At 60.4% G+C, this 54046-nt stretch carries 59 protein-coding genes (1 of these 59 cut by a window edge); 23 read left to right on the top strand and 36 right to left on the bottom strand.

Features of this window, described 5'->3' with window-relative positions; genetic code table 11:
- Positions 1–363, bottom strand: partial view of a zinc ABC transporter substrate-binding protein gene (locus tag ACIP8I_RS17165; RefSeq protein WP_400762584.1) — the beginning only. 558 nt of this gene lie to the left of the window's left edge; only the first 363 of its 921 coding nucleotides appear in the window; its start codon is at positions 361–363; its stop codon lies off the left edge, out of view.
- Positions 364–429: 66 nt separating this feature from the next.
- Here ACIP8I_RS17165 and ACIP8I_RS17160 point away from each other — a divergent pair, with 66 nt between their 5' ends.
- From ACIP8I_RS17160 to ACIP8I_RS17145, 4 genes are read left to right on the top strand one after another with little or no spacing between them, the layout of a single operon-like run.
- Positions 430–912 (top strand): Fur family transcriptional regulator, encoded by a 483-nt coding sequence (locus ACIP8I_RS17160; protein ID WP_097090199.1) that lies wholly within the window; start codon positions 430–432, stop codon positions 910–912.
- On the top strand, positions 912–1697 hold the full coding sequence (gene znuC / locus ACIP8I_RS17155; RefSeq protein ID WP_400762582.1) for a zinc ABC transporter ATP-binding protein ZnuC: 786 nt from the start codon (positions 912–914) through the stop codon (positions 1695–1697). The genes ACIP8I_RS17160 and znuC overlap by 1 nt, the downstream gene beginning before the upstream one ends.
- Positions 1690–2478, top strand: coding sequence for a zinc ABC transporter permease subunit ZnuB (gene znuB, locus ACIP8I_RS17150; protein WP_007962763.1), 789 nt, complete (start codon positions 1690–1692; stop codon positions 2476–2478). The genes znuC and znuB overlap by 8 nt, the downstream gene beginning before the upstream one ends.
- A gap of 37 nt (positions 2479–2515) precedes the next feature.
- Positions 2516–3229, top strand: a complete 714-nt coding sequence (locus ACIP8I_RS17145) for a PA5502 family lipoprotein (protein WP_400762580.1) — start codon at positions 2516–2518, stop codon at positions 3227–3229.
- Positions 3230–3353: 124 nt separating this feature from the next.
- On the opposite strand, the gene katE is transcribed toward ACIP8I_RS17145, so the two are convergent.
- Positions 3354–5495, bottom strand: coding sequence for a catalase HPII (gene katE / locus ACIP8I_RS17140; RefSeq protein WP_400762578.1), 2142 nt, complete (start codon positions 5493–5495; stop codon positions 3354–3356).
- Between the two features lie 260 nt (positions 5496–5755).
- Between katE and ACIP8I_RS17135 the strand changes: the two genes are divergently transcribed.
- The 3 genes from ACIP8I_RS17135 to ACIP8I_RS17125 all read left to right on the top strand — a co-directional run bounded on the left by ACIP8I_RS17135 (position 5756) and on the right by ACIP8I_RS17125 (position 8285).
- Positions 5756–6763: a methionine ABC transporter ATP-binding protein gene (locus ACIP8I_RS17135; protein ID WP_400762576.1), complete on the top strand. Its 1008-nt coding sequence runs from the start codon at positions 5756–5758 to the stop codon at positions 6761–6763.
- Complete coding sequence (locus ACIP8I_RS17130) at positions 6763–7437, top strand: methionine ABC transporter permease (RefSeq protein WP_400762574.1); 675 nt, start codon at positions 6763–6765, stop codon at positions 7435–7437. Before ACIP8I_RS17135 ends, ACIP8I_RS17130 begins: the two co-directional genes overlap by 1 nt.
- Before the next feature lie 77 nt (positions 7438–7514).
- Positions 7515–8285, top strand: a complete 771-nt coding sequence (locus ACIP8I_RS17125) for a MetQ/NlpA family ABC transporter substrate-binding protein (protein WP_367082276.1) — start codon at positions 7515–7517, stop codon at positions 8283–8285.
- A gap of 282 nt (positions 8286–8567) precedes the next feature.
- Here ACIP8I_RS17125 and ACIP8I_RS17120 read toward each other — a convergent pair whose 3' ends face one another.
- Genes ACIP8I_RS17120 through ACIP8I_RS17100 form a run of 5 tightly spaced genes read right to left on the bottom strand, consistent with a single transcriptional unit; the run spans position 8568 to position 12476 of the window.
- Positions 8568–9203, bottom strand: a complete 636-nt coding sequence (locus ACIP8I_RS17120) for an SCO family protein (protein ID WP_226500689.1) — start codon at positions 9201–9203, stop codon at positions 8568–8570.
- On the bottom strand, positions 9200–10099 hold the full coding sequence (gene cyoE / locus ACIP8I_RS17115) for a heme o synthase (RefSeq protein WP_047297465.1): 900 nt from the start codon (positions 10097–10099) through the stop codon (positions 9200–9202). The genes ACIP8I_RS17120 and cyoE overlap by 4 nt, the downstream gene beginning before the upstream one ends.
- A complete protein-coding gene (locus ACIP8I_RS17110) occupies positions 10087–11166 on the bottom strand; it encodes a heme A synthase (protein WP_400762571.1) in 1080 nt (359 codons plus the stop codon). Before ACIP8I_RS17110 ends, cyoE begins: the two co-directional genes overlap by 13 nt.
- A gap of 10 nt (positions 11167–11176) precedes the next feature.
- Positions 11177–11770 (bottom strand): hypothetical protein, encoded by a 594-nt coding sequence (locus ACIP8I_RS17105; RefSeq protein ID WP_400762569.1) that lies wholly within the window; start codon positions 11768–11770, stop codon positions 11177–11179.
- Positions 11736–12476 carry an SURF1 family protein gene (locus tag ACIP8I_RS17100; protein ID WP_400762567.1) on the bottom strand — a complete coding sequence of 247 codons (741 nt, stop codon included), beginning with the start codon at positions 12474–12476 and terminating at the stop codon, positions 11736–11738. Before ACIP8I_RS17100 ends, ACIP8I_RS17105 begins: the two co-directional genes overlap by 35 nt.
- A 71-nt stretch (positions 12477–12547) precedes the next feature.
- Here ACIP8I_RS17100 and ACIP8I_RS17095 point away from each other — a divergent pair, with 71 nt between their 5' ends.
- Complete coding sequence (locus ACIP8I_RS17095; protein WP_041073718.1) at positions 12548–12751, top strand: twin transmembrane helix small protein; 204 nt, start codon at positions 12548–12550, stop codon at positions 12749–12751.
- A 7-nt stretch (positions 12752–12758) separates the two neighbouring features.
- On the opposite strand, the gene ACIP8I_RS17090 is transcribed toward ACIP8I_RS17095, so the two are convergent.
- The 4 genes from ACIP8I_RS17090 to coxB form a co-directional block, all read right to left on the bottom strand.
- Positions 12759–13646 (bottom strand): cytochrome c oxidase subunit 3, encoded by an 888-nt coding sequence (locus ACIP8I_RS17090; protein WP_007962783.1) that lies wholly within the window; start codon positions 13644–13646, stop codon positions 12759–12761.
- A 25-nt stretch (positions 13647–13671) separates the two neighbouring features.
- Positions 13672–14223, bottom strand: a complete 552-nt coding sequence (locus tag ACIP8I_RS17085) for a cytochrome c oxidase assembly protein (protein ID WP_007962784.1) — start codon at positions 14221–14223, stop codon at positions 13672–13674.
- A 155-nt stretch (positions 14224–14378) separates the two neighbouring features.
- Positions 14379–15965: a cytochrome c oxidase subunit I gene (gene ctaD, locus ACIP8I_RS17080; RefSeq protein WP_400762564.1), complete on the bottom strand. Its 1587-nt coding sequence runs from the start codon at positions 15963–15965 to the stop codon at positions 14379–14381.
- A gap of 82 nt (positions 15966–16047) precedes the next feature.
- On the bottom strand, positions 16048–17175 hold the full coding sequence (gene coxB / locus ACIP8I_RS17075; RefSeq protein WP_007962788.1) for a cytochrome c oxidase subunit II: 1128 nt from the start codon (positions 17173–17175) through the stop codon (positions 16048–16050).
- 370 nt (positions 17176–17545) lie between these two features.
- On the opposite strand from coxB, the gene ACIP8I_RS17070 reads away from it, so the two are divergent.
- Positions 17546–18178, top strand: coding sequence for a hypothetical protein (locus ACIP8I_RS17070; protein ID WP_400762562.1), 633 nt, complete (start codon positions 17546–17548; stop codon positions 18176–18178).
- A gap of 134 nt (positions 18179–18312) precedes the next feature.
- Here the strand turns inward: ACIP8I_RS17070 and ACIP8I_RS17065 are convergent, their stop codons facing one another.
- From ACIP8I_RS17065 to ACIP8I_RS17055, 3 genes are all read right to left on the bottom strand, one after another.
- The gene (locus ACIP8I_RS17065) at positions 18313–19839 is read right to left on the bottom strand and encodes a SulP family inorganic anion transporter (protein WP_400762560.1); all 1527 of its coding nucleotides are present in this window, start codon (positions 19837–19839) and stop codon (positions 18313–18315) included.
- A gap of 90 nt (positions 19840–19929) precedes the next feature.
- On the bottom strand, positions 19930–20661 hold the full coding sequence (locus ACIP8I_RS17060; protein WP_007962793.1) for a carbonic anhydrase: 732 nt from the start codon (positions 20659–20661) through the stop codon (positions 19930–19932).
- A 236-nt stretch (positions 20662–20897) separates the two neighbouring features.
- Positions 20898–21956, bottom strand: a complete 1059-nt coding sequence (locus tag ACIP8I_RS17055; protein ID WP_007962795.1) for a PA0069 family radical SAM protein — start codon at positions 21954–21956, stop codon at positions 20898–20900.
- 222 nt (positions 21957–22178) lie between these two features.
- On the opposite strand from ACIP8I_RS17055, the gene ACIP8I_RS17050 reads away from it, so the two are divergent.
- Positions 22179–22481 (top strand): hypothetical protein, encoded by a 303-nt coding sequence (locus ACIP8I_RS17050; protein ID WP_400762558.1) that lies wholly within the window; start codon positions 22179–22181, stop codon positions 22479–22481.
- Between the two features lie 446 nt (positions 22482–22927).
- Positions 22928–23203, top strand: coding sequence for a hypothetical protein (locus tag ACIP8I_RS17045; protein WP_367082288.1), 276 nt, complete (start codon positions 22928–22930; stop codon positions 23201–23203).
- Positions 23204–23257: 54 nt separating this feature from the next.
- Here the strand turns inward: ACIP8I_RS17045 and ACIP8I_RS17040 are convergent, their stop codons facing one another.
- From ACIP8I_RS17040 to ACIP8I_RS17030, 3 genes are read right to left on the bottom strand one after another with little or no spacing between them, the layout of a single operon-like run.
- On the bottom strand, positions 23258–24556 hold the full coding sequence (locus tag ACIP8I_RS17040; protein ID WP_400762556.1) for a c-type cytochrome: 1299 nt from the start codon (positions 24554–24556) through the stop codon (positions 23258–23260).
- A gap of 12 nt (positions 24557–24568) precedes the next feature.
- A complete protein-coding gene (locus ACIP8I_RS17035) occupies positions 24569–26353 on the bottom strand; it encodes a GMC family oxidoreductase (protein WP_400762554.1) in 1785 nt (594 codons plus the stop codon).
- A 2-nt stretch (positions 26354–26355) separates the two neighbouring features.
- Positions 26356–27102: a gluconate 2-dehydrogenase subunit 3 family protein gene (locus ACIP8I_RS17030; RefSeq protein ID WP_400762552.1), complete on the bottom strand. Its 747-nt coding sequence runs from the start codon at positions 27100–27102 to the stop codon at positions 26356–26358.
- A gap of 310 nt (positions 27103–27412) precedes the next feature.
- On the opposite strand from ACIP8I_RS17030, the gene ACIP8I_RS17025 reads away from it, so the two are divergent.
- Positions 27413–28057 (top strand): dual specificity protein phosphatase family protein, encoded by a 645-nt coding sequence (locus ACIP8I_RS17025; protein ID WP_045122161.1) that lies wholly within the window; start codon positions 27413–27415, stop codon positions 28055–28057.
- 45 nt (positions 28058–28102) lie between these two features.
- Here ACIP8I_RS17025 and ACIP8I_RS17020 read toward each other — a convergent pair whose 3' ends face one another.
- Entirely contained in the window at positions 28103–28387 is a 285-nt protein-coding gene (locus ACIP8I_RS17020) for a YheV family putative zinc ribbon protein (RefSeq protein ID WP_007962808.1), read from the bottom strand.
- Complete coding sequence (prlC, locus tag ACIP8I_RS17015; protein ID WP_400762549.1) at positions 28384–30462, bottom strand: oligopeptidase A; 2079 nt, start codon at positions 30460–30462, stop codon at positions 28384–28386. The genes ACIP8I_RS17020 and prlC overlap by 4 nt, the downstream gene beginning before the upstream one ends.
- Before the next feature lie 62 nt (positions 30463–30524).
- On the opposite strand from prlC, the gene ACIP8I_RS17010 reads away from it, so the two are divergent.
- On the top strand, positions 30525–31070 hold the full coding sequence (locus ACIP8I_RS17010; RefSeq protein WP_400762547.1) for a gamma carbonic anhydrase family protein: 546 nt from the start codon (positions 30525–30527) through the stop codon (positions 31068–31070).
- Between the two features lie 28 nt (positions 31071–31098).
- Entirely contained in the window at positions 31099–31749 is a 651-nt protein-coding gene (locus ACIP8I_RS17005) for an HAD family hydrolase (protein WP_400762545.1), read from the top strand.
- A gap of 115 nt (positions 31750–31864) precedes the next feature.
- On the opposite strand, the gene ACIP8I_RS17000 is transcribed toward ACIP8I_RS17005, so the two are convergent.
- Positions 31865–32941: an aminopeptidase gene (locus ACIP8I_RS17000; protein WP_400762543.1), complete on the bottom strand. Its 1077-nt coding sequence runs from the start codon at positions 32939–32941 to the stop codon at positions 31865–31867.
- A 58-nt stretch (positions 32942–32999) separates the two neighbouring features.
- On the opposite strand from ACIP8I_RS17000, the gene ACIP8I_RS16995 reads away from it, so the two are divergent.
- Entirely contained in the window at positions 33000–33422 is a 423-nt protein-coding gene (locus ACIP8I_RS16995; protein ID WP_367082300.1) for a hypothetical protein, read from the top strand.
- Positions 33423–33462: 40 nt separating this feature from the next.
- Entirely contained in the window at positions 33463–33882 is a 420-nt protein-coding gene (locus ACIP8I_RS16990; protein WP_400762541.1) for a hypothetical protein, read from the top strand.
- Positions 33883–33888: 6 nt separating this feature from the next.
- Here ACIP8I_RS16990 and ACIP8I_RS16985 read toward each other — a convergent pair whose 3' ends face one another.
- Positions 33889–34128: a DUF1161 domain-containing protein gene (locus ACIP8I_RS16985; protein ID WP_400762539.1), complete on the bottom strand. Its 240-nt coding sequence runs from the start codon at positions 34126–34128 to the stop codon at positions 33889–33891.
- 248 nt (positions 34129–34376) lie between these two features.
- On the bottom strand, positions 34377–34808 hold the full coding sequence (locus ACIP8I_RS16980) for an OsmC family protein (protein ID WP_034152273.1): 432 nt from the start codon (positions 34806–34808) through the stop codon (positions 34377–34379).
- Between the two features lie 240 nt (positions 34809–35048).
- On the opposite strand from ACIP8I_RS16980, the gene ACIP8I_RS16975 reads away from it, so the two are divergent.
- Positions 35049–36050, top strand: a complete 1002-nt coding sequence (locus ACIP8I_RS16975) for an LLM class flavin-dependent oxidoreductase (protein WP_400762536.1) — start codon at positions 35049–35051, stop codon at positions 36048–36050.
- Positions 36051–36215: 165 nt separating this feature from the next.
- On the opposite strand, the gene ACIP8I_RS16970 is transcribed toward ACIP8I_RS16975, so the two are convergent.
- Both ACIP8I_RS16970 and ACIP8I_RS16965 read right to left on the bottom strand, forming a co-directional pair.
- The gene (locus ACIP8I_RS16970) at positions 36216–36440 is read right to left on the bottom strand and encodes a DUF1161 domain-containing protein (RefSeq protein ID WP_258677659.1); all 225 of its coding nucleotides are present in this window, start codon (positions 36438–36440) and stop codon (positions 36216–36218) included.
- Between the two features lie 124 nt (positions 36441–36564).
- Positions 36565–36780 carry a dodecin gene (locus tag ACIP8I_RS16965; protein WP_003220389.1) on the bottom strand — a complete coding sequence of 72 codons (216 nt, stop codon included), beginning with the start codon at positions 36778–36780 and terminating at the stop codon, positions 36565–36567.
- Positions 36781–36949: 169 nt separating this feature from the next.
- On the opposite strand from ACIP8I_RS16965, the gene ACIP8I_RS16960 reads away from it, so the two are divergent.
- A complete protein-coding gene (locus tag ACIP8I_RS16960) occupies positions 36950–37276 on the top strand; it encodes a YqjD family protein (RefSeq protein WP_003220391.1) in 327 nt (108 codons plus the stop codon).
- On the opposite strand, the gene ACIP8I_RS16955 is transcribed toward ACIP8I_RS16960, so the two are convergent.
- Positions 37249–38166, bottom strand: coding sequence for a LysR family transcriptional regulator (locus tag ACIP8I_RS16955; protein WP_400762533.1), 918 nt, complete (start codon positions 38164–38166; stop codon positions 37249–37251). The two genes, ACIP8I_RS16960 and ACIP8I_RS16955, sit on opposite strands and share 28 nt — an antisense overlap.
- A gap of 114 nt (positions 38167–38280) precedes the next feature.
- Here ACIP8I_RS16955 and trpB point away from each other — a divergent pair, with 114 nt between their 5' ends.
- From trpB to ACIP8I_RS16940, 3 genes are all read left to right on the top strand, one after another.
- Positions 38281–39513 carry a tryptophan synthase subunit beta gene (gene trpB, locus ACIP8I_RS16950; RefSeq protein ID WP_115986503.1) on the top strand — a complete coding sequence of 411 codons (1233 nt, stop codon included), beginning with the start codon at positions 38281–38283 and terminating at the stop codon, positions 39511–39513.
- Positions 39513–40325 (top strand): tryptophan synthase subunit alpha, encoded by an 813-nt coding sequence (trpA, locus tag ACIP8I_RS16945; RefSeq protein WP_007962827.1) that lies wholly within the window; start codon positions 39513–39515, stop codon positions 40323–40325. Before trpB ends, trpA begins: the two co-directional genes overlap by 1 nt.
- Before the next feature lie 122 nt (positions 40326–40447).
- The gene (locus ACIP8I_RS16940) at positions 40448–40900 is read left to right on the top strand and encodes an anti-virulence regulator CigR family protein (protein ID WP_400762531.1); all 453 of its coding nucleotides are present in this window, start codon (positions 40448–40450) and stop codon (positions 40898–40900) included.
- A 148-nt stretch (positions 40901–41048) separates the two neighbouring features.
- Here ACIP8I_RS16940 and ACIP8I_RS16935 read toward each other — a convergent pair whose 3' ends face one another.
- From ACIP8I_RS16935 to ACIP8I_RS16885, 11 genes are all read right to left on the bottom strand, one after another.
- Positions 41049–43010 (bottom strand): DUF4105 domain-containing protein, encoded by a 1962-nt coding sequence (locus tag ACIP8I_RS16935; protein ID WP_400762529.1) that lies wholly within the window; start codon positions 43008–43010, stop codon positions 41049–41051.
- Entirely contained in the window at positions 43007–43327 is a 321-nt protein-coding gene (locus tag ACIP8I_RS16930) for a DUF2388 domain-containing protein (protein ID WP_400762527.1), read from the bottom strand. Before ACIP8I_RS16930 ends, ACIP8I_RS16935 begins: the two co-directional genes overlap by 4 nt.
- A gap of 42 nt (positions 43328–43369) precedes the next feature.
- A complete protein-coding gene (locus ACIP8I_RS16925; RefSeq protein WP_367082309.1) occupies positions 43370–43675 on the bottom strand; it encodes a DUF2388 domain-containing protein in 306 nt (101 codons plus the stop codon).
- Positions 43676–43782: 107 nt separating this feature from the next.
- Positions 43783–44100 carry a DUF2388 domain-containing protein gene (locus tag ACIP8I_RS16920; RefSeq protein ID WP_007962831.1) on the bottom strand — a complete coding sequence of 106 codons (318 nt, stop codon included), beginning with the start codon at positions 44098–44100 and terminating at the stop codon, positions 43783–43785.
- 134 nt (positions 44101–44234) lie between these two features.
- Entirely contained in the window at positions 44235–44444 is a 210-nt protein-coding gene (locus tag ACIP8I_RS16915) for a DUF1127 domain-containing protein (protein WP_400762525.1), read from the bottom strand.
- Between the two features lie 257 nt (positions 44445–44701).
- Positions 44702–44917, bottom strand: coding sequence for a DUF1127 domain-containing protein (locus tag ACIP8I_RS16910; protein ID WP_007962833.1), 216 nt, complete (start codon positions 44915–44917; stop codon positions 44702–44704).
- Positions 44918–45238: 321 nt separating this feature from the next.
- Positions 45239–46732 (bottom strand): acetyl-CoA hydrolase/transferase family protein, encoded by a 1494-nt coding sequence (locus ACIP8I_RS16905; protein ID WP_320329392.1) that lies wholly within the window; start codon positions 46730–46732, stop codon positions 45239–45241.
- A gap of 214 nt (positions 46733–46946) precedes the next feature.
- Positions 46947–48380, bottom strand: coding sequence for an NAD(P)(+) transhydrogenase (Re/Si-specific) subunit beta (locus tag ACIP8I_RS16900; protein ID WP_007962843.1), 1434 nt, complete (start codon positions 48378–48380; stop codon positions 46947–46949).
- Positions 48380–48700, bottom strand: coding sequence for an NAD(P) transhydrogenase subunit alpha (locus ACIP8I_RS16895; protein ID WP_003220416.1), 321 nt, complete (start codon positions 48698–48700; stop codon positions 48380–48382). The genes ACIP8I_RS16900 and ACIP8I_RS16895 overlap by 1 nt, the downstream gene beginning before the upstream one ends.
- Positions 48701–48715: 15 nt before the next feature.
- A complete protein-coding gene (locus tag ACIP8I_RS16890) occupies positions 48716–49837 on the bottom strand; it encodes a Re/Si-specific NAD(P)(+) transhydrogenase subunit alpha (RefSeq protein ID WP_098966517.1) in 1122 nt (373 codons plus the stop codon).
- Positions 49838–50271: 434 nt separating this feature from the next.
- Positions 50272–51171: a LysR family transcriptional regulator gene (locus ACIP8I_RS16885; RefSeq protein ID WP_400762521.1), complete on the bottom strand. Its 900-nt coding sequence runs from the start codon at positions 51169–51171 to the stop codon at positions 50272–50274.
- Positions 51172–51328: 157 nt separating this feature from the next.
- Between ACIP8I_RS16885 and ACIP8I_RS16880 the strand changes: the two genes are divergently transcribed.
- Both ACIP8I_RS16880 and ACIP8I_RS16875 read left to right on the top strand, forming a co-directional pair.
- On the top strand, positions 51329–52510 hold the full coding sequence (locus ACIP8I_RS16880; RefSeq protein ID WP_003220420.1) for an acyl-CoA dehydrogenase: 1182 nt from the start codon (positions 51329–51331) through the stop codon (positions 52508–52510).
- Between the two features lie 13 nt (positions 52511–52523).
- Positions 52524–53744, top strand: a complete 1221-nt coding sequence (locus ACIP8I_RS16875) for a CaiB/BaiF CoA transferase family protein (RefSeq protein WP_400762519.1) — start codon at positions 52524–52526, stop codon at positions 53742–53744.
- Positions 53745–54046 lie beyond the last annotated feature (302 nt).

The following is a 54046-nucleotide window of genomic DNA, read 5'->3' as shown; positions in this document are numbered from 1 at the left end:
GGCGTGGGAGTGGCTGTCTTCGGCAAAGCGGCGCAACTTCATGCCCGGCAGGTCCTGCACGGCGACGCTCGGCAACGTACGACCGTTCAGCACGCGCGGCAGGAAACCTTCCATGTCCGGGCCGATCCAGTACAGCAGGTCCACCGATTGCACCTTGCGCACGTCGGATGGGCGCAGCGCGTAGTTGTGCGGTGACGCGCCCGGCGGCAGCAGCACTTCCGGGATGGCTACACCGTCCTGCACGGCCGCGGCAATCAACTGCAGCGGTTTGATGCTGGTGAGAACCTTGACCTCGGCCTGAGCCGAACCGATCAGCAGAAAACTGGCGACAAAAGCCACAAAAACAGAAAAAAGTCGGGACACGATGACCACTCAAGGAGGCGAGAACGGGTAACATAATAACGTCTCTATCAAAACTCGTCGCCGCCCATGCCTATTACACCGATTGCCAGCCGTCCCCACGACCACTCTCATTGCGTGCACAGCGCACTGACCGAGGCCGATACCTTGTGCGCCCAGAAAGGCCTGCGCCTGACTGCGCTGCGCCGGCGGGTGCTGGAACTGGTGTGGCAGAGCCACAAGCCGCTGGGCGCCTACGACATTCTCGCGGTGCTGAGTGAGCAAGACGGCCGCCGTGCCGCGCCGCCGACCGTGTACCGCGCGCTGGATTTCCTTCTGGAAAACGGCCTGGTGCACCGCATTTCTTCGCTCAACGCCTTCGTCGGTTGCGTGCATCCCGAGCATGCGCATCAGGGCCAGTTCCTGATCTGCCGCGAGTGCCACGCCGCCATCGAGCTGGAACAGAAAGCCATCAGCGACGCGATCATCCACAGCGCCAGGGATGTCGGTTTCATCGTCGAAGCGCAGACCGTCGAAGTGGTCGGCCTGTGCTCCGGTTGCCAGGGGGCCTGATGAGCAACCCGTTGATCCGTCTTCAGCAGGTCGCAGTCACCTTTGCCGGGCAGACCGTGCTGGACAACATCGAGCTGAGCGTCGAGCCGGGACAGATCGTCACCCTGATCGGCCCCAACGGCGCCGGCAAGACCACCCTGGTGCGCGCCGTGCTCGGGCTGTTGAAGCCGGACAGCGGCAGCGTCTGGCGCAAGCCGAAACTGCGCGTCGGCTACATGCCGCAAAAGCTGCATGTCGATCCGACCTTGCCGCTGTCGGTGCTGCGTTTCCTGCGTCTGGTGCCTGGCGTTGATCGTCCGCGTGCGTTGGCGGCGCTGAAAGAAGTCGGCGCCGAACACGTCATCGACAGCCCGGTGCAAAGTGTTTCCGGTGGCGAAATGCAGCGCGTGCTGCTGGCACGTGCCTTGTTGCGCGAGCCGGAATTGTTGGTGCTCGACGAGCCGGTGCAGGGCGTGGATGTCGCCGGACAGGCCGAGCTGTACAGCCTGATCACCCGCCTGCGCGACCGTCACGGTTGCGGTGTGCTGATGGTGTCCCACGATTTGCATCTGGTGATGAGCACCACCGATCAGGTGGTGTGCCTGAATCGTCACGTCTGCTGCTCCGGGCATCCTGAGCAGGTCAGCGGTGATCCGGCGTTCGTCGAGCTGTTCGGCAAGAACGCGCCGAGTCTGGCGATCTATCACCACCATCACGACCACGCCCACGACCTGCACGGTTCAGTGGTCAAGGCGCCCGCTGCGGGCCACAACCACGTTCACGGAGACCACTGCAAGCATGGCTGATTTTCTGTTGTATGCCCTGCTTGCAGGTCTGGCGCTGGCGCTGGTGGCCGGGCCGTTGGGTTCGTTCGTGGTCTGGCGGCGCATGGCCTATTTCGGCGACACCCTGTCCCACGCCGCATTGCTGGGCGTGGCACTGGGCTTTCTGCTGGATGTCAGCCCGACCGTTGCGGTGACCGTCGGCTGCCTGTTGCTGGCGGTGTTGCTGGTGACCTTGCAACAGCGTCAGCCGCTGGCCTCCGACACGCTGTTGGGAATTCTCGCACCGAGCACGCTCTCTCTCGGGCTGGTGGTACTAAGCTTCATGCATGAAGTGCGGATCGACCTGATGGCCTATCTGTTCGGCGACCTGCTGGCGATCAGCCCGACCGATCTGGCGTGGATCCTCGGCGGCAGCGCGGCGGTGCTGGTGCTGCTGGTGACGCTGTGGCGGCCGCTGCTGGCGATCACCGTGCATGAGGAATTGGCCAGGGTCGAAGGCCTGCCAGTAGCGGGCCTGCGCATGGCGCTGATGCTGTTGATTGCGGTGGTGATCGCGGTGGCGATGAAAATCGTCGGTGTATTGCTGATTACTTCGCTGCTGATCATCCCGGCGGCTGCGGCACAACGTCACGCCCGCTCGCCGGAGCAGATGGCCGTGGGCGCGAGCCTGCTGGGCATGCTCGCCGTGTGTGGCGGGCTGGCGCTGTCATGGTTCAAGGATACCCCGGCGGGGCCGTCGATCGTGGTGACGGCGGCCGCACTGTTTCTGCTGAGTTTTGTTCTGCCCCGTCGAGGGGTGTAGACTTGCTCGCTTTTTGCGCAATTAGAGAGTCGCAGGAATGAAGCCGTTCGCCTCCCGTTATCTGCTCCTTGTCGCATTTTCCGTGCTGCTGGGCGCCTGCCAAAGTACGCCGCCGGTGGCCGAAGCCCCCGACGCGCGGGCCACGGCCATCGCACAGCTGGAGCAAAGCCTGGCCAGCAGCGAACTGGCCACCGCCGAAGACCAGTTGGCGGCCTTGCAGACAGAAACGCCCAACGATCAATCCCTCGAGCAATACCAGCGCCAGTTGGCCGAAGCCTACCTGCGCCGCAGCCAGATCGTATTGCAGAAAGGTGATGTGAACGCTGCTGCCACCGCGCTGAGCCGTGCCCGCGCCCTGATGCCCAAAGCCCCGGCATTGACCGGTGGCGTCAACGGCGCCATCACCGAAGCACGCAAAGCCGAGCTGGAGAAAGCCGAAGCCGCGCTGCTGGCAGCTGAAGCCAAGCCGAAAGCCAAGGTCATCGACCCGACGGCGGAAAGCACCACGGTTGCACTGAACATCAACGATAGCCGCAAACTTCGCCGCCAACTGGATGCGATCGCCGCCGATGTGGTGAATTATGAGTGCGCGGTGAGCATTCAGGCGCCGCGCACCCAGGATTATCCATGGCTGGCGACGTTGCTGAAAAAACGTGTGAATAAACTCAATCCGGATTTCGAGCTGAAGATTGAAAAACAGATCCTGCGCACCGTGCCGGCGCAGATGGTCTTGATTCCGCGTAAACCCTGAAAAGCATCGCGAGCAGGCTCACTCCTACAAGGGATCTCTGGTAACACAGATTCTGTGTCAGACCGAAATCAAATTGTAGGAGTGAGCCTGCTCGCGATAGCGTCCCTTCAATCAACGAATGGCGTTAGGCCGGAATGGCCTTGGCCTTAGGCTCCCGCGCCCAGACCCGATGCTGCCCGATCGCCGCGAAGAACGGCTTGGTCAACCCCGGCACATCCTTGCCCTGCAGCAACCCGTCATCCGCCTCGAGCTTGAGCAGATCCTGCAACTGCTTGGCATCGCCGTGCAGCGCAATCGCCTTCAGGTGTTTGTAGGCTTCCAGAAGGTAATGCAGCGCCACGCCATCAGCGCTCAACGCCTTGATCGACGCCGCGCCACCGGGCACGAACACCGCATCGAAGATCACTGAAGGCATGCCTTCCATCGATGCGTCCACGGGCAGGGCTTTGCCGTCGGCAGTCTTCACCGGTGCCGAGGTCGGGCCGAGCAGCTTGGCGTGCGCACCTTGTGCAGCCAAGGCCTTCTTCATCGCATCAATCGCTGCACCATCGACGCCGTTAGCGGCAAGAATCGCCACTTTGCGGGTTTTGATGTCCTCTGGCAGCAGATTCGCCTGACTCAGCGCTGGCGAATGATCGAACGAGGTTTTACGCACCTCAACCGTGCCTTTGCTTGGCGCTGGCAATCCGAGGTTGGCCGCCACACGTTTGGCCAATTCCAGGTCAATGTTGGCGAGAATCTCGTTCACCTGCCGTGCACGGATGAACTCGCGTTCCACCTTGCCCAGCTCGAAGCTGTAGGCAGCGATGATGTGCTCCTTCTCGTGCGGGCTCATGCTGTTGAAGAACAGCCGCGCCTGGGAGAAGTGGTCGCTGAACGACTCGCTGCGCTGGCGGATCTTGTTCGCATCGATGCGTTCCGGGTAGCTCTCGAAGCCGCCGTCTTTAGCCGCCGGCGGGGTTTCCTTCGGCCAGCCGCCATCGATCGAGTTTGGCTCATAAGACGCGCGACCCTTGTCGATCACCGTGCGGTGCTGCGCATCGCGCTGACCGTTGTGGAACGGAGCCACCGGGCGGTTGATCGGCAGCTCATGAAAGTTCGGCCCACCGAGTCGGCTGATTTGCGTATCGGTGTAAGAAAACAGCCGGCCTTGCAGCAGCGGGTCATTGGAGAAGTCGATGCCGGGCACGATGTGGCCCGGGCAGAACGCGACCTGCTCGGTCTCAGCGAAGAAGTTGTCCGGATTGCGGTTCAGGGTCATTTTGCCCAGCGGAGTGATCGGCACGATTTCTTCGGGGATCAGCTTGGTCGGGTCGAGGATGTCGAAATCGAAGTCGTGCTCGTTTTCCTCTTCGATGATCTGCACGCCCAGTTCCCATTCCGGGTAGTCGCCCATCTCGATGGCTTCCCAGAGGTCGCGACGATGATAGTCGGTGTCTTTACCGGCGAGCTTCTGCGCCTCGTCCCACACCAGCGAGCAGGTGCCGGCAGTCGGGCGCCAGTGGAATTTGACGAAGCGCGATTTGCCCTCGGCGTTGATCAGACGGAAGGTGTGCACGCCGAAGCCCTGCATGCTGCGCAGGCTTTTCGGGATCGCCCGGTCGGACATGGCCCAGATCACCATGTGCGCCGATTCCGGCACCAGCGAGACGAAGTCCCAGAAGGTGTCGTGGGCCGAGCCGCCGGTTGGGATCTCATTGTGCGGCTCGGGCTTCACCGCGTGGACAAAGTCGGGGAACTTGATCGCGTCCTGGATGAAGAACACTGGCATGTTGTTGCCGACCAGATCGAAGTTGCCCTCGTCGGTGAAGAACTTCACCGCGAAACCGCGCACGTCGCGCACGGTGTCACCGGAACCGCGTGGCCCCTGCACCGTGGAAAAACGCACGAATACCGGGGTCTTTTTCCCCGGGTCTTGCAGGAAGCCGGCCTTGGTCAGTGTCGAATGGTTCTCGTAGGCCTGGAAGAAACCATGGGCGCCGGTGCCGCGCGCGTGAACGATGCGCTCCGGAATGCGTTCGTGGTCAAAGTGCGTGATTTTTTCACGCATGATGAAGTCTTCCAGCAACGACGGCCCGCGCGGGCCGGCCTTGAGCGTGTTCTGGTTATCGGCGACCTTTACCCCTTGGTTGGTGCGCAGGGCCTGGCCGGTAGCGTCGGAGCGAAATTTCTCCAGGCTGTCGAGTTTGGCGTTGGTGTTGGCGCGATCCTTGGTATCGGTTCCGGCCAGCTGGCTTTTGTCGGTCGTAGGTTTCTTGCTGCTCATCAGACGTAAACTCCTCGGTTGACCCCGTTTCAACGGGGACTCTTGAGCGTTTCCGGGCACGGTTACCCGGGGTTTCAAGTCGCTTAACTAGTGACCAATGAGCGGGAACGGGCGTTCCTTTTTTATGACCTTTGATCTTGTTATTGCCAAATCGAAGGTTAATTGCGAAATAAATGCTAAGAACCTCTATACGGACAGGCTAAAATGCGCGCCCGGCTAACCGCTGATCCTTTTCTAACGCGCCCCACAAGGTTCGCTACGTGATCGAGTTTCAAAACGTCCACAAAACTTACCGCGTCGCCGGTAAGGACATCCCCGCCCTGCACCCGACCAGTCTTTCGATTGAAAACGGTCAGGTCTTCGGCCTGATCGGCCATTCCGGTGCGGGAAAAAGTACCCTGCTGCGTCTGATCAATCGCCTGGAAGATTCCAGCGGCGGCAAGATCATCGTCGACAGCGAAGAAGTCACCGCGCTGGACGCCAACGGCCTGCGTCGTTTCCGCCAGCAGGTCGGGATGATCTTCCAGCACTTCAACCTGCTCGCCTCCAAGACCGTGGCCGACAACGTCGCGCTGCCGCTGACCCTGGCCGGCGAACTGTCGAGCAGCGAGATCAATCAGCGCGTCGCCGAGCTGCTGGCGCGGGTCGGTCTGTCCGATCACGCAAAAAAGTACCCGGCACAATTGTCCGGCGGCCAGAAACAGCGCGTCGGCATCGCCCGCGCCCTGGCGACCAAGCCGAAGATCCTGCTGTGCGACGAGGCCACCAGCGCCCTCGACCCGCAGACCACTGCCTCGGTCCTGCAACTGCTGGCCGAGATCAACCGTGAACTGAAGCTGACCATCGTCCTGATTACCCACGAGATGGACGTGATCCGTCGCGTCTGCGACCAAGTAGCAGTGATGGACGCCGGGGTGATCGTCGAGCAAGGCTCGGTGGCCGATGTGTTCCTGCATCCGCAGCACCCGACCACCAAGCGTTTCGTCCAGGAAAGCGAGCAGATCGACGAAAGCGAACAGCGCGACGACTTCGCTCACGTGCCGGGTCGCATTGTGCGTCTGACCTTCCAGGGCGAAGCGACCTACGCGCCGTTGCTCGGTACTGTCGCCCGGGAAACCGGGGTCGACTACAGCATCCTCGCCGGTCGCATCGACCGCATCAAAGACATTCCTTACGGGCAGTTGACCCTCGCCGTCACCGGTGGCGACATGGAAGCGGCGTTCGCCCGCTTCACCGCCGCTGACGTTCACATGGAGGTGCTGCGTTAATGGAAATGCTCAAGGCTTTCTTCGAAAACATCGATTGGCTGGAAATCTGGCTGGCCACCGGCGACACCATGCTGATGCTCGGCGGTTCGCTGCTGTTCACCGTGCTGCTCGGCCTGCCGCTGGGCGTGCTGCTGTTTCTCTGCAGCCCGCGTCAGTTGCTGGAAAGCCGCGGCCTGTACGCAATCATGTCGCTGGCGGTGAACATTCTGCGCTCGCTGCCGTTCATCATTCTGCTGATCGTGATGATCCCGTTCACCGTGCTGATCACCGGCACCTCGCTGGGCGTGGCCGGTGCGATTCCGCCGCTGGTGGTGGGTGCGACACCGTTCTTCGCGCGTCTGGTGGAAACTGCGCTGCGTGAAGTCGATCGCGGCATCATTGAAGCCACCCAGTCGATGGGCGCAACCACCCGGCAGATCATCATGAACGCCTTGCTGCCGGAGGCCCGTCCGGGCATCTTCGCAGCGATTACGGTGACGGCGATTACGCTTGTGTCCTACACGGCGATGGCCGGTGTGGTCGGCGCCGGTGGTCTAGGTGACCTGGCGATCCGCTTCGGCTACCAGCGTTTCCAGACTGACGTGATGATCGTCACCGTGGTATTGCTGCTGATTCTGGTGCAAGTGCTGCAAATGGTGGGCGACCGTCTGGTCGTGCATTTCTCGCGCAAATAACCGGTTTTTGTAATCAAGAGATGAGCCGGCCATTCGCTGGCAGGCGCCACACGGGCGCCTCATAAGGAGTTAGCTGAATGAAAAAACTGATCGCTGCTTTCGCTGCCGTAGCCGCTTTTTCGGCCCACGCTGAAACCCTGACTGTCGCCGCCACTCCGGTGCCGCACGCGGAAATCCTCGAATTCGTGAAGCCGGCCCTGGCCAAAGAAGGCGTGGATCTGAAGGTCAAGGTCTTCACCGACTACATTCAGCCGAACGTGCAGGTGGCTGAAAAGCGCCTGGACGCCAACTTCTTCCAGCACCAGCCGTACCTCGATGAGTTCAACAAGGCCAAGGGCACCAGCCTGGTCGCGGTGACTGGCGTGCATCTGGAGCCACTGGGCGCGTACTCGAACAAGTACAAGAAGCTTGAAGATCTGCCAAGCGGCGCCAACGTGGTGATCCCCAACGACGCCACCAACGGCGGCCGTGCACTGTTGCTGCTGGCCAAGGCCGGCCTGATCACCCTGAAGGATCCGACCAACATTCTGTCGACCCCGAAAGACATCGCGCAGAACCCGAAAGACCTGAAAATCCGTGAGCTGGAAGCCGCGACCATCCCGCGCGTGCTGACCCAGGTTGATCTGGCGCTGATCAACACCAACTACGCGCTGGAAGCCAAACTCGACCCGTCCAAGGATGCGCTGGTGATCGAAGGCAATGACTCGCCGTACGTCAACATCCTGGTGTCCCGTGCGGACAACAAGGACAGCGACGCGATGCAGAAACTGGCGGCTGCGCTGCACAGCCCGGAAGTGAAGAAATTCATCACCGAGAAGTACAAAGGCGCGGTGTTGCCGGCGTTCTGATACAGATAGCTGCAATGAAAAGGGGGACGCCAATGGCGTCCCCTTTTTTTGTGGCCGAGTGTTCGGTTTTGGACCTGCTGTGTATTCGCCCCTCACCCCAGCCCTCTCCCGGAGGGAGAGGGAGCCGACCGAGGTGTCTTGCGTTGTAAATCGACCTGAAAGATTGGGTCGATTATGGATTCGGCAAAGGACTTACAGGTCGGCGTATTTCGTCAGCATCCCTCGGTCAGTCCCCTCTCCCTCCGGGAGAGGGTTAGGGTGAGGGGTGGCTTTTGATCTTGGCTATTTACGGTTGAGCATTACTGGCAGCTGCGCCACCAGTTTGGCGTTGTTCAGCGGCGCACGGATGAAGCCGCGTTGCGTGCCGTCCGGGCCGATCACCGCCAGGTTGCCACTGTGATCCACCGTGTAATTCGGCTTGCTGGTATCGGCCGGTATGAACGGAATACTCACCGCATTCGCGACTTTCTGCAGCTCTTCGATCGACTTCGGTGTCAGGCCCACGAACTGCGGATCGAAGTAGCCCAGGTACTGTTTCAACTGCTGCGGGGTGTCGCGGTTCGGGTCGACGCTGACCAGCACGATCTGCAGTTTATCCACAGCATCCTTGGGCAACTCGCTCTTGATCTGGCGCAGTTGGGCGAGGGTGGTCGGGCAGATGTCCGGGCAGAAGGTGTAGCCGAAGAACAGCAGGCTCCACTTGCCTTTCAACTCGTCGATGGCGACCGGTTGGCCGTCCTGATTGGTCATGGTCACGCCGGGCAACGTGCGGCTCTGCGGCAGCAGGATGATACCGGCGTCGATCAGCGCGGTGGGGTCGCCTTGGCCCTTGCCACTCAGCACTTTGTTGACGGTCAGTCCCAGGATCAGCGCGATCACGGCGACGAGGATGAAGACGGTTTTCTGGGTTCGAGTCATAGGTTCAACAGTAAGTAGTGGTCTACGAGCAGGGCGATGAACAACAGGAACAAGTAATAAATAGAGTACTTGAAGGTGTTGATCGCCGCGTGCGGCCGAGTGCCACGGTACAGCACCACGGCCCATTGCAGAAACCTTGCGCCCAGCGCGAGGGCGCAGATCAGGTAGAGCACGCCGCTCATGTGGATCACGTACGGCAGCAGACTCACCGCGAGCAGGGCGAAGGTGTACAGCAGAATGTGCACCTTGGTGTAGTGCTCGCCGTGGGTCACCGGCAGCATCGGGATGTCGGCCTTGGCGTATTCCTCCTTGCGATGAATCGCCAGTGCCCAGAAGTGCGGTGGGGTCCAGGCGAAGATGATCAGCACCAGCAGCAACGGTTCGGCGCTGACATGGCCGGTGGCGGCGGTCCAGCCGAGCAGCGGTGGCGCCGCGCCGGCGAGGCCGCCGATGACGATGTTCTGCGGCGTCGCGCGTTTGAGGAAACCGGTGTAGATCACCGCGTAACCCAGCAGCGAAGCCAGTGTCAGCCATGCCGTCAGCGGATTGGTGAAGGTCAGCAGCATCGCCTGCCCGAGCAGCGCCAGCACCAGCGCAAAGGTCAGCGCCGCTGCCGGCGAAACCCGGCCCTCGGCCAATGGCCGTTTGTGCGTGCGCGCCATCACCGCATCGATGCGCCGGTCGACCACATGGTTGACCGCCGCCGCGCCGCCGGCACACAACGCAATCCCCAGATTGCCGAACACCAGCACCGTCCACGGCACCCCGGCGCGGGTCGCGAGGAACATGCCGACCAGCGAGGTGATCAGCATCAGCACCACCACTTTCGGCTTGGTCAGCTCCAGATAGTCACGCCACAGCGCTTGCGCGGGACGTTCGCCGATCAGAAGCGCCATGGCGTTTCTCCTTTAATGGTGATGAGCGCCGCCACGTGTTTACGCGGGCTGAGGTGCCAGCGCGCAAGCACCGGCTGTTTGACCCGGACCAGACTGGTGCGCGCGTGGTAATTGACCAGCACCATGGTCAGCAGTAGCGCGGCGCCACCGGCGTTGTGGGCCACGGCCACCGGCAGCGGCAGATGGAACAACACGTTGCTGATGCCGAGGGTGATTTGTGCGCCAAGGGCAATGACGACTAGCCCGGCCAAACGCGTCATGCCGACAGCCCTGAGTTGCCAGGCCAGACCGAGCAGGACGATCGTCACCAGCAGCGCACCGATACGGTGAGTCAGGTGAATCGCCGTGCGCGCGTCGCTGTCGAGCTGACCGCCGAGGTAATTGGGGCCGATGTGCTGGGTCAGGTGAAAGCCGTTGGCGAAGTCCGCCGGTGGCAGCCATTGACCGTGGCAGGTCGGGAAGTCGATGCAGGCCACCGCCGCGTAGTTGGAGCTGACCCAACCACCCAGTGCGATCTGGCCGATCACCAGTAACAGTCCCGCCGTTGCCCAATACTGCAAGCGCTTGGGCACGGTCAGCGCCGGCAGCACCCCGGACAATCGCAACGTCAGCAAAAACAACAGACTCAAGGTCGCAAAACCGCCGAGCAAATGCCCGGTGACCACCTGCGGCCAGAGCTTGAGCGTCACCGTCCACATACCGAACGCCGCTTGGGCGAACACCACCGCCAGCAGAAACAGCGGCAGCTTCAGCGGCTGTCCCGGGTGACCACGATTGACCCAGGCACGCCCGGCCAGAATCGAAATCAGCAGGCCGAGGGTGCCGGCGAAGTAACGGTGGATCATCTCGTTCCAGCCCTTGTGCGCCACCACCGGCGAGTCGGGGTAATGCAGTTCGGCATGGGCCAGTTGGGCTTCGCTTTTCGGCACGCTGATAAACCCGTAGCAGCCCGGCCAGTCCGGACAGCCGAGGCCGGCATGGGTCAGGCGGGTGTAGGCGCCGAGCAACACGACGATCAGTGCCAGCAGGGTGGCAAACAGCGCGAGGCGAAATCCAGGTTTGGCCATGACGATGCCCTTATCCGATGTTCGACAGTTTCAACAGGTGGCGCAGGTCGTTGAGCAGATCCTTGCCCTTCACGCTCGGGTCGTAGCGCAGCACCAGGTTGCCGTGGGGGTCGATGATCCACAGCTGCGGTGTGGCCTTGTCGCCGGTGGCCTTGCTCAACGCTGCGCTGTCCAGCGGGTAGCGTTGCAGCTGCGGGTATTCGCGGCTCAGCTTGGCTTCGTAGTCGGCGCTCAGCGGTTGGGCAGCGGCGAGGGCGTGGCTGGCGCGACCGGCGTCGCGACCGAGGCCGATCTGGATCTGGCGGGCGAGGTACACCAGTTGCTGACAGTCCACCGCGCAATCCTTCGGCGCGGTCACCAGCATCTGCCAGCGCTGTTCATCGGCCTGCACGCCGAGGTCGGCGCGGGTCTGGCCGTTACCGATCAGTTCGCCGTGATAGCTGCGACCTTCCGGCACCCAGAACTGCAATTTGTACATGCCGGTGGCGAGGATCATCGGGCCGACCACGCCGAGCACAATCAGCAACAGCTGGATCCGCCCGCGACGGCGGGTGGCCGGGGTTTTTGTCTCAGACATGCTGGGTGGATTCATGGCCGTTCCCATGGGTTTTCTCCTTTGCGTTGTGCAAGCCCAAATAGATGTAGAGACCGAGCAGGGCGGTGGCCATGGCGAACCACTGCACGGCGTAACCGAGGTGTTTTTCCGGGCCCATCGCAACTACCGGCCAGTCGGCTTCGTAGCTGGCAGGGCCAGGTTCGGCGCGCAGTTCATAGGCGAAGCCGTCGCGTTCGAGGGTTTTCCACAGCTTGGCCGGCTCGACCGCGGTAATGGTTTGCGGCCAGGTGCTGCTGGCCGGGTCGGCGTGCAACTGGAAGGTTGCGCCGGGGGCGACATAGACCCAGGTGTCCAGGTTGACCGCGTCGGCGGGGGTGGAAAATTTTGGCGTTACCCGGCGATCCGGCCATGGCAGCCAGCCGCGATTGATCAGCAGCCACTGGCCGGTGGTCCGATCCTGAAACGGTTGCAGCAGTTCGATGCCGACCTTGCCGTTGCGCTGACGGTTATCCAGCAACAGGGTGTGGGCGCCATCGAACTGGCCGTACAGGTGCACGCGGCGAAAGGCCGGGTCGGCGCTGTGCAGCAATTCGCTGCTGGCCATCGGCTCGGCGGCGCGGCGCTCGGCGTAACTGGCGAGCAGGGCGGTTTTCTCCGCGCCCCGGCCCAATTGCCAGAAACCCAGCGACACAAGCAGCGGCAGCAACAGCGCCACCACCACGGTCGGTATCACGCCCGGCCGAAAGCGCTTCATGGCCGCGCCACAAAGGCAGTCGTCGCGCTCGCTATACTCAACTGCATCGCCTGTCCCCCGGAGTTCTTCCCATGCTCAAGGCAGCCATTGTCGTGCTGCTGATTGCCACGGTGATCAGCCTGTTCAGCGGCCTGTTTTTCCTGGTCAAGGACGACAGCAGCTCCAATCGCCTGGTGATCGCCTTGAGTGTTCGGGTGGCTCTGGCCGCTGCCACCGTCGGCTTGATTGCCTGGGGCTTCTACAGCGGCCAACTGGTGTCGCACGCGCCTTGGTGATCAGTGCTCAGAGCACATAAACGAAGATGAACAGGCCGATCCACACCACATCAACGAAGTGCCAGTACCAGCTCGCCGCCTCGAAGCCGAACTGATGCTCGGCATCGAAATGCCCCTTCATGATGCGCATCAACATCACGAACAGAATGATCGTGCCGATGGTCACGTGAGCACCGTGGAAACCGGTGAGCATGAAGAACGTCGCACCGTAGATGCCCGAACCCAGAGTCAGGCCCAGTTCGTGGTAGGCGTGCATGTATTCCTCGGCCTGCAAGGCGAGGAAGCCGCAGCCCAATAGAACGGTGATCGCCAGCCAGATTTTCAGTGCGCCGCGATGGCCCTTCTTCAAGGCATGGTGGGCGATGGTGATGGTCACGCTGGAGCTGACCAGCAGGATCGTGTTGATCAGCGGCAGACCCCACGGGCTGATGACTTCCTTGGGTGGCGGGAACAGTTTCGGGTCCGGGGTGTGCAGCAGCGGCCAGGTGAACTGGAAGTTCGGCCAGAGCATGTGGGCAATGCCTTTCGGGCCTTCGCCACCCAGCGCGGGCCCCGAGACGTGGCGCACGTAAAACAGCGCACCGAAGAAGGCGACGAAGAACATCACCTCGGAAAAGATGAACCAGCTCATGCCCCAGCGGAACGAGCGATCGAGCTGCGGGCTGTACAGCCCGGCGCGACTTTCCTTGATCACCGCCCCGAACCAGCCGAACAGCATGTACGCCAGCAACAGCCCGCCAACGAAAAAGATGTATGGGCCGTGGGATTCCGGGCGCGCAGCCTTCAGATCGTTGAACCAGGTCGCCAGGCCGTACACGGTGATGACCATGCCGAACGTGGCGATGATCGGCCATTTGCTCTGGGCCGGGACGTAATAGTGCTCATGAGTTGCCATTTATTGTTCTCCTTATCGGGCACGCTTAACCGCCGGTATTTGCAGCCACCGGAGGATGTCGGGCGGTGATATCGAACAGCGTGTAGGACAGCGTCAGGTGCTTCACGTCCTTGGGCATGTCGCGGTCAACGATGAAACGCACCGGCATCTCGATCTGCTGACCGGGCTGCAGCACCTGCTGGGTAAAGCAAAAGCATTCGGTCTTGTGGAAGTACGCCGCCGCTTCGCTGGGCGCGATGCTCGGCACGGCCTGGGCGCTCATCGGTTTGTCGGTGGGGTTGCGGGCGATGAAGATCATCTCGTTGACCGCGCCGGGGTTGGCAGTCAGCTCGTCGTGCTTGGGGTAAAACTCCCACGGCATGTCGATGTTGTTGGTCGACAGAAACTGCACGCGCACTTGCCGTGAGCTGTCCACCACCTGCTCGCCCTCGTACTGCCCGGCAGTTTTGCCATTGATGCCGAAGGCCTTGCACATCACGTCGTAGATCGGCACCAGGGCGAAGCCGAAGACAAACATGGCGACCACGACCCCGAGCAGGCGGGTGACCAGTTTTTTCAGCGAGATCGAGTCAGCCATGAGTCATGCCTCCCTCGAAGGTGCGAGTGAGCCTTTGTGGCGAGGGAGCTTGCTCCCGCTGGGTTGCGCAGCAGCCCCAAAGATTTTTTGGGCGCTGCGCGCCCAAGCGGGAGCAAGCTCCCTCGCCACAGGGGTCGCGTTAACAGAGGAGCGTTTCATTTCACTTCCGGCGGCGTAGTAAAGGTGTGATACGGCGCCGGTGACGGCACGCTCCACTCCAGACCTTCGGCGCCATCCCACGGTTTGGCCGGGGCTGGCGGGCCGCCGCGAATGGTCTTGATCACGATGAACAGGAAGAAGATTTGCGTGGCGCCGAACATGAACGCGCCGATCGACGAGACCATGTTGAAATCGGCGAACTGCAGGTTGTAGTCCGGGATCCGCCGCGGCATCCCCGCCAGCCCCACGAAGTGCATCGGGAAGAAGGTCATGTTCATGCCGACGAACGACAGCCAGAAGTGCAGCTTGCCGAGGGTTTCGTCGTACATGTGCCCGGTCCACTTCGGCAGCCAGTAATAGGCTGAGGCAAAGATCCCGAAGATCGCTCCCGGCACCAGCACGTAGTGGAAGTGCGCGACCACGAAGTAGGTGTCCTGGTACTGGAAGTCCGCCGGGGCGATGGCCAGCATCAGCCCGGAAAAGCCGCCGATCGAGAACAGGATCACGAACGCCACGGCAAACAGCATCGGCGTCTCGAAGGTCAGCGAGCCTTGCCACATGGTGCTGGCCCAGTTGAACACTTTCACCCCGGTCGGCACGGCGATGAGCATGGTTGCGTACATGAAGAACAACTCGCCCACCAGCGGGATGCCGACCACGAACATGTGGTGCGCCCAGACGATGAACGACAGGAACGCGATGCTCGCCGTGGCGTAGACCATCGAGGTGTAGCCGAACAGCGGCTTGCGCGAGAAGGTCGGGATGATCTGGCTGACGGCGCCGAAGGCCGGCAGGATCATGATGTACACCTCGGGGTGGCCGAAGAACCAGAACACGTGCTGGAACAGCACCGGGTCACCGCCACCGGCGGCGCTGAAGAAACTGGTGCCGAAGTGGATGTCCAACAGCATCATCGTCACGCACCCGGCCAGCACCGGCATCACCGCGATCTGAAGGAACCCGGTCATCACACCGGTCAAGACGAACAGCGGCATTTTCATCAGGGTCATGCCGGGGGCACGCAGGTTGAGGATGGTGGCGATCACGTTGATCGCGCCCATGATCGAACTGATCCCCATCAGGTGGATGGCGAAGATGAAGTAGGTGACGCTTTCCGGCGCGTAGGTGGTGGACAGCGGCGCATAGAACGTCCAGCCGAAGTTCGGCCCGCCACCGGCGGTGAACAGGGTCGAGACCAGCAGCAGGAACGCCGCCGGCAGCAGCCAGAAGCTGAAGTTGTTCATCCGTGGCAGGGCCATGTCCGGCGCGCCGATCATCAACGGGATCATCCAGTTGGCGAGGCCGACGAACGCCGGCATCACCGCGCCGAAGACCATCACCAGGCCGTGCATGGTGGTCATCTGGTTGAAGAACGCCGGTTCGACGATCTGCAGCCCGGGCTGGAACAGCTCGGCGCGGATCACCATGGCAAACGTGCCGCCGAGCAGGAACATGCAGAACGCAAACCACAGGTACAGCGTGCCGATGTCCTTGTGGTTGGTGGTCAGCACCCAGCGCATCAGGCCTTTGGCGGGTCCGTGGGCGTGGTCGGCATGACCGTGGTCATCGATTACAGCGCTCATGGCCGGTCTCCTTTACGTGAGTGGACGGGGCTGGCCGGGGCGCGGTGCCCCGGCCGGTTCACGAAATACGCGATGGACCGGCTCATTTGCTTTCCGCCTGTTTGAGCTCCAGCACTTCTTTTGGCGTGACCATGTCGCCCTTGTTGTTGCCCCAGGCGTTACGTTCGTAGGTCACGACCGCTGCGATATCGACTTCCGACAACTGCTTGCCGAACGCCGCCATGGCGGTGCCGGGCTTGCCGAAATAGACGCGGTGCAGGTGGTCGGCTTTGGGGCCGGTGGCAATCGGCGAGCCTTTGAGCGCCGGGAACATCGGCGGCAGGCCCTGACCTTCAGCCTGGTGACAGGCCACGCAGGTGGTGTGATAGATCTTGTCGCCGCGCTCTTTAAGCTCGTCGAGGGTCCATTCCTTGCTGGTCAGCTCCTTGAGCTGCGCGGCTTCGGCTTTGCGGTCGGCAAGCCATTTGTCGTAGTCGGCCTTCTCTTTGACGTCGACCACGATCGGCATGAAGCCATGATCCTTGCCGCACAACTCGGCGCACTGGCCACGGTAAAGGCCGGGCTTGTCGATGCGGGTCCAGGCTTCATTGACGAATCCCGGGATCGCATCGCGCTTGACCGCGAAGGCCGGTACCCACCATGAGTGAATGACGTCGGCGGAGGTCACGAGGAAGCGCACCTTGGCGCCGACCGGCAGCACCAGCGGCTTGTCGACTTCGAGCAGGTAGTGCTCGCCCTTGGCTTCCTTGTTGTGGATCTGTTCGGCGGGGGTGGCCAGGTTGCTGAAGAATTCGACGTCCTGACCGAGGTATTTGTAGTGCCACTTCCACTGATAACCGGTGATCTGGATATCGATATCCGGCTCACTGGTGTCGTACATGCGGATCAGGGTGGCGGTCGCCGGAACGGCCATCGCCACCAGAATCAGCAGCGGCACGACGGTCCAGAGAATTTCGACGGTGGTGCTTTCGTGGAATTTTGCGGCGACCTGCCCGGTCGAGCGGCGATGCACGATCATCGACCAGAACATGGCGCCGAAGACGATGATCCCGATCACCACACAGATCCAGAAAATGGTCATGTGCAGGTCGAATACTGCGTGACTGATTTCAGTCGCTCCAGGCGCCATATTCACAGTCCAGGCCGCATGGGCCGGGCTGAAAATCGACCACAACAGGAGGCCCATCCAGACGTGTGGATGTCGCATCATTGCGGGTTCCCCTTATCGTTCTTGTTATCCCGTAGGCGCAACGCCTTCGGCAAGGGAGCGGCTGCATCAGACTACGAACTTGAATCGCCGGGCCTTGCTGCGTGGGCAGTCGGGCGTCATCAGCTAACTCCATTCAATGGCGAGTATAGACAGCCATCGGGAATTGCAATGTCGAGGCGTAAATGATCTGAAACAGCCAAGGCTTGCGCTCGAGGGTGCGAATGGAGAAGGATGCAGACGAGTGGCGGCAAACTGATATAACGCAGGTGTATCAAGGATGAAATAATTATGACAAATGCGTCTTAGCATTTTTCGTAAGCCAGCTAAGTTATGTCTTCCCTATTTCATTGCCTTGTTTCCTGGAGTTTTCATGAACACCGCCGCATTGCGCGAGCAGATCCAAAAAGCCCGACAAACCGAAAACGAAACCGGACGGCTCAAGCGCCAGCTGGAAGCCAAACTGCCTCATCTGCATTCGGCCATCCAGTTGCCAGACGCCAACCGCGAAGAAGCGTTGACCAGTTTCGTCACCGCCTACATCGATGAAGTACCAGACATGCTGGACGCAGCCAATGAAGTTGCCAGGGAAGCGGGAATCGAGTCGCAGATCAAACCGGTGCTGAAAATCGCCGAGCAATACTTTCTCCAGCCGCCGGTCGGTCTGGACGGCCTGCTCGACGAAGCTTATCTGGCGCACCGCTTTGTCGAAGAGGTCAACGACCTGTACATCAAACACCTCGGCCAGCCACTGATCCCCTTGGACATGACGGTCGCCAACCTGATTGCTCACCAATTGCTCGGTGAGGAATTTGCCAATCAACTGGACGAAGTGGTGCATCACACCATCGACGAGATGCTCGACGACGAGAGTTTTGCGCTGGAATCGGTTGAGGCCTACCGTGACAAACTGAGCAGCCCGGACACCGGTGCGGCGTGGAAACGCTGGCCGTGCATGGGCCGCCGCCTAGGCGTGGGCCTGGAGCTCGACCAGCCCGCCGCGTAATCCGCGTTCCACACAAATACCTGTGGGAGCTGGCTTGCCAGCGATAGCGGTGGATCAGTCGACATTTTCAGTGACTGAAAGACCGCCATCGCTGGCAAGCCAGCTCCCACAGGGTTTATTTGTGTATGAGGGATTTAGCCAGCCGCACCGATCCCGGTATTAGTCCGAACCCGCCCCTCAAGCCGTCGCTTCAACCCGCGCGACTCAATCAACAGCTTGGACCCCTTCGCCGCATTCGCCCGGCCCCACTCTTCCAGCAACTCCAGACACGAATGGTCGATGTAGCTCAGGTTATTGAGCGGCACATGCACCGTTGTACCCGCTGGAATGCTGCCCAGCACCTGGGTCAGCGCCGGTACCTTGAGAAAGGTCGCCGCGCCCACCAGACGCAACTCCATCTCGCCGTCCTGCGGCAGGTCGATCAGGCTGATTTTCAGGCGCGATGCTTTGAACGCCAGTTTCAACATCGTCAAACCGAAACCGATCAGCACACCGGTCAGCAGGTCGGTGAAGATGATCGCCAGTGCCGTGGCGGCGTAGGTGAACATCGGCATCCGTCCGTAACGGCCCAGGCCGCGAAAGGCTTTCAAGTCCACCAGTTTGAACCCGGTATACACCAGCACCCCCGCCAGACTCGCCACCGGAATGCTTTGCAGCACGCTCGACAGCAACAGCACGAACGCCAGCAGCCACAGACCATGGAAAATCGTCGAGTAGCGGGTGGTCGCACCGGCCTGGACGTTGGCCGAACTGCGCACGATCACCCCGGTCATCGGCAGTGCACCGACGAGACCGCAGAGCATGTTGCCGACGCCTTGTGCCGACAGCTCACGGTCGAAGTCCGAGCGCACACCGCTGTGCATGCGGTCTACAGCCGCTGCAGACAACAGGGTTTCGGCGCTGGCAATGAACGCCACGGCAAAAGCCGCAATCAGCAGGGTTGGATCAGCGAGGCTGAGCAAGTCCGCCGGTTTCAGCCAGTCGATGGCCTCGGCCAGATTCTCCGGCACCTCGACCCGTTTCACCTGCAATGCCAGCAACAGGCTGGCGCCCGTGGCCAGACCGACGCCTAGCAGCGCACCGGGAATGAAGCGCAACGCATGCGGGCGAAACTTCTCCCACAGCCACATCACCGCAATGGTCGCCAGCCCGAGCAAGCCGGCCTGCCAGCCGAACGACGGCAAGGCTTGCGCCACCGCGCCGGGGAACGCCGTGAGGTTATCCAGCCCGGACGGTTGTGGCTTGGCATCAAGCATCACGTGCACTTGCGAGAGCACGATCAGCACACCGATTCCGGCGAGCATGCCGTAGACCACTGCTGGGGCCGTCACTCGAAACCAGCAACCGAGCTTGAGGCGTCCGGCCACCAGTTGCAGGAACCCGGCGAGCAACAGAATCGGCCCGAGCATCTCGATCCCGTGCTGGCGCACCAACTCGAACACCAACACCGCCAGCCCCGCCGCCGGCCCGCTGACCTGCAACGGCGAGCCGGCCAGCCAACCCACCACCAGACCGCCGATGATCCCGGTGATCAGGCCTTTGGCCGGCGGCAACCCTGAAGCAATCGCAATACCCATGCACAACGGCAGGGCGACCAGGAATACAACCACCGAAGCCAGCAGCTCCCGTGGCAGAACCGCTTTCAATTGAGCAGCACGCATGGTGACTCTCCCGAAGCTTTCTTCAGGCATGGCTTCGCCGAACCGCTGAAACAGCGGCCGGCGTCAAACCACGCAGATTTTTAGGAAGATTTAGAAGCGCGCTTTGGGCGTCGCCACCGGAATCGGATGGCTGCCGTCGAGCGGCAGGAAGCGTCCCTGATCCGCGTCGTAAGCTTTGATTTCGCTGGTTTCGATGTTGTAGACCCAGCCATGGATGAACAGTTGACCGTTCGCCATGCGTGAGGCTACCGAAGGATGGGTACGCAAGTGCTGCAATTGGGCTATGACGTTTTCCTCGGTGAGGATCGGCATGCTCTCTTTTTCGTCGGTGCAGTTGCAGTTTTCGTGCACCATGGTTTTTGCCACTTCGGCGTGGCGCAACCAGGCTTTGACCGTTGGCATTTTTTCCAGGCTTTCCGGATTGAGCACTGCGCGCATGGCGCCGCAATCGGAATGGCCGCAGATGATGATGTGTTGCACGCCCAGCGCCAACACCGCGTATTCGATGGCAGTGGAAACGCCGCCGTTCATCTGGCCGTAAGGCGGCACGACGTTGCCGACGTTACGGGTCACGAACAGATCGCCCGGCGAGCTCTGGGTGATCAGTTCGGGCACGATGCGCGAGTCGGCACAGGTGATGAACATCGCCCGTGGCGATTGCGCCGTGGCGAGTTTCTTGAAGAGTTCTTCCTGCTGCGGGAAGACCTCATGATGAAAATGCAAAAAGCCGTCAACGATCGTACGCAACGCTGCATCGGCGGATTCCGCCCCAGGGACGGCTTGCGCCGACGCAGCCAACGGCTGTTTATCCTTGTCACTCATGATTCATCCTCTTTGGCGGATTCGGGGAGTCATTCCCGTGTATTCCGGTGTGAAGCCAGTGGCTGTTTAAAACATCCGGGTCATCCAGACCCGTCAGTCACTCGATGAACAAGGTAGCCGCCGAAACTTAACTCAAACTGAATCGAGCGCTCTAGAACGTGTGTTCCAGGTCACAAAAACGTGACTGGCGTATTTCAACGGAAGGATTCTGACCCTCAACCATAAACTGATTGTCGCTAAATCAACGACATCTGGCGACCCGGTGGACAGAAGGCAGTGCAGTCCAGGTTATAGCCCTCGCGATGGTTGAGGCCGAGCCGTTTGATCGCTTTGGCAAAGCGTTGCGCCAGCAGGTCGGCGAATGGCCCTTCGCCGCGCATCCGCGCACCGAAACGGCTGTCGTAAAGCTCGCCGCCACGGCTCTGGCGGATCAGGCTCAGGACATGGGCCGCGCGCTGCGGATAGTGCGCCTGCAGCCACTCTTCGAACAGCGGCGCCACCTCCAGTGGCAGGCGCAGCATCATGTACGCGGCACTCTGTGCTCCAGCCGCGTGGGCCTCGTTCAGCAGGCTCTCGATTTCACTGTCGTTGATCATCGGAATCATCGGCGAACACAGCACCCCCACGGGAATGCCTGCTTCGCGCATCACCCGGATCGCCCGCAGCCGTGCTTTCGGGGCAGCGGCTCGCGGTTCGAGGATGCGTTTGAGTTCATCGTCCAGCGTGGTCAGGCTGATCATCACCGCCACCAGCCGTTGCTGTGCCAGTTCGGTGAGCAGGTCAAGGTCGCGCAAAATCAGCGAGCCTTTCGTGACGATGGTCACCGGGTGCCGATAGCGCAGCAATACTTCAAGGGTCTGGCGGGTGATCCGGTGTTCACGTTCGATGGGCTGGTACGGGTCAGTGTTGGAGCCAAGGTTGATCGGCGCGCACTGATAACCTTTTTTCCCAAGCTGTTCTTCCAGTACCTGGGCGGCGTTGGTCTTGGCGATCAGCCGGGTTTCGAAATCCAGCCCCGGCGACATGTCCCAATAAGCGTGGCTCGGTCGCGCATAGCAATAGATGCAGCCGTGCTCGCAGCCGCGATAGGGATTGATCGAGCGATCGAAGGGCAGATCCGGCGAGGTGTTGCGGGTGATGATGGTTTTTGCGGTCTCGATCATCACTTCAGTGTTCTGCGTCTCGGGCACTTCCTGATACCAGCCGTCGTCCTCGGCCACCGAACGGTTCGGCGCGAAACGGTTGTGCGGGTTGGTCGCAGTGCCGCGACCGCGAGGAGGCAAGGGCGTGTGCATCGCAAAGGTCCTGATGACTGTATGTGCGTACAGTATCGCTGGCGCGAGCAAACAGCCAGTGCCGTTCGGCGATTCGGGATATGTGAAAAGGGTATCCGGTTTATTGACTACTCCTTTTATTGCAACCCGGAGACACATGTTTCAAGTAGCAGTACAACTTGCAATGTCGTTAGTATTCGCCGTGTTGCACTTCTGCTAATCAATGTTTAAAAGGAATTAAATGTGTCTAACTTTAACCATCGCGGCATCTTTCTACAGAAACTTGGTCCGACTCCGGTTGACCCGGATGAAGTACTGGTGTCCATGCAGTTTGCGCTGAAGCAATCCGGATGGGATGCAGAGAACGCTGTGCCTACCGACTCCCTGCTGGATTCGCGGATTATCATTGCGTCGTCCTATGACGGGGGCAAAACCTTCGACGTGCGCAATGACAAGGATGTCGATGGTGACGGTGATATCGATGCAGATGACAAGGCCAAGTTGCTGGCGCTGGCCAAGGCTTATGTAAGTATCGTTAATCCATAAGCTTACGACTATAAATGCAAAAAGCCCTGCATGATTCACGCATGCAGGGTTTTTTTCGGACAGTGTTTCGTCGATACCGTAGTCAGCATGTCAGCATTTAACTCAGAATTTAAAATCTCTCATTAAGGCAATGTTGACGTCGGCAAGTTTGCTCCCTGGCGCGTTGTCTGCAAACGATAAAAGTATGCATCTGTAAAGACGGCCGGCACCGACGGTACTCAAACCGACCAAAGCAGAGGCGAGGTCGTCTGCCTGGGTGTAATAGGAGTGAGCGACTACTGTCAGAGTTGACAGGTATATGCATTTACAGCGCTCAAGTTTACTGCTGGATGGTTGTACACCCTGTCAGGTCTGACAGTAGACCGGATTTCCCCCACTCGTTAACTTCCGGAAAACTGCGACAGATTGCCGATTGGCGCAGTGCAATCAACTGAAGGATTGACTGCATGACTATCAGGATATTGCTGGAAATTGCGGATATGGACCAAGACGGAAATCCGGAAGTCGCGATTTATCACTTCAATGAAGACGCCACCGAAATGATGGATTACGACTACTCGTTGTTCGCTTCTTCGTCGGAAGCTAACGGTCGTTATGACTTGATTTCCGAAGAGGTCCTCGATGGTGATGGCGATGGCGACGTCGATAAATACGACAAGAAGCTGTACTTGCAGTTGGCCGACGCTTTTGCGCAGTTCAAGGGCTTTCAGTCCAGGCGTTGAATTGCCCGCTGACACAACAAAGCATTAATGCCATGTCAGCGGTATCCAATCTCGTTAATGCGAAGTGACTTGCCCCAGATCATCCCCGGAAGTGGTCTGCATATCATTCTTGCGCAGGCTTTCGACGTCGGCAGCGTTCACCGGCGCCCCTTTGTTGCCCCAACTGCCACGGATAAAGCTCACCACATCCGCCACTTCCTGATCCGACAACCGCCAGGCGAATCCCGGCATGGTGAAGGTCGAAGGTGCCGTGTGTGTCGCGGGCAGGGTACCGCCCTTGAGCACGATGTGGATCAGCGAGGTCGGATCCTCCGATTGCAGCACCGGATTGCCCGCGAGCGCCGGGAACACCCGGGTGTAGCCGTGGCCGTCGGTACGGTGGCAGGCCGCGCAGTTGTCGATGTACACCGCTGCGCCACGCTGGCTGTCGTCGCCGTTCCACAGGGCTTTGGCCGCTTTCTCGTCGTACTGGTGCGGCTGATCGTTTGGATCAACGGCCGGCAGCGACTTGAGGTAACGAGCAATCGCCGTCAGGTCGGCATCGGTCATGTATTGCATGCTGTGGGTGACCACATCGCTCATGCCGCCGAACACCGCACTGCGGTCGCTGCGTCCGGTCTTGAGGAATTGCACCAGCTGCTCTTCGCTCCAGCTGCCCAGGCCATCCTTGTGATCACCGCGCAGACTTTTGGCGATCCAGCCTTCCAGCGGCGCACTGCCGGCGAGGAAGTTCTTGCCTTCCGCCGCGCTAAGGGATTTTTCCTGCATGGTCAGCGCCCGTGGCGTATGGCAGGCGCCGCAATGGCCGAGGCCTTCGACCAGATAGGCGCCGCGATCGATCACCGGATCATCCGAGGTGGCCTTGTAGTCCTCGACCTTCGGCGCAAACAGCCAGCGCCAGCCCATCAGCGGCCAGCGCATGCTCAGCGGCCACGGAATGTCGCTGGCCTTGTTCTCCTGCGCCACCGGCTCGACGCCGTGCATGAAGTAGGCGTACAGCGCCTGCATGTCGGTTTCGCTGACACGGGCGTAGGACGGATACGGCATCGCCGGGTACAAGGTACTGCCGTTTTTCGCCACGCCATGGCGCACGGCTTTGTCGAAGTCCTCAAAGCTGTAATCACCGATGCCGTTTTTGTCCGGGGTGATGTTGGTCGAGTAGATCGTGCCGATCGGCGTTTCCATCGGCAGGCCGCCGGCGAACGGTCTGCCGCCCTTGGCGGTGTGGCAGGCCACGCAGTCACCGGCGCGGGCGAGGTATTCGCCTTGTTTGATCAACGCCTGATCAACGTCGGCGGCGTGTACAGCCGTGCTGCCGAGCAGGGCCAAAGTGGCGATAACGAGATTTTTCATGGTCATCGCTCCTTATGCCTGAACCAGCGGGCCGGGGTTTTTCAGGTACTGCTCGCGGATCGCCTTGGCCGACCAGTAGGTCAGAGCGGCAACCAGTCCGGTCGGGTTGTAACCCAGGCCCTGCGGGAACGCCGACGCGCCCGGTACGAACACGTTGTGCACATCCCAGCTCTGCAGATAGCGGTTCAGCGCGCTCTTCTTCGGATCGGTGCCCATGATCGCGCCACCGTTGAGGTGGGTGGTCTGGTAGGCCGCCGTGTTGAAGTGATCACCAACCTGCTTGCCGATCACCGCGATGGCTTTCGGACCCATGGCCTGGGCGACCTTGCCCATTTTCTCGACCATGAAACGGTTCATCTTGATGTCGTTTTCCTGCCAGTCGAAGGTCATGCGCAGCAGCGGCAAACCGTAGGCATCGCGGTACACCGGATCCAGATCGAGGTAGTTGCCACGGTAGGACTGATGCGCGCCGTGGGCGTCCATCGACACCTGATGGGTGTAGTAATCGGCGGTCGCGCGCTTCCACTGGCTGCCCCAGGCCGGGGTGCCGGGTGGGTTCGAGGTGCCGGCAATCGGTCGGCTGCCGGCCTGGTTGACCCACATCGGCGAGCCGCCGACGAAGCCGTGCGGGCCGTGGTCGAAGTTGTCGGCGTTGAAATCGTCCAGCGCCACGCCGTTGCCGCCGGCGCCGATGAAATTGTTGGTGTGGGTGTCCTTGTCGAAGAACGCCTTGATGGTCGCCATGTTCTGGTAGGCGAAGTTGCGCCCGACCACGCCTTCGCCACTGATCGGGTCGTAAGGCTTGCCGATGCCCGATAGCAGCATCAACCGCACGTTGTGCAGCTGGAAGGCGCCGAGGATCACCAGATCCGCCGGTTGCTCGATCTCGCGGCCCTGGCCGTCGATGTAGGTCACGCCGGTGGCCTTGGACTTGCTGCTGTCGAGGTTGACCCGCAGGACATGGGCGTTGGCGCGCAGCTCGAAATTCGGCAGAGGACGCAGCGCCGGCAGAATGTTCACGTTCGGCGACGCCTTGGAGTACATGTAGCACACGTAACCGCTGCAGAATCCGCAGAAGTTGCACGGGCCCATCTGTGCGCCGTAGGGATTGGTGTACGGCCCCGAGGTATTGGCGGACGGCAGGTTGTAGGGTTTGTAACCGACCTCTGTCGCCGCTTTGCCAAACAGTTGTGCGGAAACCGTATTCTTCTGCGCTTCCAGCGGAAACGGATTGGAGCGATCCGGCGCGTAAGGGTTGCCGCCCTTGCCTTGCCCGACCAGTTGGCCCTTCACGGTCCAGGCCTGGCCGGAGGTGCCGAAGACTTTTTCGGCGAAATCGAAGAACGGCTCCAGCTCTTCATAGCTGACGCCGAAGTCCTGAATGGTCATGTCCTTGGGGATGAAACTTTTGCCGTAGCGCTCTTCGTAATGGCTGCGCATGCGCAGCTCGATCGGATCGACGCGAAAGTGCACGCCCGACCAGTGCAGACCGGCGCCGCCGACGCCATTGCCCGGCAGGAATGCACCCAACTGGCGGTTCGGCAGGGCGATGTCGTTGACGCTGTGGCGGATGGTGACGGTTTCTTTCGAGATGTCCTGAAAGAGTTTTTTGCGCACGCTGTAGGTGAGTTCGTCGATCACCTGCGGATAGTTGCCGTCGGGGTAGGTGTCCTGCATCGGCCCGCGCTCCAGCGCCAGCACGTTGAGCCCGGCCTCGGTCAGCTCCTTGGCCATGATCGCGCCAGTCCAGCCGAAACCGACGATCACTGCGTCGACCTTCTTCATTACGGTTGCCATGCTCAAGCCCTCTCGCCGCGAATCGAAACTGCCGGGAAGGGGTATTGCTCGTTGCGTTCCACCCAATCCATGAAATCGGCGCGGGCGCCGGGGAAGCCGATCATGGTCCAGCCGACCATGCCTTTATTGCCGCCGTGGATCGGGTCGCAGAAGAACCCTTCCTTGGTGTTTTGCAGCAGCAGGCTGAAGAAAATCTTCGCCGGAACTGCAGCGAACTGCGGTTTTCCGGCTTCGAGCTGCTTGAGCAAATCTTCTCGGGTAGCGCTGTCTTGCTTGGCAAATGTTTTACCGTTGAGCGATTTTGCCCACTGATCCGTGGCAGCGATGCCCAGGCGATAGATCTCTTTGGGCACCAGTTTGCTCTGCCAGCCCATCTCCGGCGCGGCGTCGGCATTGAACGGACCTTGCATGTACCACAGGGCGCCGGCGGCGTACGGGGTGTTCATCTGGCGGTCGATGTATTCCGGCACGCCGGCTTCCAGGGCACCCGGGCCTTGCTCGTCGTTGGGAATCAGATGTGCCACGGCGGCGTTGATGAAGGCCCATTCCTCGGCGGTGAAATAGCTCGGTTGGTAAGCGCTGGCGTCAGCCTCGGCCGGTGTGGCTGCTGGCGCCGCTGGGGCCGCTTCAGGCGCAGCTTGCAACACGCTGCTGCCCAGGCCAGTGCCGGCGAGGGTGACCACGGGAATCAGGGTCAGGGATTTGCGCAAGAACTCACGCCGCGGGTTGTCTCGATCTGCATCAGACATGGGGGTGCACCTCATCAGGCATTGATGGTTTTCCGCCGTTTCTGCGAACGGCGTGAGCATTTTTTCGTTGCGGCGTGGCCCGGTGATTGACCGGGAAAAGGGGGACGCCTGCAACATCGTGTGACAAATGGTAGCAGGCTACACATCGGGATGAACCGATTCAGCGGAAAAAGCTGCGGTTTTTTTAGCGGGCGCTCAATGAAATCGCCCGGATTCACGATTCTTTGACAAGTGCCTCACAGGGCTTTGACCGGCAGAGGTGGAAGCTGCGAGGCCTTTCATTGATGAATTCCGATACGGTCAGCCCAGCATGTCTCGAGTGCGCCTTTTTCCTGCTTTGTGTTTGTCGCTTGTTGCCCTGTTGCACTTGATGCCGGCCCAGGCTGACGCCGCTGTCACATCACGCCCGCCGGAGTGGGCGCAACCGGTTGAAGTGCAATACAACCTGTTCCAGATGTCACCCACGCTTTACCGCAGCGCCTTGCCCGACGGTGGCGTGGTTCCATTGCTGAAGAATCTCAAAGTGGCGACGGTGATCAACTTCTTGCCGGAAGCTGACAGCAGTTGGCTGTCCGAGCCGGGCATCAATCAAGTGCAACTGCCTTATCGCACCAACCATGTCGATGACGCCGATGTGCTCAAGACGTTGCGCGCGATTCAGACAGCCGAAGCCAACGGCCCGGTGCTGATGCATTGCAAACACGGTTCCGACCGCACCGGCCTGATGGCGGCGATGTACCGGATTGTGGTGCAAGGCTGGAGCAAGGAAGACGCGCTGAATGAAATGACGCAGGGCGGTTTTGGTGAAAGCGGCCATTTCAAGGATGGCGTGCGTTACGTGATGCAAGCCGATGTCGACAAACTGCGCACCGCGTTGGCCAACGGCGATTGCAGCACCAGTGCCTTTGCCACCTGCTCGATGAAGAGCTGGTTCCAGTCGGTCAACCTCAAGTAAGCCGGACCCTCCACGGCATTGCACCGTGGAGGGTCATTCGCCGGCTCAGTCCTCGGACTTTTTCTTCAGCTTCGGATTCGGAAAGAACTGCACGGCCTGGACAGTCTTGTCCGGTGCCGGCTTGAGCGCGCTGGTATTGACCCGCGTGCCCAGTTCCTTGGGAACCGACAGCCCTTGCTCGTTCAGCGTATCCGAGTAACCGCAGGCCACGCACTCGCGGTGCGGCACGCTGTCCTCGTTCCACATCATCAGTTTGTCCGGCTCGCTGCATGCCGGGCAGACCGCCCCGGCGATAAAGCGCTTCTTGGTAATCACAGGTGCCTCACTCATGCTGCCGCGTCCTCACTCAGGCCGCTATGGCGCAAGAGTGCGTCAATCGATGGCTCACGGCCACGGAAGTCGACGAACAGCACCATCGGTGGCTGCGAGCCGCCACGGGCCAGAATCGCTTCGCGGAAGGCGCGTCCGGTGTCGGCGTTGAGTACACCGTCCTCTTCGAACCTGGAGAAGGCATCCGCCGACAGCACTTCCGCCCACTTATAGCTGTAGTAACCCGCCGCGTAACCGCCGGCGAAGATGTGCGCGAAGCTGTTGGGGAAGCGGTTGTACGCCGGTGGGCGCATCACCGACACCTCGTCACGCACGCCTTCCAGCACTTGTGCCACGCTGCGGCCGTCACCGTGGGTGGCGTGCAGTTCGAAGTCGAACAGCGAGAATTCCAGCTGCCGCACCATCATCAGCCCGGACTGGAAGTTTTTCGCCGCGAGCATTTTTTCCAGCAGGTCTTGCGGCAGCGGCTCGCCGGTTTCGTAGTGACCGGAGATCAGCGCCAGGCCTTCCGGCTCCCAGCACCAGTTTTCCATGAACTGGCTTGGCAGCTCGACCGCATCCCACGCCACGCCGTTGATCCCGGAAACACCGGCGTGATCAACGCGGGTCAGCAGGTGATGCAGGCCGTGACCGAATTCGTGGAACAGGGTGGTCACTTCATCGTGGGTCAGCAGCGCAGGCTTGCCGCTGTCGGCCGGGGTGAAGTTGCACACCAGGTTGGCGACCGGGCTTTGCAGCACGCCATCGATGGTGCGACGACGGTCGCGGGCGCCGTCCATCCATGCACCGCCACGCTTGTTGGCGCGGGCATAGAGGTCGAAGAAGAAGCGGCCGACGTGCTGGCCATTCTCTTTGATTTCGAACAGGCGCACATCCGGGTGCCAGGTGTCGAAGCCTTTCAGTTCGGCGATTTCGATGCCGTACAGGCGCTGGACGATAGCGAACAGACCGCTGAGAACTTTATCGATCGGGAAGTAGGCGCGCAGGGTTTCCTGAGCGACGCTGTAGCGCTGCTCGCGGAGTTTTTCTCCGTAGAAACCGCTGTCCCAGCTTTGCAGATCGGCGCAGCCCTGTTCGGCGGCGTAAGCGCGCAGCTGCTGCAGATCCTGCGCGGCGAACGGCTTGCTGCGCTTGGCCAGATCGCGCAGGAAGCTCAGCACCTGATCGCTGGACTCGGCCATTTTGGTCGCCAGGCTCAGCTCGGAGAAACTGGTGAAGCCCAAGAGTTTTGCCAGTTCCTGACGCAGGTCGAGGATCTCTTCCATGACCGGGCCGTTGTCGTTCTGCCCGGCGTTCGGCCCTTGGTCCGACGCACGGGTGCAGTAGGCGGCGTAGACTTCTTCACGCAGCTTGCGGTCCTGGGCGTAAGTCATCACCGCGTAGTAGCTCGGGAATTCCAGGGTGATCAGCCAGCCGTCGAGGCCCTTGGCCTGCGCGGCGGCAGCCATTTGCGCCTTGGCCGAATCGGTCAGGCCGGCGAGGGCGGCTTCGTCGGTGATGTGCTTGGTCCAGGCTTGCGTGGCGTCGAGCAACTGGTTGGAGAAGCGGCTGCCCAGCTCGGACAGTTTGCTTTGCACTTCGGCGTAGCGCTTCTGTTCGGCTTCCGGCAGGTCGATACCCGACAGACGGAAATCGCGCAGGGCGTGTTCCAGAATGGTTTTTTGCGCCACGTCGAAACCGGCGGCTTCCGGGCTGTTGGCCAGCGCTTCATAAGCCTGGAACAGCTCGCGGTTCTGGCCCATCTCGGTGGAGTAGGCGCTGAGGGCCGGCAGGCACGACTCGTAGGCTTCGCGCAGTTCGGCGCTATTGCACACGGCGTTGAGGTGGCTGACCGGGCTCCAGGCAGCGCCGAGGCGATCGTTGAGTTCGTCCATCGCCAGTACCAGGCCGGCCCAGGTCGGGTTCTCGACTTGAGTCTTGAGGATTTCGGCAATGGCGGCGCGGTTGTCGGCCAGGATGGTTTCGATGGCCGGCAGCACGTGTTCGGCACGGATCGTGGAGAACGGCGGCAGGTCGTAGGACTGCAGAAGAGGGTTGTTCACGCTCACGGTTGGCACCTTGGCTGGGAGAAACATGCGCCCATCTTAATTACAATCGGCACTCACCGCAGCTATCGGCGACAGAGAGAGAACTTATCGTGTCCGTTCGCAAGTACCAGAATCACACCCCTCGCTTGAGCAAAGGCGCGTTTGTCGACGCCTCAGCGGTGGTGATCGGCGACGTCGAAATAGGCGAAGACAGCTCCGTGTGGCCGCTGACCGTGATCCGTGGCGACATGCACCGCATCCGCATCGGTGCGCGCACCAGCGTGCAGGACGGCTGCGTGCTGCACATCACCCACGCCGGGCCGTTCAACCCGGAGGGCTTTCCGCTGCTGATCGGCGATGACGTGACCATCGCCCACAAGGTCATGCTGCATGGCTGCAGCGTCGGCAGTCGCGTGTTGATCGGCATGGGCAGCATCGTCATGGACGGCGCGGTGGTCGAGGACGATGTGATCATCGGCGCCGGCAGCCTGGTACCGCCGGGCAAGCGCCTGGAAAGCGGTTTTCTGTACGTGGGCAGCCCGGTGAAACAAGTCCGCTCGTTGACCGACAAGGAACGCGCCTTCTTCACCTACAGCGCCGCCAACTACGTGAAGCTCAAGGACCTGCATCTGGCCGAAGGCTACGACCAGCTCTGAATCGACCTACACCTGCTCAGGATTTCTCATGCATTACCAGACCGTACTGTTCGACCTCGATGGCACCCTGACCGACCCGCGTGAGGGCATTACCCGTTCCATACAGTTCGCCCTCGGCAAGCTCGGCATCGATGAGCCGGACCGGACTAGACTCGAACACTTCATCGGCCCGCCGCTGTTGCAGGCGTTCATGCAGTTTTATGGCTTCGATGAGGCCAAGGCCTGGAAGGCGGTGAATTTCTATCGCGAGCGCTTCAAGGTCACCGGCCTGTACGAGAACCGTGTGTTCGACGGCGTCACACCGTTGCTCGAGACCCTGAGTGGCCAGGGGCGACAGCTGTATATCGCGACCTCCAAACCTTGGGAATTTGCCCGGGAAATCGCCCGGCACTTCGACTTCGCCAAACACTTCAAGGTGATCTACGGCAGTGAGCTGGATGGCACGCGGACCAACAAGGTCGAGCTGATCGCGCACCTGATCGCCGAAGAAGGGCTGGACCCGGCCAACACGTTGATGATCGGTGATCGCAAGCATGATTTGATCGGTGCGCGCAGCAATGGGCTGGATGCGGCGGCGGTGGGTTATGGGTTTGGCAGTTTCGAAGAGTTGAATGCCGAGGCGCCGGCTTATCATTTTGAGACTTTGGCTGAGTTGCATCAGGCGTTTCTGCGGCGCTGATGAGTCGGCCATCGCTGGCAAGCCAGCTCCCACAGGTGAGCAGTGGGCGCACTTTCACCTGAATCCATGTGGGAGCTGGCTTGCCAGCGATGAAGCCGGATCAGCCGACATCAATTCAAGATCCGGCCAAAGCTTTCAAGACCGCTTTACGCTCCGCGACAGCTAAACCACCCAACTTCTCGACCTCAGCATAAAACCGCCCCCAATCCCCCCCAACCTGCCTGAACAACGCCGCAAACGCCGGCACCCACTGGTCATACAGCCCGAACGGCAACAACCGCGCATTGTTCAGCGGCATATTCACCCACGCGTCATAGCGCTTGTCCCCGGCCCACTGGCTGTCGCGCGTCACCCGGTAATCGCGCCGAAATCGCTCGAATTGCGCTGCTTTACGCTCGCGCATCTGCTCGGCCGGCAGCGGCTGGGCGTAGAGCTTTTCCAGGCGCGAGCGCGTTTCCAGCACCAGTTCGATGAACTGATCGCGCTGCCTGAGCCTGGCATCGGTGTCCGGCGGCAGGCCACGAAACGCCCGCCACTGGCGGGTGCCTTCCTGCTCGACAAACGTGGCAAACGACTCATTGAACTCGGTGTCGTCTTTCACATAGAAACGCTGATGCGCCAGTTCATGAAAGATCAACGTGGCCAGGCGTTCGTCACCCCAGCCCATCATCGAATTGAGGATCGGGTCATTGAACCAGCCGAGGGTTGAATAGGCCTCGACGCCGCCAATCGCCACGTCCATGCCTTGCAGGCGCTGAATCGCCGCTTCGCCCCGGGCAGCGCTCTGGCTGTAGTAGCCGCGATAGGCCACGCAACCGGCGATCGGGAAACAATGGTTCTGCGGGGTCAGGGAAAACTCCGGGGTGGCGAACACGTTCCACACCACATACGGTCGGCCGATGTCGGCGTACAGCCGATAGCTCTGGTTATCCGGCAGGTGCAGGTGTTCGCTGGCGAAGGCTCGGGCCTTCTGTGACTGGATCAGGTGCGTGCGCAGCTTGGCGTCGCGGCTTGGGTCGGCGATCACCATGGCTACCGGCTCGCGCGCCCGCAGCAGCTGCAACTGACCGCTGGCCAATTGGCTGTAATAGCTGACGCTGGAACAACCGTTGAGCAACAAAAACATCACACCCGGAAACAAAATCCGAAAAACGCGATCAAGTACCCCATGGCTTGGAAGCGGCCTGCTCAAAATAAAAATCCTTTGGAAAGTCTGCCCGCAAGACTATCCCGCCATCTGGAGCTTCGCTATGCGCATGTTGTTGCTGACTGGAGGCCTGCTGACGCTGGCCGGTTGTGCCGGATTCGGAATGCCCGATCCTGACCCCTCGCAAGCCTGGATCGATCTCGATGCCCGGCAACAGGACACAGCGCTGCAAGCGCTGAAGGTCGATGACAAGACGACCGTCGACAAACGTTATTTTGAAGTCGAGCCCGGCAGTCACCAATTGCAGGTGCGTTATCAGTTCCCGGTCGAAGCCACCAACATCGGTCCCGATGCCGAACCGCTGTGGCGCGATTGTCAGTTGAAGGTGAAATTCAAGGACTTCAATGCCGGCCAGCGTTATCAGCTGCAAGCTGGCAGCATCGGTTTCCGGCCATGGGCCAAGCTCTATGACGAGCAGCACAATGTGGTCGGTCAGGGCACGCCGGCAGGCTGTCAGCGCACCTGATCAGCGCTATGCTGGAGGTCTGAATCCCTGGACATCCATCATGCGCAAGTTGATGTTGTTGCTCGCGATCGGCGCTGTCGCTGGCTGTCAGACCCCATTGCCGCCGATTGATCCGCAAATGGCCTGGGTCGATTTCTCGACCCCGACCCCCGGCGGAAAACTGCTCATGGCCGAGCGCCTGGATAATCAGCGCCTGAGCGACGGGCGTTTCTTCCAGGTCACCCCCGGTAGCCATGAGCTGCGGGTGCGATTTGATTTCGAGGTGTTTGGTGGCGGCGGCAGTCTGATGACCGGTCCCGTCGAGCGGCTGTGCTATTTGTATATCCGCTACGACCATTTCGAGGCCGGGCAGCGTTATCTGCTGGAGGGGCGTTCGTTAGGGTTCACGCCGAGCGCCCGTCTGTACAACGCCAAGCGTGAGATCGTTGCCGAGGATCACGACATGGATTGCCTCAGCTGAGACGGATCAGTTGTCGTTCTTCTGGTAAATGATTGCCTTGGTGCCGTTTTCACAGGTGCCGACGACCATGGCCACGTCGTGTTTTTCGGCCTCTTCCTTGCTGACGATTTCCAGCGTGTAGGTGGGCACGGCGTTCGCCTGGATCTTTACTTCGATTTCTTTCCTGAGTTCTTCACAGTCTTTCGGTGCGGCAAGAACCGTTGTGGCCAATGCACTGCAGAGGATCGCCAAGCCAATACGTTTCATATCCTGAAGCTCCATGGGGCAGCGCGCACGGGCGTGCGCTGAAGCTGCTGTCACTTATTCGACCATATTTTTGCAGCGCGGGTTCTGACTTCGCTCACATCTTCAAGCTCTACGGTGCTTTCAGGATCGCCATCGCGAGCAGGCTCACTCCTACATTCGATCTCCAGCGGACACAACAATTGTGAACAACCGAGATTCCTGTAGGAGTGAGCCTGCTCGCGATGGCATCAGATCCTGTCAGCGATGACTCAACTGACTAATGATGCCTCAAGGGTAATCTTCGCATTCAATACCTTGGACACCGGGCACCCTTCCTTGGCCTTGTTGCTCAGTTCTTCAAACTGCGCCTGAGTAGCGCCAGGGATTTTCGCCTTTAGGATCAGCTTCACCGCCGTGATTGCGAAGCCGCCATCCACCTGATCCAGCGTAACCTCTGCCTGAGTGTCGATGCTGTCGGCCTTCAAGCCTGCATCGCCCAGAATCATCGAAAACGCCATGGAAAAACAGCCGGCATGCGCGGCGCCGATCAGTTCTTCCGGGTTGGTGCCCTTGCCGCCTTCGAAGCGGGCCTTGAAGCCGTAAGGTGCTTCTCTGAGGACGCCGGTCTCGGTAGAGATCGAGCCGATGCCGGTTTTCAGATCGCCTGCCCAATGCGCGGATGCTTTCTTCACGATAGCCATATCTGCCTCCTCAAGATCTGGCGCGGAACGCCGCGCCGTCGTGGTTTTTGCTTGCAAGGCTTCTGAGGATAGACGCCGGAACAAAGTTCAGCCCGAGTGAATCGTTGACTTTTTTAGTAGGATTTTTCTCTCAGCTATTGAAACTCGGGTATATGCCCTCATTGCACAGAACACGCTTATGAATTCGGCAGGTTTTCGTTCGCAAGAAAAAACCTGCAGACCACTCGGAGACGCAGGTTTATGAAGCAACTGTCCGATGTAAAATTTTCCACCCTCGATCTGGTGCCGGTGCGCGAGAACGGCAGTCCGGCACAATCGCTGCACAATTCGCTGGATCTGGCACAGCACGTCGAGAAATTCGGCTACACCCGCTTCTGGGTCGCCGAACACCACAACATGGACGGTATCGCCAGTTCTGCCACCTCGGTACTGCTGGGTTATCTGGCCGGCGGCACCTCGACGATTCGCGTCGGCTCCGGTGGGGTGATGCTGCCCAACCACGCGCCGCTGGTGATCGCCGAGCAGTTCGGCACTCTCGAAAGCCTCTATCCGGGACGCATCGACCTGGGTCTGGGCCGAGCGCCCGGCTCCGACCAGATGACTGCCCGCGCCTTGCGCCGCGAGCGTTCCGGCAGCGCCGATGATTTCCCGGAAGACGTCGCCGAGTTGGTGCGTTTTCTCGGCCCGCGCACCCCGGATCAACGGGTGATCGCCATGCCCGGCACCGGCACCAATGTGCCGATCTGGCTGCTCGGTTCCAGCCTGTTCAGTGCGCAACTGGCCGGTGAGCGCGGTTTGCCTTACGCCTTCGCCTCGCACTTCGCTCCGCGCTTCATGCACGAGGCGATCCGCGTCTATCGCAACCACTTCAAGCCATCGGCGGTGCTCGACAAGCCGTACGTGATGCTCGGTGTGCCGCTGGTGGCGGCGGATACCGATGAGCAGGCCGATTACCTGGCGACGTCGGTATACCAGCGCATTCTCGCGCTGATGCGTGGGCAGAGCCTGGTGCAGCGTCCACCGGTGAAAACCATGGACGGCCTGTGGCTGCCCCATGAACGTGAGGCGGTGGGAGATTTCCTCGGCCTGGCGATGGTCGGCAGCCCGCAGAAGATCCGCGCGAAGCTGGAGGTGCTGGTCGAGCAGACCCAGGCCGATGAGCTGATCTTCACCTGCGACCTGTATGAACACGCCGATCGCGTGCATTCCTACGAACTGCTGGCGCAGGTCATGAAAGGATAACGCGGCGCCCTGTAGGAGCTGTCGAGTGAAACGAGGCTGCGATCTTTTGATCTGATTTTTCAAAGCCACGATCAAAAGATCGCAGCGTGCCGCAGCTCCTACAGGTAAATCATCGCCCACAAAAAAGCCGACGCCTTCGCGTCGGCTTTTGCATTTCAGGCGCGATCAACCACGTTTGTAGACGATTTCCTTGGTGCCACCTTCGCAACTGCCAACGACCTTGCCGCCAGCGGCTGCACCCTTGTCGACAATCTCCAGCGAATAACTGGAGGCACCTTTGGCATCAATCTTCGCCGCAATCTCGCTTTTCAACTCTTCACAAGGCTTGCCAGCAGCCAACGCGCCACCCGCAAGGCTCAACAAACCTACTGCCAATATGAACTTCTTCATCGGTCGCACTCCCTGGTCGGATTAAAAGAGGTGGGCATCAGGTCTCCCGATGCACTCACCTTGTAGCGCTTTGCCATTCCTATGGCACTCGGCCAGCGCGCAAGTTCAGAAGCGTAGCCCAAAGTCAGCTGCTGGCAATGCGAAAGCCCACTTTGAGTGTTACCTGAAAATGCGCAGCCTTGCCGTCCTTGATGTGGCCACGGGTATCGACCACTTCAAACCATTCCAGATGCTTGATGCTCTTGTTCGCTTCAGCCAGCGCGTTGTTGATGGCGTCTTCGATGCTGCTGGTGGACGAGCCGACCAGCTCGACTTTCTTGTACGTGTGATGGTCACTCATGGCGATCTCCTTGGCGTTTGGAATTGACGTGTGGATTGAGACTAGCAGTGAATCTGCACTGTTTATTTCGGCGGCCCGGCGCAAGCGAAGTTCAGATTTTCTGCACTTTCTCAAACCGCTGAAGTCCCAACCAACACACGCCACTCATCACCAATGCAGGAGAGCCACCATGGCCAACACCTCTTTACGTAAAGCCTCGTTGCAAAGCATGGAAGCCGAGATTGAGAGTCTGCTCAAATCGTTGGAAAGCTTGAAAGACGACGCTTCGGACGAGTCGCGCAAGACCCTCAAGGCGCTCAAAAGCAACGCCGAAAGCGCACTGAAGCACTCGCGCAGCCTGCTCAGCGATGCCTATGAAGAAGTCAAAGTAAAAACCCGCGAGACCGGCATCGCCACCCGCGATTACGCTCAGGAACACCCTTGGACCACCGCCGGTGTGGCGGTCGGTGCAATCGGTCTGCTCGCCGCTTACTTGCTGTTCAAGCGCGGCGAGTGATCGCTCTGGCGCAGCTCGTTCTTGAGCCATTGCGCCAGTTGCCGGGCGCGCCCGTCTGCGGCGCGCTTGGGTAGCCACAACGCCAGTTGCGCCGGGGTTTCGCAGAAGCCCCATGGCGCAACCAGGCGACCGGCCTTCAAGTCTTCGGCCACCAACGGCTCCGGCGCGATCGCTACGCCGAGTCCCGCCACTGCCGCTTCCAGCAAATAATACAAATGCTCAAAACCTTGCCCGAGCTTCAGCGCCTTGGCGTCGAGGTGGTTTTGCTGTGCCCAGCTCGGCCACGCTTGTGGGCGGGAAGTGGTGTGTAGCAGCGGTTCACTGAGCAAGGCTGCGGCCGGCGCGGATTGCAGGCGTTGATAACCGCTGAACAGCGGACTCATCACCGGGCCGATGCGTTCTGCGGCCAGTTCGTAGACCTGCATGTCGGCCGGCCATGGCGGCTCGGCGAACAGCAACAAGGCATCGAGACCTGGGCGCCGTGGATCGAGATCACCTTCACCCGCTGACAAGTGCAGACGCAAGTCCGGCAGATCGGCGTTGAGCCGCCCCAGGCGTGGGATGAACCATCGCGCCAACAGACTGCCGGAGCAGCCAAGAACGAACGGCGCATCAGCGGTGCTTTGCGTCAGCTCGGCACACACACTGCGCAACCGATCAAAGGCTTCACCGCTGGCATCTCGCAGTCGAACACCGGCATCTGTGAGTTTCAAGCCGCGACCATCCTTGACGAACAGGCTCACGCCCAGATGCTCTTCGAGCACCTTGAGCTGACGGCTAACCGCGCCATGCGTGACGTGCAGCTGTTCGGCCGCCTGGCTGACGCTGTTCAGCCGGGCGGTGGCTTCAAATGCGCGCAAGGCGTTCAGCGGGGGAAGGTCGTGGCTCATGGTATCTGTGAGATTTCCTGACAGGTTGTGGCGATCTTATCGGTTTTCAGCCTGGAAGGTCAGGGGTAGAGTGGACTCCATTGTCTTCTCTCCCGAATTCACCTGGAGCACATCATGACCCAGACTTCGAACACCTCCAATCTGCGCAACGGCCCGGACGATAACGGCCTGTTCGGTGCGTTCGGTGGCCGTTACGTGGCGGAAACCCTGATGCCGCTGATCCTCGATCTGGCCCGCGAATACGAAGCGGCCAAGGAAGATCCGGCGTTCAAGGAAGAACTGGCCTACTTCCAGCGTGACTATGTCGGACGTCCAAGCCCGCTGTATTTCGCCGAGCGTCTGACCGAGTTTTGCGGTGGTGCGAAGATTTACCTCAAGCGCGAAGAGCTGAACCACACTGGCGCGCACAAGATCAACAACTGCATCGGCCAGATCCTGCTGGCGCGGCGCATGGGCAAAAAACGCATCATCGCCGAAACCGGCGCCGGCATGCACGGCGTGGCAACGGCCACCGTGGCTGCGCGCTTCGGTCTGGATTGCGTGATCTACATGGGCACCACCGACATCGAGCGTCAGCAGGCCAACGTGTTCCGCATGAAGCTGCTGGGCGCCGAAGTGATTCCGGTGGTGGCCGGCACCGGCACCCTGAAAGACGCGATGAACGAAGCGCTGCGTGACTGGGTAACCAACGTCGACAGCACCTTCTACCTGATCGGCACCGTGGCCGGCCCGCACCCTTACCCGGCAATGGTGCGCGACTTCCAGGCGGTGATCGGCAAGGAAACCCGCGAGCAGCTGCAAGCCCAGGAAGGTCGTCTGCCGGACAGTCTGGTGGCGTGCATCGGTGGCGGTTCCAATGCCATGGGCCTGTTCCACCCGTTCCTCGATGATCAGAGCGTCGAAATCATCGGCGTCGAAGCGGCCGGTTACGGCATCGAAACCGGCAAGCACGCCGCCAGCCTCAATGGCGGCGTACCGGGTGTGCTGCACGGTAACCGCACCTTCCTGCTGCAGGACGACGACGGCCAGATCATCGACGCTCACTCGATTTCCGCCGGCCTCGACTATCCGGGCATTGGCCCTGAGCACGCCTGGTTGCATGACATCGGCCGCGTTCAGTACACCTCGGTCACCGATGACGAAGCCCTCGCTGCGTTCCACCAGTGCTGCCGCCTCGAAGGCATCATCCCGGCACTGGAAAGCGCTCATGCATTGGCTGAAGTGTTCAAACGCGCGCCGAAACTGCCGAAGGATCACCTGATGGTGGTCAACCTCTCCGGCCGTGGCGACAAAGACATGCAGACCGTGATGCACCATATGGAACAGTCGAAGCAGGAGAAACACTGATGAGCCGCCTGCAAACCCGTTTTGCCGACCTCAAGCAACAGAACCGCGCCGCGCTGGTGACTTTCGTCACCGCCGGTGACCCGGACTACGACACCTCGCTGGCGATCCTCAAAGGTCTGCCCGGCGCTGGCGCCGATGTGATCGAGTTGGGTATGCCGTTCACCGATCCGATGGCCGATGGTCCGGCGATTCAACTGGCGAATATCCGTGCCTTGGGCGCCAGGCAGAATCTGGCGAAAACCCTGCAGATGGTTCGCGAGTTCCGCGAAGGCAACAGCGACACGCCGCTGGTGCTGATGGGCTACTTCAACCCGATCCACATGTACGGCGTTGAGCGTTTCATCGCTGATGCCAAAGCGGCGGGCGTTGATGGTCTGATCGTGGTCGACATGCCGCCGGAGCACAACGCCGAGCTGTGCGACCCGGCACAGGCTGCCGGTCTGGACTTCATCCGCCTGACCACCCCGACCACTGACGATGCGCGCCTGCCGAAAGTGCTCAATGGCAGTTCGGGCTTCGTTTACTACGTGTCGGTGGCCGGGGTGACCGGCGCCGGTGCGGCGACGCTGGAGCACGTCGAAGAGGCGGTGACCCGTCTGCGTCGCCACACTGATCTGCCGATCAGCATCGGTTTCGGCATCCGAACTCCGGAGCAGGCGGCGTCCATCGCTCGTTTGGCGGACGGTGTGGTGGTGGGTTCGGCGCTGATCGACCATATCGCCAATGCGACCACGCCAGCCCAGGCTGTCGATGGTGTGCTGGGGCTGTGCAAGTCGCTGTCCGAAGGCGTGCGTAAGGCCCGCGTCAGCTGAAGGTAAAGTTCCTGATACAGAGGAATTAGCGCCTCACAACACAGCCTAAATGAGCAAGACCGAGGGATTCAGAACCACGTTCTGAATCCCTTTTTGCTGTTGGTGCAGTGAGGAAAGACCCGATGAAAATGCCGAAACGTCTGATTGCCGGACTGGGTGTGCTGATGATCAGTGCGACACCGCTGCTGGCCAGCGCCGATCCACGCGATGATCACGACCACGGCGGCCCGCAGCAGGGCCAGTACAACAACCATGGCAACGACCATCGCGACGATCACCGTGGCCCGCAGAACGACCACCGTGGTGGCCCGCCGCGCGACTTCGGGCCGATCCGTCAGACCATTCGCGACAATCACGGCTACTTCGTGCGCGGCGCACCGCCACCTCCGGGTATCCATCTGGAACGCGGCCGGCCGTTGCCGCACGGGTATTACGGCGAGCGACTGGATGGTCGGGCGCTGAGTCGTCTGCCGGTGTATCCGGGTTACGAGTGGCGCCGGGCCGGGGGTGACATTGTGCTGATCGCGGTAGGCACCGGGATCGTTTACGAAATTCTGGACGGTGTTTTGTACTGATTTGGCACGATCATCTGTGGCGAGGGAGCTTGCTCCCGCTGGGGCGCGGAGCGGCCCTGAAAATTCGGCATTCAACCGATTTACGACTGCTGCGCAGCCGAGCGGGAGCAAGCTCCCTCGCCACAAGATTCAGTTCCAGTCTTCTGTCTCAGGGTAGTTCCAGTCCGCCAGATGCCTTGTGCAGTTTGCGCAGATGCTCGCCAATCTGCTTCACGTTGGCTTCGCTGGCGGCAATTTCGGCTGCTCGCTTGGGTTCCAGCAACTTGCGCACCTCCTTGTCCAGATCGCCGCTCAGTGCCAGCAATTGTTTCTGGCGTTGGGCGCTTTCGTCTTGCAGGCGCTTGAACTCGCTCGGTTGCGGCAGACCGTAGCCGCGACTGTCGAGCAGTTCCGCCGGACGACTGAGGAAACCGCTGTTGGCGAGAATTTCCTGCAGGGTCGCGTTGGCCTTGTCCATGCCGCCGTTTTCCAGCTCCCGGGCGCCGAGGTAGCGCTGCTTGACCTCATCCTGGGCCAGCAGCAACTGGCGGCGATAGCTCGCCTGTTCCAGCAGCAACAATGCGGCACTGGTGCGCAGGTCTGCGCGCTCGAACCACTGCCGGCGTTCTTCGGCAGACAGCGATAGCCAGTCCTCAACGGTGGTCTGTTTGATCGGCAGCTGCTTCTTCAAGACATCGAACATTGCCTGATAGCGATCGCGGAACGAATCGAAGCGATAGCCCAGGCGCAGGGCTTCCTTGGGATTGTCGAGCACGCTGGTGTCGGCCAGGCCACGACCTTTCAGCACTTCAAGCAAACCGTTGGGCATGATGCTGTCGAGGCCGACGAGTTGCTTGTTGTTGCTGCCGCTGCGCAGCAGTTTCAGGCCTTCCACCGCGCAGTTGTTGGAGAGGAAGAAGTAGTTGCCGTCATAGCTCCAGTGCATCTCGGCGGCGTGTTCGACCACGCCTTCGATCTCGTCGCGCGACAGGTTCAGCGGCACTGAAGCGAGGCTGCGCAGTTCGGTCTTGGTGTATTCGTCGATCACCTGCGCCAGCGGCAGCACGAACAGCCGCGACGGGTATTTGCCGACCAGACCGTTCCAACTCGACAGCTGCACATCACCGACAAAGGCGCGGTAGGACAGCACCAGATGCTGGTCGAGGTCGAGCCGGCAATCCGGGCCCCGTGGTCGACCCGGCGCGCAGATCACCAGGCGCAGCATGCTGTGGCCCCAGCGGCTGACCCAGTTCTGGTTAGCTTCGGCCAGCAGATAATCGACGGCATACACCCGCTCCGGGTCGACCTGGCCCAAGGGCTGTTTGGCGAAGTCGTTGCCGGCGTTGAGAAAGGCGAAGGTATTGCTGCAGGTGTCCTTGGCCGGTGGTGCCCAGCCGAAGCGCTCCTTGTAGTAGCGATAGAGCGCCGGACGGCGGCACGCGTAGCCCGGGTCGAGGAGGAAATACTCCATGTTGACCGCGACAAACTCTTTCGGGCTGGAAATCTCGTACAGGTCCGGGCTGCGGGCCACCTGACGGTTGTGTTGTTCACGCTCGCCGCGGCGGCCGACGTACTGTTGCCAACCGGCGAGGTCGAGCAGGCGCGGGTCATCGCTGAGGGTGAAGCGTCGTTCAGTCTGGCCGCGACACTCATCGGGAATGCCGACCAGCCCGGCGCTGTTGCTGCGACGGGTGCAGCGCTGGATCAGCGTGCGTTCGGCGACGGGCCACAGGCGTGCGCGGTCATAAATGTGGGTGAGTTCGTGCAGCACCGTTGCCAGCAGTTCCTGGCGCACCGTGCCGTGGGGGCGATTGGTTTTTTCCTTGGCCGCGCTGCCGTCGGTGAGGCCGGCGAGCAGTTTGCGGTTCAGGTCGAGTTCGGCAACCAGGGTCGCCTCGCCATAGGCATTGCCGGGCATGTTGTCGGTCCAGCCGACATCGATGCGCCGGTCCAGCTGTTCGACGAAGCTGGGTGGCAATTTCTGCATCGCTTCATCGAGCAGCGCCTGGCTGGCCTGCTGCTGGGCAGGGCTCAGGCCGTCGGTCTTGAGCCGCAATTGCAGGCTGGCGTGGGCGCTGCTGCCAAGCAGCAACAACGCCCCGGCCAGCAGCCAGGCGCCGAGTGACTTCACAGGGAGAGGATGGCTTCGGCGAGCACCTGATCACTGGCGTCGCGGGCTTCGGGTACACGCGTGCGCAAGGTATTGAAGGCGGCCTCCAGGTGCGCACCACGGATATCGCCGTTGGTGGCAACGAAGCTGGCCGCATCGTCATGGGCTTCGCGGATGATTTTCGAGTCGCGAATCGACGTAGTGGTATCGGAGGTGAAATCGATGGTGCGCTGGGAGGCACGAACGATGATGTTACTGGTGGCTACCAGGGTGTGCGCCTGGGCCACGTCGGCCAACAAAAACAGGCCAAGGGCGGCAGCAATCAGCGGGCTACGCATGGAACGACTCCGGAGGGCAATGATAACGAGGGATCAGGATAACTATTGGACGAGAATTGCCTGTGCCAGTTCAAGGTCGCTGACATGAAGTTTTGGTCGTGATTTGCGCAGGTAATGCAGTGCGGATTCGAGCTGCGCGCCGCGCAATTCACCGTCACTGGCAACAAACGCCGCCGCGTCATCGTGAGCGGCGATGATCAGTTTACGGTCGAATGGCGCCGAAGACACCATTCCGGTCGCCCAAACGCTGACCACGGTGTTTTGTGTGGAGACATCAAAGGCATCGACCGAGGTTGCCCAGAAGGCGCTGATCAACACAGAAGGGAAAAGCAGTTTGAATAAACGCATGAGACTCGGTAACGGTTAACGAGCCTCAAGGCTAGCGCAAATGCCCGGGCCAGAGCCAGCGGCGAAACATCGGGACACGACTGGCGTGTCCCTTCGGCAACGGCGGATCAGATCGCCAGGATGGCTTGCGCCAGCTGGAAGTCGGTCGCGTTCAGTTGCGGTGCCTGATGACGGATCAGGTCCAGCGCGCTTTCCAGCTTCACGCCGCGAATCTGGCCTTCGCTGGCGACGAAGCTGGCGGCGTCGTCGCGGGCGGCGATCACGACTTTGTTGTCACGCAACGAAGAGCTGACGTCGGAAGTGGCGTCCGAAGAGGACTTCAGCGCGCCAACCACGGCATCGGTGGTGACGATGAAACTGGAGGCACTGGCGTTGGCAGCCACGGCCAGCAAGGCGGCAGCGCTGAGCAGGCGAAGACGGGACATGATGGATCTCCTGATAGTAAACCGTATTGAGAGGTGGCTTGTGTCTGATGAGTCAGACGCGGGTTACAGAAGATTCGCCACGTTCTGCCGTGGATATTAGGCCTGTGCGCGGGGTTCGGACAGTGGGCAGAATGCTAGCGCCAGAAGGGTTTTTCCAGTTCATTGAGCCGATCGGCTTGGCTTAAGCCCAGATCCGCGAGATCGCGCTGATCGAGCTGAGCCAGCAAGCGCCGCGTCCTGGCGCGTTCCATTGCTTGCCACAAGTCATGTAGCAGGCGTCGCAATGAGTAAGGGTAAGCGTGGGTCTGAATCGAAGTTGTTGAAACATCCTGTAAGTCTTTCATGGCGTATTCCTTAAGCCGAGAGCGGATCAAGGACATGCTGCGCGCGAAGCAGTGGAAACAGCAGATACATTCAGGTGAAATTGTACTGGTCAAGATTAATGAATATAGAAACTGTACCTGTTGTTGATTTGGGTTGCTGTATGGGCGCTTTTCAAACCCTGAAACGACAAAACCCGTCGCGGTTTCCCGCGACGGGTCTTGTTTGTTCAATTCGGGTTGCTGGCGGTGGGTCTAATGACCAGAGCCAGCGACGCTACTTAGCGCCAGAACGGCTTGCTCAGCTCTTCGTAGCGTTGTGCTTCGCTGATACCGGCGTCAGCCAGCAGACGCGAATCCAGACGAGCCAGTTGATGGCGGCTGGAGATGCGGCGCTGCCACAACATCAGGTTGGCGATAACGCGCAGAGGCAGGGAAGCCTGGTTTTTTGCAGCTTTGTCTTCGAAGAACAGTTCGGAACTGAGTGTACGTTCCATGGTTGACATCCTTCCGCTTGTGGCGGGATCAGGTAGTGGTTTAACTGGTGCCCATGATCCTCTCGTTTGCCTAGTCTCTCTAGATACAGTTCAACTGTATTGTGAGTGACCAGTTAACTGTTTATAGGGGGTGTACGGGTCAAAATCGAGCAAACTGTACCTGTCTGCACTTAAGTGGTGCATTTTTGCGCAATCTTGGGGTTGGAGTATGCAAAAGCTGTAGGAAATCACCGGTACAGCAGTACAGTTTTTGCCAGATGGGGGCAATGTAAAAAACCGCTGACACAAACTGTGTTTGCATCAGCGGTTCGACTGTGCGGATTACACCGCGAGCATGCGACCGGTTTCTTCCAGGTTCATGTGCCAGCTCAGGGCTTCGCGCAGGATATGCGGGGTGTGCCCGCCGATGGCGCAGGCGGCGGTGAAATAGTCATTCAGCGCCTGGCGGTAATCGGGGTGTACGCAGTTGTCGATGATCACCCGGGCGCGCTCCCGTGGGGCCAGGCCGCGCAGGTCGGCCAGACCGACTTCGGTCACTAGGATGTCGACGTCATGCTCGGTGTGGTCAACGTGGCTGACCATCGGCACAACGCTGGAAATAGCGCCGCCCTTGGCGATCGATTTGGTCACGAACACCGCGAGGTGCGCGTTGCGCGCGAAGTCGCCCGAGCCACCAATGCCGTTCATCATCCGCGTGCCGCAGACGTGGGTGGAGTTGACGTTGCCGTAGATGTCGAACTCCAGCGCAGTGTTGATACCGATGATACCCAGACGACGCACCACTTCCGGGTGGTTGGAGATTTCCTGCGGGCGCAGCACCAGTTTGTCCTTGTACTTCTCCAGGTTGCCGAACACGTCGCTGTTGCGCCGCTCCGACAAAGTGATCGAGCTGCCCGAAGCGAAGCTCAGCTTGCCGGCATCGATCAGGTCGAAGGTCGAATCCTGCAGCACTTCGGAGTACATGGTCAGGTCTTCGAACGGCGAATCGATCAGGCCGCACATCACCGCGTTGGCGATGTTGCCGATCCCGGCCTGCAACGGGCCGAGCTTGTTGGTCATGCGCCCGGCGTCGACTTCCTGCTTGAAGAAGGTGATCAGGTGCTCGGCGATGGCATTGGTATCGACATCCGGGGTCGACACCGTGGACGGCGAATCCGCCTGCTGGGTGATGACGATGGCGACGATCTTTTCCGGTGGGATCGGGATCGCGGTGCTGCCGATGCGATCGTCGACCTTTACCAGCGGGATCGGCGTACGCGTCGGGCGGTAGGTCGGGATATAGATGTCATGCAGGCCTTCGAGGTTGGCGTTGTGCGCCAGGTTGATCTCGACGATCACCTGTTTGGCGAAAATCGCGAAGCTCGCGGAGTTGCCCACCGAGGTGGTCGGCACGATGTGGCCCTGCTCGGTGATGGCCACCGCTTCGATCACCGCGATGTCCGGCAGCTTCAGTTGCTGGTTGCGCAGTTGCTCGACGGTTTCCGACAGGTGCTGGTCGATGAACATCACTTCGCCGGCGTTGATCGCCTTGCGCAAGGTGCTGTCGACCTGGAACGGCATGCGCCGCGACAGCACACCGGCCTCGGTCAGTTGCTTGTCGAGGTCGTTGCCCAGGCTCGCGCCGGTCATCAGGCTGATCTTCAGCGGCGTGACCTTGGCTCGCTCGGCCAGTGCGTGAGGGACAGCTTTGGCTTCGCCCGCGCGGGTGAAGCCGCTCATGCCGACGGTCATGCCGTCTTCAATCAGCGCGGCGGCGTCGGCGGCGCTCATCACTTTATCCAACAACGAAGGCAGGCGAATACGGTCACGGTACATGGATTATTTTCTCGGGAAGCGAGTAGCAGGATGCGCAGTCTAGTGAATTTCGCGGGCGCCTGTCCCGCTACCAAGGTCGCAAACGAGGCGTCTATTTAGCGGGTTTGAAGTAAAACACCGTTACTGGATCTGCAACAACGTGGCAAATTGTCCGACTCTGTGCGCAAACAAAAACGCCCCGACAAGTCGGGGCGTCCAGTGCTGCAGCGATGGATTACTCGACCGCTTTGACCATGTCTTCGATGACTTTCTTCGCGTCGCCGAACACCATCATGGTCTTGTCCAGATAGAACAGCTCGTTGTCCAGACCGGCATAGCCGCTGGCCATCGAGCGCTTGTTGACGATGATGGTCTTGGCCTTGAACGCTTCGAGAATCGGCATCCCGGCAATCGGCGATTTCGGATCGTTCTTGGCGGCCGGGTTGACCACGTCGTTGGCACCGAGCACCAGCACCACGTCGGCCTGACCGAACTCGGAGTTGATGTCTTCCATCTCGAACACCTGGTCGTAAGGCACTTCGGCCTCGGCGAGCAGGACGTTCATGTGCCCCGGCATGCGACCGGCCACCGGGTGGATCGCGTACTTCACGGTCACGCCACGGTGGGTCAGCTTCTCGGTCAGTTCTTTCAGTGCATGCTGCGCGCGAGCCACTGCCAGGCCGTAACCCGGAACGATGATAACGGTGTCGGCGTTGGTCAGCAGGAAGGTCGCGTCGTCGGCGGAACCGGATTTCACCGGACGCGCCTCTTTCGCACCTGCAGGTCCTGCATCAGCCGTATTGCCGAAACCGCCAAGCAGTACATTAAAGAAGGAACGGTTCATCGCCTTGCACATGATGTACGAGAGAATCGCGCCGCTCGAACCCACCAGCGAGCCGGCAATGATCAGCATCGAGTTGTTCAGCGAAAAGCCGATACCCGCTGCCGCCCAGCCCGAATAACTGTTGAGCATCGACACCACCACCGGCATGTCGGCACCGCCGATCGGGATGATGATCAGCACGCCCATCACGAACGCCAAGGCCAGCATCAGCGCAAACGCGGCAAGGTTGCCGGTGAGCATGAAGGTCACGCCCAGCACCAGCGTCGCCAGACCAAGTACCGCGTTCAGCTTGTGCTGACCGGCGAACTGTACCGGCGCACCCTGGAACAGACGGAACTTGTACTTGCCCGAGAGCTTGCCGAAGGCGATCACCGAACCGGAGAAGGTGATTGCACCAATCGCCGCGCCGAGGAACAACTCCAGACGGTTGCCCGCCGGGATCGAGTCGCCCAGCTGCTTGACGATGCCCAGCGATTGCGGCTCGACCACCGCAGCGATCGCGATGAATACCGCCGCCAGACCGATCATGCTGTGCATGAAGGCGACCAGTTCCGGCATTTTGGTCATTTCGACGCGTTTGGCCATGATCGAACCAGCGGTTCCGCCGATCAGCAGGCCGACGATCACATAACCGATCCCCGCAGTCGCCAGCTCGGCACCGAGCTTATAGATGAGGCCAATGGTGGTGAGAATGGCCAACGCCATGCCGAGCATGCCGAACAGGTTACCGCGCCGCGAGGTGGTCGGGTGCGACAGGCCCTTGAGGGCCTGGATGAAGCAGATCGACGCGATCAGGTAGAGCGTCGTGACGAGATTCATGCTCATTACTTCGGCGCCTCTTCTTTTGCTTTCGGGGCTTTCTTCTTGAACATCTCAAGCATGCGGCGGGTGACCAGGAAGCCACCAAACACATTGACGGCCGCCAGTGCCACGGCGAGGGTGCCCATGGTTTTGCCCAGCGGCGTGACGGTCAGCGCAGCAGCGAGCATGGCGCCGACGATCACGATTGCCGAAATGGCGTTGGTCACCGCCATCAACGGCGTGTGCAGCGCAGGTGTAACGTTCCAGACCACGTGATAACCGACATAAATCGCCAGCACGAAGATGATCAGGTTGTAGATACCGGGGGAGATAAGCTCTTCCATCGTCTGAATCCCTGCTTAGGCGTTTTTGCGGATGACTTGGCCGTCGCGGCACATCAGGCACGCGGCGACGATGTCGTCTTCGAGGTTGACGTCGAACTGGCCTTCTTTGGTGAACACCAGCTTGAGGAAGTCCAGCAGGTTGCGGGCGTACAGCGCCGAAGCATCTGCGGCGACTTCACCGGCGAGGTTGGTCGGGCCGACGATGGTCACGCCGTTCTCGACCACGACCTGATCGGCCACGGTCAGCGGGCAGTTGCCGCCCTGAGCTGCCGCGAGGTCGATGACCACCGAGCCGGGTTTCATCTGCGCCACGGTGTCTGCGCTCAACAGTGTCGGCGCCTTGCGGCCCGGAATCAGCGCAGTGGTGATAACGATATCGGCCTGCCTGGCGCGTTCGTGCACGGCCTGGGCCTGACGCTGCATCCAGCTCGCCGGCATCGGGCGCGCGTAACCGCCGACACCGACCGCGCATTCGCGCTCTTCGTCAGTCTCGTAAGGCACATCGACGAACTTGGCGCCGAGGGATTCGATTTGTTCCTTCACTGCCGGACGCACGTCAGACGCTTCGATCACCGCACCCAGACGTTTCGCCGTGGCAATCGCCTGCAACCCGGCCACACCGGCGCCGAGAATCAGCACGCGCGCCGCTTTCACGGTGCCCGCAGCGGTCATCAGCATCGGCATGAAGCGCGGATAGTAGTGCGCAGCCAGCAACACCGCCTTGTAGCCGGCGATGTTCGCCTGCGACGACAACACATCGAGACTCTGCGCCCGAGAGGTGCGCGGCGCCGCTTCCAGGGCGAACGCGGTAATCCCGCACTCGGCCATTTTGGCGATGGTGTCGTTATTGAAGGGGTTGAGCATGCCCACCAGCACCGTGCCGCGCTTGATCAGCGCCAGTTCGGCATCGCTGGGAGCGACCACTTTGAGAATCAGCTCGGCACCGAACGCATCGTTGGCACTGCCAATGGTTGCGCCCGCCGCTTCATAAGCACTGTCAACAACACTGGCTTTGACGCCGGCGCCGGTTTGCACAGTGACCTTATGACCTTGGCTGATCAGCTTTTTAATGGTTTCCGGGGTTGCAGCAACCCGTGTTTCACCGGTCTGGGTTTCGAGAGGAACACCAATGTGCACGTCAAATCTCCTGCGTGATCTTATTGAGTAAACCCAGGCACTGCGGATGGTGCGACTGGGGCGGCCGATCAGCACGATCCCGCCAAATCAGGGCGGGGCGCGGCATTTTGCAGGCGAACTTTATGCCCTTCAAGGGATTATGACGGGTGACGGAAAATTAACTACAAGTCATCCCGTGACCGAATGTCGCAGATGGCCAGTTGAATCCCTTGCAGGCCGTGCCTTGCAAGGATTCTGGCTGAATTTGAAAAAATTTCTCATCGGCGGCGTGAATAGGCCGCAATGAGTCGCGGATGGAGGCTCAAAGCCACGTCAGCAGGCGCTTGTGGGACGTCTGTACGACTTTCGGATACAGTCTGCGATTTTGCGACAAATACTTATATCTGTAGGGCTTTGATTTTCCTGACTACCGGGTTAGTAATCGCCGTAAGCCTTTATCCTTCTAGGCTGTAGCTGTTTGCCTGATTGACCAGCCAATCACGAAAAGCCTTGAGTGAGGCCGATTCGACCTTTCGCTCCGGAATCATCAGGTAATACGCCTTGATGCTGGAGAGCGCATTCGGGTTGGCGATCACCAGCCGTTGCTCGGCCAGTTCACGCTGGATCAGGAACGGTGGAATCAGTGCAATCCCCATGTCATGCATGGCCGCCTGGGCCAGCATGGAGAATAGCTCGTAGCGTGGGCCTGTCATGTCGCGGGGGATGTTCAGGTGCCGGGCGTTGAACCACTGGCGCCAGGCGTAGGGGCGGGTGGTTTGCTGCAGCAGAGGCAGCTCGGCGATTTCTTCGGGCGTCAGCTGAGTTCTGTTGCCGAGCAGGGCAGGGCTGCATACCGGCATCGGATTTTCGCCCATCAACCTGTGGGATTCGGTACCCGACCAATCGGCGTCGCCAAAGTAGATCGCTGCGTCGAAATCGGTGTCGGCAAACAGGAATGGGCGAGTGCGGTTGGTGAGGTTGACCGTTACCTCCGGGTGCTTGAGCTGGAAGTCCTTGAGCCGTGGCAGCAGCCATTGCGTGCCGAAGGTCGGCACTACCGCCAGTTCGATCACGTTGGCGCCCTGCTGACCCATCACTGAGAGCGTATCGCGCTCGACGGCGTCCAGTTGCGTGGCCACCCGACGGCTGTAGGAAAGGCCGGCTTCGGTCAGCTTAACTCCACGTCGCGAGCGTCGGAACAACTCCACACTGAGGAACTCCTCAAGGCTGGCGATCTGTCGGCAAATGGCACCCTGAGTGAGGGAAAGTTCTTCGGCGGCCCTGGTAAAGCTCTCATGACGAGCGGCGGCTTCGAAGCTGATCAGGGCTGTGGTGCTGGGAATCTTCCTGCGCATGTACGTCAACCTCACTAATGCGCCGCGTAAAAGGCATTCAGCGACGTTTCGGAGTGAGAAATTAGCACAACAGGATGCGAAATCCTCGTTTGCCGCGCTGGCGAACCGGGCCTAGGATCAATGCCACGTTAATTCACCGATTTGCGAGGACACACTCATGGGCGGTAAAGCTAGCTTCAACTGGATCGATCCCCTGCTGCTGGATCAACAGCTCACCGAAGAGGAGCGCATGATCCGCGACACCGCCGCCCAGTTCGCTCAGCAGAGCCTGGCGCCACGTGTTCTCGAAGCTTTCCGCCATGAGAAAACCGATCCGGCGATCTTCCGCGAAATGGGCGAAGTCGGCCTGCTCGGTGCGACCATCCCTGAGCAGTACGGTGGCAGCGGCCTGAACTACGTCAGCTACGGCCTGATTGCTCGCGAAGTCGAGCGTGTCGACTCCGGCTATCGCTCGATGATGAGCGTGCAGTCGTCGCTGGTGATGGTGCCGATCAACGAATTCGGTACAGAAGCCCAAAAGCAGAAATACCTGCCGAAACTGGCCTCCGGTGAATGGATCGGCTGCTTCGGTCTGACCGAGCCAAACCACGGCTCCGACCCGGGTGCGATGATCACCCGTGCGCGCAAAGTCGACGGCGGCTACAGCCTGACCGGCGCCAAGATGTGGATCACCAACAGCCCGATCGCCGATGTGTTCGTGGTCTGGGCCAAGGACGATGCCGGCGACATCCGTGGCTTCGTGCTGGAGAAAGGCTGGAAGGGCCTGAGTGCTCCGGCGATTCACGGCAAGGTTGGTCTGCGCGCATCGATCACCGGCGAAATCGTCATGGACAACGTGTTTGTGCCGGAAGAGAACATCTTCCCTGATGTGCGCGGTCTGAAAGGCCCGTTCACCTGCCTTAACTCCGCACGCTACGGCATCTCCTGGGGAGCCTTGGGAGCTGCCGAGTTCTGCTGGCACACCGCTCGTCAGTACACCCTCGATCGTCAGCAGTTCGGGCGCCCATTGGCTGCCACTCAATTGATCCAGAAGAAGCTGGCCGACATGCAGACCGAGATCACTCTGGCCCTGCAAGGCTGCCTGCGTCTGGGGCGCATGAAGGATGAAGGCACTGCCGCGGTCGAAATCACCTCGATCATGAAGCGCAACTCCTGTGGCAAGTCGCTGGACATCGCCCGTATGGCGCGCGACATGTTGGGTGGCAACGGTATCTCTGACGAGTTCGGCGTGGCCCGTCACCTGGTCAACCTGGAAGTGGTGAATACCTATGAAGGTACTCACGACGTTCACGCGCTGATCCTCGGTCGTGCGCAAACCGGTCTGCAGGCGTTCTATTAACAGGAGAGCGACCATGGGCGCGCTGTCGCATCTGCGGGTACTGGATTTATCGCGAGTATTGGCCGGGCCGTGGGCCGGGCAGATACTTGCCGACCTTGGCGCCGAGGTGATCAAGGTCGAGCGCCCGGGCAATGGCGATGATACGCGTGCCTGGGGGCCGCCGTTCCTTAAGGACGCTTACGGGGAAAACACCAGCGAGGCGGCTTACTATTTGTCGGCCAACCGCAACAAGCAATCGGTGACCATCGACTTCACTCGGCCTGAAGGTCAGAACCTCGTGCGGGAGCTGGCGGCGAAGTCGGACATCCTGATCGAGAACTTCAAGGTCGGTGGGCTGGCTGCCTATGGGCTGGACTACGAATCGCTGAAGGCGATCAATCCGGATCTGATCTATTGCTCGATCACCGGCTTCGGTCAAACCGGGCCGTATGCCAAGCGCGCGGGTTATGACTTCATGATCCAGGGGCTCGGCGGGCTGATGAGCCTGACCGGTCGCCCCGAAGGTGATGAAGGTGCCGGGCCGGTGAAGGTGGGGGTGGCGCTGACGGACATCCTTACCGGGCTCTATTCGACTGTGGCGATTCTGGCGGCGCTGGCGCATCGTGATCACGACGGTGGTGGACAGCATATTGATATGGCGTTGCTGGATGTGCAGGTTGCGTGTCTGGCAAACCAGGCGATGAACTATCTGACTACTGGCAATGCGCCGAAGCGTCTGGGTAATGCACATCCGAACATCGTGCCCTATCAGGACTTCCCGACGGCCGATGGTGATTTCATTCTTACCGTTGGTAATGACGGGCAGTTCCGCAAGTTTGCCGAGGTGGCGGGCCAGCCGCAGTGGGCGGACGATCCGCGTTTCTCGACTAACAAGCTGCGGGTCGCGAATCGCGCGGTACTGATTCCTCTGATCCGTCAGGCGACTGTGTTCAAAACCACCGCCGAATGGGTGGCGCAGTTGGAGCAGGCGGGCGTGCCGTGTGGGCCGATCAACGATCTGTCCCAGGTGTTTGACGATCCGCAGGTGAAAGCACGTGGGTTAGCGATAGAGCTTCCGCATGCACTGGCCGGGATGGTGCCGCAGGTAGCGAGTCCGATCCGGCTGTCGCAGACGCCGGTCGAGTACCGTCGTGCGCCTCCTTTATTGGGCGAGCATACGTTGGAGGTGTTGCAGAGGGTGCTGGGTCTGGGTGCTGGTGCGGTGGAGGCACTCAAGGCTGATGGAGTGCTTTGAGTAGCGCTTCTATATAGAAGGGGTCGTTTTCCTCCTTCTATATAGAGAGGTTTGTATGTTTTTTAATCGATCTGTAAGTTGTTGAAAGAAAAGTGAAAAAAGCGGTTGACGGCAGATTCTGAGTCTCTATAATTCGTCCCACTTCCGGCGCAGTCGAAACGTAAAACTCCTTGATATTCAATGAGTTACGCAGTTTTCGACAGCGGTTTGCTTCAGTTCATCGAAGCCTGGAAGGAGTTGAAAGGGCAGTGATGTTTGGCTCTTTTGACGGTTCGATCTTCTCGGTCGAAAGCGGAGAAAAA

This window comes from Pseudomonas sp. NPDC088414, assembly GCF_044753325.1.
GTDB lineage: Bacteria > Pseudomonadota > Gammaproteobacteria > Pseudomonadales > Pseudomonadaceae > Aquipseudomonas.
This window is presented reverse-complemented; position numbering and strand designations above follow the sequence as displayed.

What these genes read in the sequence shown, in the direction of transcription:
- ACIP8I_RS17160 (WP_097090199.1), top strand. Translation starts at nt 430, where the DNA reads ATGCCTATTACACCGATTGCCAGCCGTCCCCACGACCACTCTCATTGC.
- znuC (WP_400762582.1), top strand. Translation starts at nt 912, where the DNA reads ATGAGCAACCCGTTGATCCGTCTTCAGCAGGTCGCAGTCACCTTTGCC.
- znuB (WP_007962763.1), top strand. Translation starts at nt 1,690, where the DNA reads ATGGCTGATTTTCTGTTGTATGCCCTGCTTGCAGGTCTGGCGCTGGCG.
- ACIP8I_RS17145 (WP_400762580.1), top strand. Translation starts at nt 2,516, where the DNA reads ATGAAGCCGTTCGCCTCCCGTTATCTGCTCCTTGTCGCATTTTCCGTG.
- katE (WP_400762578.1), bottom strand. Translation starts at nt 5,495, where the DNA reads ATGAGCAGCAAGAAACCTACGACCGACAAAAGCCAGCTGGCCGGAACC.
- ACIP8I_RS17130 (WP_400762574.1), top strand. Translation starts at nt 6,763, where the DNA reads ATGGAAATGCTCAAGGCTTTCTTCGAAAACATCGATTGGCTGGAAATC.
- ACIP8I_RS17125 (WP_367082276.1), top strand. Translation starts at nt 7,515, where the DNA reads ATGAAAAAACTGATCGCTGCTTTCGCTGCCGTAGCCGCTTTTTCGGCC.
- ACIP8I_RS17120 (WP_226500689.1), bottom strand. Translation starts at nt 9,203, where the DNA reads ATGACTCGAACCCAGAAAACCGTCTTCATCCTCGTCGCCGTGATCGCG.
- cyoE (WP_047297465.1), bottom strand. Translation starts at nt 10,099, where the DNA reads ATGGCGCTTCTGATCGGCGAACGTCCCGCGCAAGCGCTGTGGCGTGAC.
- ACIP8I_RS17110 (WP_400762571.1), bottom strand. Translation starts at nt 11,166, where the DNA reads ATGGCCAAACCTGGATTTCGCCTCGCGCTGTTTGCCACCCTGCTGGCA.
- ACIP8I_RS17105 (WP_400762569.1), bottom strand. Translation starts at nt 11,770, where the DNA reads ATGGGAACGGCCATGAATCCACCCAGCATGTCTGAGACAAAAACCCCG.
- ACIP8I_RS17100 (WP_400762567.1), bottom strand. Translation starts at nt 12,476, where the DNA reads ATGAAGCGCTTTCGGCCGGGCGTGATACCGACCGTGGTGGTGGCGCTG.
- ACIP8I_RS17095 (WP_041073718.1), top strand. Translation starts at nt 12,548, where the DNA reads ATGCTCAAGGCAGCCATTGTCGTGCTGCTGATTGCCACGGTGATCAGC.
- ACIP8I_RS17090 (WP_007962783.1), bottom strand. Translation starts at nt 13,646, where the DNA reads ATGGCAACTCATGAGCACTATTACGTCCCGGCCCAGAGCAAATGGCCG.
- ACIP8I_RS17085 (WP_007962784.1), bottom strand. Translation starts at nt 14,223, where the DNA reads ATGGCTGACTCGATCTCGCTGAAAAAACTGGTCACCCGCCTGCTCGGG.
- ctaD (WP_400762564.1), bottom strand. Translation starts at nt 15,965, where the DNA reads ATGAGCGCTGTAATCGATGACCACGGTCATGCCGACCACGCCCACGGA.
- coxB (WP_007962788.1), bottom strand. Translation starts at nt 17,175, where the DNA reads ATGATGCGACATCCACACGTCTGGATGGGCCTCCTGTTGTGGTCGATT.
- ACIP8I_RS17070 (WP_400762562.1), top strand. Translation starts at nt 17,546, where the DNA reads ATGAACACCGCCGCATTGCGCGAGCAGATCCAAAAAGCCCGACAAACC.
- ACIP8I_RS17065 (WP_400762560.1), bottom strand. Translation starts at nt 19,839, where the DNA reads ATGCGTGCTGCTCAATTGAAAGCGGTTCTGCCACGGGAGCTGCTGGCT.
- ACIP8I_RS17060 (WP_007962793.1), bottom strand. Translation starts at nt 20,661, where the DNA reads ATGAGTGACAAGGATAAACAGCCGTTGGCTGCGTCGGCGCAAGCCGTC.
- ACIP8I_RS17055 (WP_007962795.1), bottom strand. Translation starts at nt 21,956, where the DNA reads ATGCACACGCCCTTGCCTCCTCGCGGTCGCGGCACTGCGACCAACCCG.
- ACIP8I_RS17045 (WP_367082288.1), top strand. Translation starts at nt 22,928, where the DNA reads ATGACTATCAGGATATTGCTGGAAATTGCGGATATGGACCAAGACGGA.
- ACIP8I_RS17040 (WP_400762556.1), bottom strand. Translation starts at nt 24,556, where the DNA reads ATGAAAAATCTCGTTATCGCCACTTTGGCCCTGCTCGGCAGCACGGCT.
- ACIP8I_RS17035 (WP_400762554.1), bottom strand. Translation starts at nt 26,353, where the DNA reads ATGGCAACCGTAATGAAGAAGGTCGACGCAGTGATCGTCGGTTTCGGC.
- ACIP8I_RS17030 (WP_400762552.1), bottom strand. Translation starts at nt 27,102, where the DNA reads ATGTCTGATGCAGATCGAGACAACCCGCGGCGTGAGTTCTTGCGCAAA.
- ACIP8I_RS17025 (WP_045122161.1), top strand. Translation starts at nt 27,413, where the DNA reads ATGTCTCGAGTGCGCCTTTTTCCTGCTTTGTGTTTGTCGCTTGTTGCC.
- ACIP8I_RS17020 (WP_007962808.1), bottom strand. Translation starts at nt 28,387, where the DNA reads ATGAGTGAGGCACCTGTGATTACCAAGAAGCGCTTTATCGCCGGGGCG.
- prlC (WP_400762549.1), bottom strand. Translation starts at nt 30,462, where the DNA reads ATGTTTCTCCCAGCCAAGGTGCCAACCGTGAGCGTGAACAACCCTCTT.
- ACIP8I_RS17005 (WP_400762545.1), top strand. Translation starts at nt 31,099, where the DNA reads ATGCATTACCAGACCGTACTGTTCGACCTCGATGGCACCCTGACCGAC.
- ACIP8I_RS16995 (WP_367082300.1), top strand. Translation starts at nt 33,000, where the DNA reads ATGCGCATGTTGTTGCTGACTGGAGGCCTGCTGACGCTGGCCGGTTGT.
- ACIP8I_RS16990 (WP_400762541.1), top strand. Translation starts at nt 33,463, where the DNA reads ATGCGCAAGTTGATGTTGTTGCTCGCGATCGGCGCTGTCGCTGGCTGT.
- ACIP8I_RS16985 (WP_400762539.1), bottom strand. Translation starts at nt 34,128, where the DNA reads ATGAAACGTATTGGCTTGGCGATCCTCTGCAGTGCATTGGCCACAACG.
- ACIP8I_RS16980 (WP_034152273.1), bottom strand. Translation starts at nt 34,808, where the DNA reads ATGGCTATCGTGAAGAAAGCATCCGCGCATTGGGCAGGCGATCTGAAA.
- ACIP8I_RS16975 (WP_400762536.1), top strand. Translation starts at nt 35,049, where the DNA reads ATGAAGCAACTGTCCGATGTAAAATTTTCCACCCTCGATCTGGTGCCG.
- ACIP8I_RS16970 (WP_258677659.1), bottom strand. Translation starts at nt 36,440, where the DNA reads ATGAAGAAGTTCATATTGGCAGTAGGTTTGTTGAGCCTTGCGGGTGGC.
- ACIP8I_RS16965 (WP_003220389.1), bottom strand. Translation starts at nt 36,780, where the DNA reads ATGAGTGACCATCACACGTACAAGAAAGTCGAGCTGGTCGGCTCGTCC.
- ACIP8I_RS16960 (WP_003220391.1), top strand. Translation starts at nt 36,950, where the DNA reads ATGGCCAACACCTCTTTACGTAAAGCCTCGTTGCAAAGCATGGAAGCC.
- ACIP8I_RS16955 (WP_400762533.1), bottom strand. Translation starts at nt 38,166, where the DNA reads ATGAGCCACGACCTTCCCCCGCTGAACGCCTTGCGCGCATTTGAAGCC.
- trpB (WP_115986503.1), top strand. Translation starts at nt 38,281, where the DNA reads ATGACCCAGACTTCGAACACCTCCAATCTGCGCAACGGCCCGGACGAT.
- trpA (WP_007962827.1), top strand. Translation starts at nt 39,513, where the DNA reads ATGAGCCGCCTGCAAACCCGTTTTGCCGACCTCAAGCAACAGAACCGC.
- ACIP8I_RS16940 (WP_400762531.1), top strand. Translation starts at nt 40,448, where the DNA reads ATGAAAATGCCGAAACGTCTGATTGCCGGACTGGGTGTGCTGATGATC.
- ACIP8I_RS16930 (WP_400762527.1), bottom strand. Translation starts at nt 43,327, where the DNA reads ATGCGTAGCCCGCTGATTGCTGCCGCCCTTGGCCTGTTTTTGTTGGCC.
- ACIP8I_RS16925 (WP_367082309.1), bottom strand. Translation starts at nt 43,675, where the DNA reads ATGCGTTTATTCAAACTGCTTTTCCCTTCTGTGTTGATCAGCGCCTTC.
- ACIP8I_RS16920 (WP_007962831.1), bottom strand. Translation starts at nt 44,100, where the DNA reads ATGTCCCGTCTTCGCCTGCTCAGCGCTGCCGCCTTGCTGGCCGTGGCT.
- ACIP8I_RS16915 (WP_400762525.1), bottom strand. Translation starts at nt 44,444, where the DNA reads ATGAAAGACTTACAGGATGTTTCAACAACTTCGATTCAGACCCACGCT.
- ACIP8I_RS16910 (WP_007962833.1), bottom strand. Translation starts at nt 44,917, where the DNA reads ATGGAACGTACACTCAGTTCCGAACTGTTCTTCGAAGACAAAGCTGCA.
- ACIP8I_RS16905 (WP_320329392.1), bottom strand. Translation starts at nt 46,732, where the DNA reads ATGTACCGTGACCGTATTCGCCTGCCTTCGTTGTTGGATAAAGTGATG.
- ACIP8I_RS16900 (WP_007962843.1), bottom strand. Translation starts at nt 48,380, where the DNA reads ATGAGCATGAATCTCGTCACGACGCTCTACCTGATCGCGTCGATCTGC.
- ACIP8I_RS16895 (WP_003220416.1), bottom strand. Translation starts at nt 48,700, where the DNA reads ATGGAAGAGCTTATCTCCCCCGGTATCTACAACCTGATCATCTTCGTG.
- ACIP8I_RS16885 (WP_400762521.1), bottom strand. Translation starts at nt 51,171, where the DNA reads ATGCGCAGGAAGATTCCCAGCACCACAGCCCTGATCAGCTTCGAAGCC.
- ACIP8I_RS16880 (WP_003220420.1), top strand. Translation starts at nt 51,329, where the DNA reads ATGGGCGGTAAAGCTAGCTTCAACTGGATCGATCCCCTGCTGCTGGAT.
- ACIP8I_RS16875 (WP_400762519.1), top strand. Translation starts at nt 52,524, where the DNA reads ATGGGCGCGCTGTCGCATCTGCGGGTACTGGATTTATCGCGAGTATTG.